The following is a 56,313-nucleotide window of genomic DNA, read 5'->3' as shown; positions in this document are numbered from 1 at the left end:
GTACTCCGACGTAGGTAGCATCATCGAAGCCTTCGCCTCTGACCACGCGATGGTCAAGGTCGGCACCGTGATCGACCCAGACATGCGCGACGAGCTGCACGTCACCGTGGTCGCCACTGGCCTGGGCGCACGCATCGAGAAGCCGGTCAAAGTGGTGGACAACACCCTGCAGACCGCTCAACAGGCGTACGAGGCTTCCAACCCGGCACCGGTTCGCCAGGAGCAGCCTGCGGTCAACTACCGTGACCTGGAGCGCCCGACTGTAATGCGCAACCAGGCCCATGCAGGTGCCGCCGCGGCAGCTAAACTCAACCCTCAGGATGACCTGGACTACCTTGATATCCCGGCTTTCCTGCGTCGTCAGGCTGATTAATGGAATTTATCAGGGGTATAAAGGTGATTGGTATTCAGCAAAGGTCGGGTCTGTTATCATCCCCAGCCTTTGTTGATACCTGTTCGCAATTTGCGCTGAAGCGGCCAATGCCATGATTAAACAACGCACCCTGAAGAATACCATCCGTGCCACAGGTGTCGGTCTGCACTCCGGGGAGAAGGTATACCTGACCCTCAAGCCTGCACCTGTTGACACCGGCATCGTCTTCCGCCGCGCTGATCTCGACCCTGTGGTCGAAATCGCAGCGCGTGCGGCCAACGTTGGCGAGACAACCATGTCGACGACGTTGGTCAACGGTGACGTCAAGGTCGATACGGTCGAGCACCTGCTCTCCGCCATGGCGGGCCTGGGCATCGATAACGCCTACGTCGAGCTCTCCGCCTCGGAAGTGCCGATCATGGATGGCAGCGCCGGACCCTTTGTATTCCTGATTCAGTCTGCCGGCCTGGAAGAACAGGACGCAGCCAAGAAGTTCATCCGCATCCTGCGCGAAGTGACAGTGGAGGAGGGCGACAAGCGCGCTACCTTCCTGCCTTTCGACGGGTTCAAGGTGAGCTTCGAGATCGACTTCGATCACCCGGTCGTCAGCGGCCGGACCCAGAGCGCCAGTGTCGATTTTTCCAGCACGTCGTTCGTGAAAGAAGTCAGCCGTGCCCGCACCTTCGGTTTCATGCGGGACATCGAGTACCTGCGCAAGCATAACCTTGCGTTGGGCGGCAGTGTGGAAAACGCCATCGTGGTAGACGAGACAGGCGTGTTGAACGAAGACGGCCTTCGCTATGAAGACGAATTCGTGAAGCACAAGATTCTCGACGCCATTGGTGACCTCTACCTGCTGGGCAACAGCCTGATCGGCGAGTTCAAGGGCTACAAGTCCGGGCACGCGCTGAACAACCAATTGTTGCGCAAGCTCATTGCTGAAACCGATGCCTGGGAAGTGGTCACTTTCGAAGATGCCAGCACGGCACCGATCTCGTACATGCGCCCTGTTGCGGCCGTGTAAGTTCGAACACTCTCTAGTTCATTAAGGCCACCTTCGGGTGGCCTTTTTTATTTCAGCCTTTATCCCGGGCGTGGCTGGCAAGGCGTTCCAAGGCAGCGCGCAATTTCGGGTCGGCAATCCCCTCGGCGGTATCGCGAAGGCTTTCGGCGGCATTGCTCGACAGCGCCGCAGCATGCCCGCCACGCTTGGCAGGCACCAATGGCGGTTGCACCTTGTACAAGATGCGCCGCAGGTTGCCGAACGCTTCCATGGCCTGCAATTCGCGCATGAGGCGCTTTTGCTGATAGCGCAAGCGAGTAGCCCAATGGCCGTCGGTAACCACCAGCAACAATACGCCATCACGCCACGATGCCACGTGGCAGTGCTCGCGGGCAGCCGGTTGCAGTTGGCTTTCCAGCAAGCGCTGCAGGTGTTCCAGGCGTTCGGCCTGGTTCAGCAGCAGGCGCAGCGGGCGCACCTGGCGCAGCAGGGCGGACGGTAGCTGGGCAGGGGAGGGTTTGTAGGCCATGGTGGTCGCAGGAGGTTACAAGAGCGGCAGTTTAACACCTCTGTTGCCTGTGCCGGCCTCTTCGCCGGTACAGACCACACAAGGTAAGACTCATTCTCGATACGTTTCATCTTGCTGAGCCTTGAACTCAGGGAAAATGACCCTATCTAAGAAACGCCCCTGCCAAAACGCTGTATCAGCATCGTGGAAATCCACCACTTTCCTCACCATCGTTTCCGGGTAGAATGCTCGTTCGCATGCGGCCTCAGGGCTGCACGGGCGACTCATGGGGCCGCCCTCCATCCCTACGTGTGGAAGATCCTGCCGATATGTTTGCGCCTTTGTTAAAGAAACTTTTTGGAAGCAAGAATGAGCGTGAAGTCAAACGCATGCTCAAGACGGTGACTATCGTCAATGCCTTCGAAGAGAAGATGGTGGCCCTCTCCGATGAGCAACTGCGGGGCAAGACCGCAGAGTTCAAGGAGCGCTTGGCCAAAGGCGAGACACTGGACCAATTGCTGCCCGAAGCCTTCGCCGTCGCCCGTGAGGCCGGCAAGCGCGTCATGGGCATGCGCCACTTCGACGTGCAGCTGATCGGCGGCATGACCCTGCACGAGGGCATGATCGCAGAAATGCGCACCGGTGAAGGCAAGACCTTGGTCGGTACCCTGGCCGTCTACCTCAACGCATTGTCCGGCAAAGGCGTGCACGTGGTCACCGTCAACGACTACCTGGCCCGCCGTGACGCCAACTGGATGCGCCCGCTGTACGAGTTCCTCGGCCTGTCCGTGGGCATCGTCTCGGCCTTCCAGCCGCCGGAAGAAAAGCGCGCTGCCTACGCCTCCGACATTACGTACGGCACCAACAACGAATTCGGTTTCGACTACCTGCGCGACAACATGGCGTTCAGCCAGGAAGAGAAGTTCCAGCGTGAACTCAACTTCTCGGTGATCGACGAAGTCGACTCGATCCTCATCGACGAAGCCCGTACCCCGCTGATCATCTCTGGCCAGGCCGAGGACAGCTCCAAGCTGTACATCGAGATCAACCGCCTGATCCCGCGCCTGACCCAGCACATCGAAGAAGTCGAAGGCCAGGTCACCCAGGAAGGCCACTTCACCATCGATGAGAAGAGCCGCCAGGTCGAACTCAACGAAGCCGGTCACCAGTTCATCGAAGAGATGCTCACCCAGGCTGGCCTGCTGGCCGAAGGCGAGAGCCTCTACTCGGCGCACAACCTGGGCCTGCTGACCCACGTCTATGCCGGCCTGCGCGCGCACAAACTGTTCCACCGCAACGTCGAGTACATCGTTCAGGACGGCCAAGTCCTGCTGATCGACGAGCACACCGGCCGTACCATGCCTGGCCGTCGCCTGTCCGAAGGCCTGCACCAGGCCATCGAGGCCAAAGAGAACCTGAACATTCAGGCCGAGAGCCAGACCCTGGCGTCGACCACCTTCCAGAACTACTTCCGTCTTTACACCAAGCTGTCCGGCATGACCGGTACCGCCGACACCGAAGCGTTCGAGTTCCAGTCGATCTACGGCCTGAACGTGATGGTGATCCCGCCGAACAAGCCGTTGGCGCGTAAGGACTTCAACGACCTGGTGTACCTGACCGCCGACGAGAAATACGCCGCGATCATTGCCGACATCAAAGAGAGCATGACCCAGGGCCGTCCGGTGCTGGTGGGTACCGCCACCATCGAGACCTCCGAGCACATGTCCAACCTTCTGCTGAAGGAAGGCATCGAGCACAAGGTCCTCAACGCCAAGTACCACGAGAAGGAAGCCGAGATCATCGCCCAGGCCGGTGCGCCAGGCGCGTTGACCATCGCCACCAACATGGCCGGCCGTGGTACCGACATTTTGCTGGGCGGTAACTGGGAGGCCGAAGTGGCCGTTCTGGACAACCCGACCCCTGAGCAGATTGCCCAGATCAAGGCCGACTGGCAGAAGCGTCACCAGCAGGTGATCGAGTCGGGTGGCCTGCACGTGATCGCTTCCGAGCGTCACGAATCGCGCCGTATCGACAACCAGCTGCGTGGTCGTTCCGGCCGTCAGGGTGACCCGGGCTCCAGCCGCTTCTACCTGTCGCTCGAAGACAGCCTGATGCGCATCTTCGCCTCTGACCGGGTGAAGAACTTCATGAAGGCGCTGGGCATGCAGTCTGGCGAGGCGATCGAGCATCGCATGGTCACCAACGCCATCGAAAAAGCCCAGCGCAAGGTCGAAGGCCGCAACTTCGACATCCGCAAGCAGCTGCTTGAATACGATGACGTGGCCAACGAGCAGCGCAAGGTGATCTACCACATGCGCAACAGCCTGCTGGCGGCCGAGAACATTGGCGATACCATCGCCGAATTCCGCAAGGAAGTGCTGGACGCTACCATCAGCCAGCACATCCCGCCGCAATCGCTGCCCGAGCAGTGGGACGTGGCCGGCCTGGAAGCCTCGCTGTCGAGCGATTTCGCCATGAAGCTGCCGATCCAGCAATGGCTCGACGAGGACGACCACCTCTACGAAGAGACCCTGCGCGAGAAGCTGCTGAGCGAGATCACCAGCGCCTACACCGAGAAGGAAGACCAGGCCGGCATCGACGCCCTGCGCACCTTCGAGAAGCAGATTCTGCTGCGCGTGCTGGACGACCTGTGGAAAGACCACCTGTCGACCATGGACCACCTGCGCCACGGCATTCACCTGCGCGGTTATGCGCAGAAGAACCCGAAGCAGGAGTACAAGCGCGAGTCGTTCACCTTGTTCCAGGAGCTGCTCGAGTCGATCAAGCGCGACACCATCCGCGTGCTGTCGCACGTTCAGGTGCGCCGCGAAGACCCGATCGAAGAAGAAGCCCGCCTGCGCCGCGAAGCCGAAGAGCTGGCCAGCCGCATGCAGTTCCAGCATGCTGCCGCGCCAGGCCTTGAAAGCGAAGCGCTGAACGAGGAGGGCGCCGAAGTGGCCGTGGCCGCAGCGCCGGTGCGCAACGACCAGAAGCTGGGCCGTAACGAGCCATGCTGGTGCGGTTCGGGCAAGAAGTTCAAGCATTGCCACGGGCAGATCGAGTGATCTGACCCAGTCGCAGTAACGTGACAAACGGGGCCGCTGTGCGGCCCATTCGCGGCATAAGGCCGCTCCCACAGGGACCGCACCGGCTCAGAAGGCTGCGCAGGCCCTGTGGGAGCGGCCTTGTGCCGCGAATGGGTCGCGAAGCGGCCCCGCTCTTCCATCATCATTTCACCGTTTTTCTAGGAGCGCTCTAATGGCTGTTGGTCTTGGTCCTTTGCCCACCCTGCACCCGGTTCCGGGTTTTGAACTCGGCATCGCTTCTGCCGGCATCAAGCGCCCTGGGCGCAAGGATGTGGTGGTCATGCGCTGTGCCGAAGGCTCCAGCGTCGCTGGCGTGTTCACCCTCAACGCCTTCTGCGCAGCACCGGTGATCCTCTCCAAGCAGCGTGTTCAGGGCACTGTGCGTTACCTGCTGACCAACACCGGCAACGCCAACGCCGGTACCGGTGCACCGGGCCTGGCCGCTGCCGAGCGCACCTGCGCCAAGCTCGCCGAGCTGACCGGCGTGCCGGCCGAGTCGGTATTGCCGTTCTCCACTGGCGTAATCGGCGAGCCGCTGCCGGTCGAGAAGATCGAAGGCGCCCTGCAGGCCGCCCTGGACAACCTGTCGGAAAACAACTGGGCTGAAGCCGCCACCGGCATCATGACCACCGACACCCTGCCCAAGGGTGCCAGCCGCCAGTTCCAGCACGATGGCGTGACCGTGACCGTGACCGGCATCAGCAAAGGCGCCGGCATGATCCGCCCGAACATGGCCACCATGCTCGGCTACATCGCCACTGACGCCAAGGTCGCACCCAAGGTGCTCAAGGACCTGATGCTCGACGGCGCCAACAAGTCGTTCAACCGCATCACCATCGATGGCGACACCTCGACCAACGACTGCTGCATGCTGATCGCCACCGGCAAGGCCAACCTGCCAGAAGTCACCGAAGCCAGCGGTGCGCTGTTCGAAGCCCTGAAAAAGGCGGTGTTCGACGTGTGCATGGAGGTGGCCCAGGCCATCGTCCGTGATGGCGAAGGCGCCACCAAGTTCGTCACGGTGCAGGTCAACGGGGGTGGTAACCACCAGGAATGCCTGGACGTCGGTTACGCCGTCGCTCACTCGCCGCTGATCAAGACCGCACTGTTCGCCTCTGACCCCAACTGGGGCCGCATCCTGGCCGCCGTCGGCCGTGCGGGCGTGCCGGAGCTGGATGTCAGCCTGATCGATGTGTACCTGGACAACGTCTGCATTGCCAGCCAAGGCGGGCGCAGCCCGAGCTACACCGAAGCGCAAGGCTCTGCGGTCATGGCCCAGGAAGAGATCACCATCCGCATCGAACTGGGCCGTGGTGCCTGCAGCGAAACCATCTGGACCACCGACCTGTCCCACGAGTACGTGAAGATCAACGCCGAATACCGCACCTGATGTACTGATCCAAAGGCCTCTTCGCGGGCAAGCCGGCTCCCACAGGGCATTCGCTGTGGGAGCCGGCTTGCCGGCGATGGCTGCAACGCAGCCCCATGGCCACCGACATTGCCAAATCATCGGAGCCGAACCATGAGCTATCACCTGATCATCGGCGACAAGCTGTATTCTTCCTGGTCGCTACGCGGCGCCCTGGCCCTCGAACTGGCCGGCGTTCCCTACGAAGAAACCCTGATCAAACTCAACCAGCCCGACACCCGTCAGCGCCTGCTCGCCTACTCTGCCACCGGCAAAGTGCCGCTGCTCAAGACCGAGCATGGCGTGATCGCCGACTCCCTGGCCATCGCCGAATACCTCAACGAACGCCACCCCGAAGCGCAGCTGTGGCCTGCCGACGTGGCCGCCCGCGCCCAAGCCCGTTCGGCCTGCGCGCAGATGCACAGCGGCTTCTTCGCCTTGCGCGGGGCGATGCCGTTCGACCTGTCCCGTGACCAGGCCCTCGAGTCTGTGCCGCTGGAGGTGCAGATCGACATCGACCGTATCGTCGCGCTGTGGTCCGAATGCCGCCTGGTCGCCAAGGACACGGGCCCGTTCCTGTTCGGCAAGCCGACCCTGGTGGATGCCTACTTCGCCCCGGTGGCCGTGCGCTTGCGCAGCTACCGCGTCGAAGTCCCGGCAGAGGCGGCGGCTTACATCGAGACTATTTACCAGTGGCCGGCATTCAAAGCCTGGCAGCAGGCTGGCCTGGCGGAGCGCGAAGGGTGAAACGGATTCATGTAGCGGCAGCGGTAATCCGCGGTGCCGATGGCCGCATTCTGATTGCGCGGCGGGCAGATACCCAGCACCAGGGCGGCCTTTGGGAGTTCCCAGGTGGCAAAGTGGAAGAGGGCGAAAGCGTCGAAGCGGCGCTGGCCCGTGAGCTGCGCGAGGAACTGGGTATCGACGTGACCCGTTCGCGGGCGCTGATCAAGGTCAGCCATGACTACCCGGACAAACAGGTGCTGCTGGACGTCCGCGTTGTCGAAGCGTTCACCGGTGAACCCCATGGCGCCGAGGGCCAGCCTTTGGAGTGGGTGGCGCCGCGCGACCTCGCGCAGTACGACTTCCCTGCCGCGAACAGGCCGATTGTTGCCGCTGCACGGCTGCCGGATCAGTACCTGATCACGCCGGAGGGCCTGGAAGTGCCGCAGATGCTCAAGGGCATCCAGAAGGCCGTGGCCAACGGCACCCGGCTGATCCAGCTGCGAGCGCCGGACATGTACGACCCCAAGTATCGCGATGTGGCGGTGGATGCGGTCGGCCTGTGCGGTGGCAAGGCCCAATTGATGCTCAAAGGGCCGCTGGAGTGGCTGGGCGACTTTCCGTCGGCCGGCTGGCACCTCACGGCTGCGCAGTTGCGCAAGTATGCCGCCAAGGGGCGGCCGTTCCCTGAGCACCGCTGGTTGGCGGCGTCCTGCCACAGTGCCGAAGAGCTGGCATTGGCCGAGCAGATGGGGGTCGATTTTGTCACCTTGTCGCCGGTGCAGGCGACCCAGACTCATCCTGAAGCGGTGCCTTTGGGGTGGGAAGCGGCGCAGCGGGCGATTGCGGGTTTCAGCCGGCCAGTGTTCTTGCTGGGTGGGGTAGGGCCGGGTGATCGTGAGCGGGCCTGGGAGGCGGGCGCGCAGGGTGTGGCCGGGATCCGGGCGTTCTGGCCTGAGCTCTGAGTCGCTTGTGATTGGGGCTGCGTAGCAGCCCCAGCACCCTCAGCCTTCAGGCTTCGGCGCAGGCTGCCACAGCACCTCGGCAACCCCCTGCCGCCGCCCAATTATCCGCGCTGCCACAAACAACAGATCCGACAGCCGGTTGATATACGCCAACCCAGCACCCTCCAACGGCTCCAGCGCATTCAGCTGCTGACACCGCCGCTCCGCACTGCGCGCCAGGCACCGGCACACATGCGCCTGCGCCACCAACGCCGAACCACTGGGCAAGATGAAATTCTTCAACGGCCCCAGCTCTTCGTTCCACACGTCGATTGCCGCTTCCAGCCGCTCCACCTCGGCCAGGTTCAACGCCTGGTAACTGGGCATTGCCAGCTCGCCGCCGAGGTCGAACAAGCGGTGCTGACAGGGCGCAAGTACTTCGCTCACTTCGTCCAGCCCCTGCTCAGCCAGGCCGGCGAGCAGCACCCCTAACTGGCTGTTGAGGCTATCCACCTCGCCGATGGCCTCGATACGCGGGTGGTCCTTGGGCACCCGGCGGCCGTCGCCCAGGCCGGTTTCGCCTTTGTCGCCAGTGCGGGTGTAGATCTTCGACAGGCGGTAGCCCATGTCATGCCTCCGTGGTGTTTGGTGCCGTCGCTGCCGGCTGGCCGAGGGGCAGGCGCAAGGTGAAGCAGGTGCCCTGGCCGGGCGTGGACTGCACCTCCATCTGCCCCTTGTGGTTGTTGGTGATGATGAAGTACGAAACCGAAAGGCCAAGGCCTGTGCCCTGGCCGATCTCTTTGGTGGTGAAGAACGGCTCGAACGTGCGCTTGCGCACCGCTTCAGGCATGCCCACGCCGTTGTCTTCGACCTGGATTTCGGCCCAGGGTGGGTTGAGCCGGGTGCGCAGGGTGATGCGCCCGGGCTCGCTGGGTTGCGGGCGCAGGTGGATGGCCTGGGCGGCATTTTTCAGCAAGTTGAGCAGCACTTGTTCCAGCTCGTTGGCGGTGCAGGGCACTGGCCCAAGGTTTGGGTCGAACTGGCGGACAATGGCTTGGCCCTTGAAGTCAAAGCCAATGGTGAGGTCGAAGTCGTTGCTGGCGATTTCCACAGCCTGGTCGATCAGCGCTGGCAGGTCGCAAGGCGCCAATTGGCGGTTGCTGCGGCGGCTGAAACTGAGCATGTGGGTGACGATTTTGGCCGCCCGGGCGCCGGCCTGTTGAATGCCGTCGAGCAGTTGTGGCACTTCGCGGCTTTCGAGGTAACGGTTGACGGTGGGCAGGTCGATGCCCAGCTCTTCGGCCTGCTCCTGGTTGCGCGGTAACTCCGGGGACAGGCGCCGACGGATATTCTGCACGTTATGCAGGATCGCCCCCAGCGGGTTGTTGATCTCGTGCGCCATGCCCGCAGCCAGGCCGCCCACTGAGAGCATCTTTTCCGATTGCACCATCATTTCTTCCAGTGACAGGCGCTGGGTAATGTCGTCGATGCGGATCACCACGCCGCGGCCGCCGCCGCCCATCAGCGGATAGAACGTCAGGGCGTAATGGCGCAGGTCCTCGCCCTTGGGCCAGGTCACCCGCTCGATTTTCGCAACCCGGTGTTTCTCCACGGTTTCCTTGAGCTGCGGCAAAAACGGTTTGAGCGGCTCGAAAGCGATGAAGATCGGCTGGTTCAGCGCCTCGTCCAGGGGCGTTCCGGAGAGCACTGTGGCCTCGTGGTTCCACTGGGTGACGTAGAGCTGCTCGTCGAGGGCGATCAGTGCCGAGGGCATGGAGTCGATGATGCTGTTGAGGTAGTTCTGGAAGCCTGTGAGCTTTTTCTCGATCTTGCTGCGCACCTGGACTTCCAGCTCCAGCTTGCGGTTGGTGTGGCGGGTTTCTTCGGCCAGGCCCTGGGCCTGGTCATAGGCGGTCTGGAATTCGTCGCGGGTGCGCTTGAGCTGCTGCTCGCGGGCCTCGATGCGCGAGAGCATGGTGTTGAAGGCCTCGGCCAGGCTGCCGATTTCGTCATCGTTGCCGCGGCGGGCACGTAGGGCGTAGCTTTCTTCGCGGGTGACCTGGCGGCTGAGCTCTTCGAGCTGGTTGATCGGCTGGGTGATCAGGCGCTTGATCTGCCGCGCAACGACGATCCACAGCAGGATGCTGAACACCAGGATACCGAGGCTGGCACTGAGCGTGCCGGTGTAGAAGGCGGTCGGCAGTTCGCTGCTGGCCACCAGCAGCAGGTGGGCAGGTGGGTCGGCTTCGCGGGGGATGCGAATCAACTGCGTGCTGCGAAATTCCATCAGGCGCCAGCCGTCGATGTTGCGAAATCGCTTGGGCAACGCCAGCGGTTCGCCGTGCTGCAGTTGCGCCAGCATGCGGCCGTCACCGCCGTAGACGGCGGCGGCGCGCAGTGGCATGTAGCTGTCCAGCTCCCTGAGCAGTGCATTGGCGCTGTCTGCGCTGTCGCCGGCACGCGCTGACAGCTGCGGGTTGGCGATCAGCCGGCCGATGGTCTGCAGCGCCTGGGGCGCCATGCTCTCCTGGGTGATCCAGTAGGCGGCGCTGATGAAGGTCAGGTTGGCCACCAGTAGAATGGTCACCAGCAGTACCAGCAGGGCCGCCAGCAGCTTTTGCCCGACCGGGAGGTTTTCCAGGCGTTGGCGCAGGGTCATGGGCAAGGCAGTGTCCGTATCCGTTTGAAAGGGCCAGCGTCAGGCGCTGGGCAAGCCGCGTGCCTGCAGGTTATCGACCAGTCGCTGGTGCAGGCGTTCCAGTTCCGGCAACGCCACGCCATGCCGCTCGGCGGCGCGGCACACATGGCCGAGCAGGTAATGGACCTCGGTACGTCGGCCTGCGCGCACGTCCTGGTACATGGAAGAGTAGTTGGCGGCGGTGGCGAGGATCACCCGTTGCACTTCTTCGTCCAGGTCCTCGGCAGCCTGGGGTTGGCCACAGCGGTGCAGCAGCTCTGCCAGCTCGTCGCACAGGGCGGTCACTTCGGCCAGGTGCTCCAGCAGGCCGCCATTGCGACACTCATGCAGCACGGTTAGCGGGTTGATCGCGCAATTGAGCGCCAGCTTGCGCCACAGCCGGGTGAGGATATCCACGGTCCATTCGGCCGGGATACCGGCGTCGTGCAGGTCATCGAACCACGCCGGGATCCCGGGTTTGAGTGGGTCACCCAGCCAATTGAAGCCGTGGCCGGCGAAGCGCACCTGCCAATCGCCCTCGCGGAACGCCCCTTCGGTGCTGGAGGCGAAGATGCAACGGGCATGGGGCACCTGGTCGGCGACCTCGTCCTGGCTGCCCAGGCCGTTCTGCAGCAGCACAAGCTCTGCGCCTTCGGCCAGCCGCGGTGCCAGGCGCTTGATGGCCGGCGCCGCGTCGTACGCCTTGCAGGCCACCAGCAGGCGGTGAATAGGGCCATGGGCGTCGGCCGTTTCGGCGGGGATCGCGTAATGCCTGGAGGTGTCCTGCTCGAACAAGGTCAGGCCGCCCACACGTTGATAGGCCTGCAGCCGCTGCTCGTCGCGCAGGATCAAACGTACCGCCTTGCCGGCGCGCGCCAGGCGGCAAGCCCACAGGCTGCCCAGGCTACCCGCGCCGAGAATATGCCAGGTGCTGCTCATATGCGTTTCGCAACCCGTTATAATGAGCCCGCATTTTAACCATCTAACTCAGCGTGCTCCATCTTCAGGCCGAGCGCGCTTTTATTTTTGGAGAATACCCATGCCTTCGTTCGACGTGGTATCGGAACTGGACAAGCACGAAGTGCAGAACGCTGTAGACAACGCCGTCAAGGAACTCGATCGCCGATTTGACCTCAAGGGCAAGGGCAGCTTCGAGTTCAAGGACAAGGAACAGACCGTGCTGCTGACCGCCGAGGCCGAATTCCAGCTCGAGGCAATGATCGAGATCCTGCGCGGTGCGCTGGTCAAGCGCAAGATCGATGTCAAATGCTTGGAAACCAAGGATGCCTATGCGTCCGGCAAAGAAATGAAACAGGAAGCCAAGTTCCGCGAAGGCATCGACAAAGAGCTGGCGAAGAAGATCGTCGCCCACATCAAGGATGCCAAGCTCAAGGTCCAGGCTTCCATCCAGGGTGAGCAGGTGCGTGTCACCGGCAAGAAGCGCGACGACCTGCAAGAAGCGATCGCTGCCCTGCGCGCCAAGGAATTCGACATGCCGCTGCAGTTCAACAACTTCCGCGATTGATCGAAGCGTCACCAGGAACCTCGATGGCGTAATGATGTCCATGGGGGCCGTGGCCGCGGAAATGCCCGCGGCCAGTTTTACCGTGCACATGCCGTTCGGCATCAGGAGATGAACATGGATTTGAACGCTGAAGTCGATCAGCTGGTCCGCCAATCCCAAGCCTGGGTCCCGTTGATCATGGAGTACGGCAGCCGCGTGTGCCTGGCGTTGCTGACCCTGGCCATCGGCTGGTGGGTCATCAACAAGGTCAGCGCGCGCTTGGGCAAGCTGGTCGGCCTGCGCAATGCCGACCTGGCATTGCAGGGGTTCATCAGCACCCTGGCCAATATCATCCTGAAGATCCTGCTGTTCGTCAGCGTGGCGTCGATGATCGGCATCGAGACCACCTCCTTTGTTGCGGCTATCGGTGCTGCCGGCCTGGCCATTGGCCTGGCGTTGCAGGGTAGCCTGGCGAACTTTGCCGGCGGTGTGCTGATCTTGATGTTCCGCCCGTTCCGCATCGGCGATTGGATCGAAGCGCAGGGTGTCAGCGGCACCGTGGACAGCATCCAGATTTTCCACACCGTGCTGCGCACCGGTGACAACAAGACTGTGATCATGCCTAACGGCAGCCTGTCCAACGGCATCATCACCAACACCAACCGCCAGCCGACCCGCAAAGTGGTGTTCGACGTGGGCGTGGATTACGAGGCCGACCTGCAAAAGGCGCGCAACGTGCTGCTGGAACTGGCGCAGGACCCGCGTGTGCTGGCCGACCCGGCACCGCAGGCGGTGATTTCGACGCTGGGCGACAGTTCGATCACCGTGTCGCTGCGTATCTGGACCAAGACGTCCGACTATTGGGATGTGATGTTCATGCTCAACGAGCATGCCCGTGACCGGTTGAAGGCCGAGGGCATCGACATTCCGTTTCCGCAGCGAGTGATTCGCGTGGTGCAGGAGACGGCTACCCAATAACACCGCGGTTCAAACAAACCGGGGCCGCTGCGCGCCCCATCGCCGGCAAGCCGGCTCCCACAGGTTCAGGTTGTCATCTAACTGTGTGGGAGCCGGCTTGCCGGCGATGGGGCGTGCAGCGGCCCCGGTTTTTTCCACCTCATTACACTTGTTCACAGCTAAACCCCGCCACTTCTGGCATATAGCCTGACCCCACCTGCCTCTACCCGAAGCTCACCATGAAACCACTGCTGTACATCACCCCCCTCCGAGCCTTGCTGTTTGGCCTCACCCTGGCCCTGTTCGAGTTGCTCACTTACCTGGCCAGCGACGCGGTCATGCCGGCCATGCCCGTGGTGGTCGGCGACCTGAACGCCAGCCCCGAATACATCCCCCATGCCCTGAACCTGTACCTGCTCGGTGGCGTGGTCCTGCAGTGGCTGATCGGCCCCCTGGCCGACCGCTATGGCCGTCGCCCGCTGCTGTTGGGGGGCTGTGTGTTCTTTGGCGTGGCATGCCTGGCGACCTTCTGGGTCCATGACATCGGCTTGTTCAACTTGCTGCGCCTGTTGCAGGGCATCGGCCTGGGCTTTGTGGTTACGGTCAGTTACCCGGCCCTGAACGAGGCGTTCAGCGAAGCGGACGCGGTGCGCATGATGGCCCTGCTGGCCAACATCGCCCTGCTGTCGCCGCTGCTCGGCCCGCTGGTGGGGACCTTGCTGCTGCAATGGCTGGACTGGCGTTGGCTGTTCGTGGCCTTTGCCATCGGCGCGGTGCTGGCGTGGGTGCTGCTGTACCGTTTGATGCCGGAAACGCTCGGTGTGGAGCGGCGCGATGGTTCGCGGCTGCCGTTCACCCCAATTCACCTGCTGCCACTGTTGTCCGGCTACGGCCAATTGCTGGCCAACCGCCGCTTTGTCGCCGGCAGCGCAGCCCTTGGCCTGGTCGGCTTGCCCTTGATTGGCTGGATTGGCCTGTCGCCGGTGCTGCTCATCCATGATGAGGGGCTGAGTACGATGGAATATGCCTTGTGGCAATTGCCGGTGTTCGGCGGGCTGATCATGGGCAACCTGATCATCAACCGCATTGCTGACCGTTACCCGCTGCCAGCCCTGGTGCGTGGCGCACTGTGGCCCTACCTGGCTGGCCTTTCGTTGATGGTGCTGGCGACTTGGTACTGGCCGACGGTGACCAGTGTGGTCGCTGGCATGTCGCTGTACGCGCTGGGCTTGGGTGTGGCCAACGCCGTGCTGTACCGCATGACGCTGTTCTCCAGCGAGCAGAGCAAGGGGCTGGTCTCGGCCATGCTGGGGATGATCACCATCGCCTTGCTGGGCCTGGGTGGGGCACTGCTGGCGATGATCGGGGCAGGTGCCAGCCTGCTGCACTTTGCCTTGGCAGCCAGCGTGGCGGGTGCGCTGGCGCTCTGGCCGTTGTGGTTTGTGGTGGGTGGCCGGCCTGGGGAAGGGGCGGTGGCTCAGTAGCTTGCCGGCGCCGGCCATGCGCATTTCCTGTAGGAGCAGCCTTGTGCTGCTAAGAGGCCGGTGACAGACCAGTGAATCTTCGCTGCTGTTACCGGCCTCTTCGCAGCACAAGGCTGCTCCTACAGTGAAACATGTAAATAGAGGGGTTCAGGGCCGCTCGGCCGCTGGGTTCTCCTCGGGCACGGGCTTGCCGCGCCCGGCCTCCTGACGCCACTGCAGGGCGATCAGAATCAACGTCGGCACGCCCAGCAGGGCGGTGATCAGGAAGAAGTCGTGGTAACCGAACTTCTCCACCATAACCCCCGAATAGCCGCCAATCAGCCGTGGCAGCAACAGCATGATCGAGCTCAGCAGCGCGTACTGGGTGGCCGAGAACTTCAGGTTGGTCAGGCTCGACAGGTAGGCGACGAACGCCGAGGTGGCCATGCCGGAGCTGAAGTTGTCCAGCGAGATGGTGACCACCAGCATGTCCAGGTTCGGGCCCATGTCGGCCAGCATCAGGAACAGAATGTTGGTCGCCGCCGATGCCGCGCCACCGATGAACAGGATCGGCATGATGCCGAAGCGCACGATCAACAGGCCGCCGACGCCGGCGCCGACCAAGGTCATGATCAGGCCGAAGATCTTGCTGACGCTGGCGATCTGGTCCTTGGTGAAGCCCATGTCGATGTAGAACACGTTGGCCATCACGCCCATCACCGTGTCCGACATGCGATAGGTGGCAATCAGCCCAAGTAGCAGCAGCGCTTGCCAGCGGTAGCGGGCAATGAAGTCGTTGACCGGGGTAAGCACCGGGGCAAGGCCACGCCGGCCCATGGTCGACAGGCACGCCCAAGTCAGCATCGCGTACAGGATCAGGCGAAGGAAGGCGCGGTCTTCGAGCAGCAGGTCGAGGGGCGTCGCATCACCGAAGAACACGCTGGCCCAGTCGGTATTGAACAGCTGGGTGAAGCTGGCAGGCACCGACACCAGCAGCACGATCAGCACGAACACCGACGCCAGCTGGTGCACCAGGCCGTAACGCGCCGCCGACAGCTGAGTACGCAGCGGCACCGGGGGTTCACGCATGACCAAGGTGGTGAACAGCGCCGGCAGCATCAACAGGGCGAACATGATGTAGGTGCCGGCCCAGGCCTTGTGCAGGTAGCTGAAACCGGTGGAGCCAAACCATTCGGCGAAAAACAGCGCACCGGCCGTGGCCAGCAGGGCCGCCACCCGGTAACCCGCCATGTAGCTGGCAGCCAGGGCGGCCTGGCGCTGGTCATCGGCAATCTCCAGGCGATAGGCATCGACGGCGATGTCCTGGGTCGCCGAGGCGAAGGCAACCAGAACCGCCAGGGCGATCAGCCACGACAGGTGCTGCTGTGGGTCGCACAGGCTCATGCCGACCAGCCCGATCACCACCAGTGCCTGCGACAGCAACAGCCACGAACGGCGGCGCCCCAGGCCGCCGAGCAGGGGCAGGCGCCATTGGTCGAGCAGCGGCGACCAGACCCATTTGAACGCATAGGCCAGGCCGATCAGGCTCGCGTAACCAATGGTCTCGCGGGCCACGCCAGCTTCGCGCAACCACACCGAAAGGGTCGAGAACACCAGCATGTAGGGCAGGCCGGCGGCAAAGCCGAGCAGCAGAAGTACCAGGGTTGACGGGCTGGCATAGGCAGCGAGCGCAGCGCGCCAGGTTTTACGGGGCATGGGCCAACATCTGCCTCAAGTTTGCGAATACAAAGCGCGCACTCTAACCGCTGTGCTCCATCGGGCGCCAGCCATGGCGCGTCATATCCACACGATTATTGGTCACATTTACGCCTTCTGCGCGCAGCCGCGCCCGTTGTTCGTCGCCAGAGGGCGTGCCTAAAGCCAGGCTCAGCCGCCCGCCAGCGCCCAGTACCCGATGCCAGGGCAGGCGAGTGTCGGGTGGTAGCTGCCCGAGGGTACGCCCAACCCAACGTGCCGCGCGGCCAAGGCCCGCCAGCTCGGCAAGCTGGCCGTAGCTGACCACCTTGCCTTCGGGCACTTGCCCGAGTACCGAATACAGGGCCGTTCGTCGGGCCTCTGGCGTTTCCAATGCGTGCGCGTATGCCTCGGACATCAGTGCCCCCGTGGCCTGTGGATGAAACCGGACCAATGGTGACGGTAAATGAGTGTTGAACTCAATCGCAGGCTCCCGGTCTGTCCTTGCTCTGGTTGTCGGTATCTGGATAATGCCCGGCTTTTTTCGTCTAATCGAACCCGTAGTCCGCTTATGTATTCTAGATCCTTGTTGTGCCTGCTAGCTGCTTCCCTGTGCGCCGCGCCTGCGGTTGCCGACACCGTGTGGATGAAAAACGGTGACCGTCTCAGTGGCAAGATCAAAGTCTTCGACGGTGGCAAGCTGCTGCTGGAGACCCCTTATGGTGGGTCTATCGCGCTGGACTGGAAAGCCGTCAAGACCCTGGAAAGCGACCAGGAACTGCTGGTCAAGCAGGACGCCTACAGCGGTGAGCGGGCCAAATCGCTGAAGGCCGCCGAAGACGGCAAGGTCACCCTGGCCAATGGCGAGGCGCCCAAGACCGTCGACCTGGCCAGCATCGAACAGATCATGAAGCCCAAGCCGGTGGTCGAAGACCTGGTCTGGAAAGGCAACGTCGATGTTGCCCTGGACTACAAGCGTGCCGAGAACGACACCGACGACTATGACGTAGGCTTCAAGACCACAGCACGTCATGGCCGCTGGCGGCACAACGCCGAGGGCGAATACAACCGCGAGAGCAAGGACGACGTCACCACCACCGATAACTGGAGTGCCGAGTACGCCCTCGACCGCTTCATTACCGAGAAGTGGTTCTGGCAGGGGCGCATGGAATACAAGCGCGACCACATTGAGGACCTGGCTCGCCAGCGCACCGTGGGTACAGGCCCGGGCTACCAGTTCTGGGACGACGAGCTGGGTGCGTTCTCGCTGGGCTCGCTGATCAACCGTACCGATTTCGAGTACCAGGACGGCGCCAAGGACAACTTCTATGCAGCGGCAGTCAAGTGGGACTACACCCGCTACCTGATCGGCAAGAACGTGCAGCTGTTCACCAATGGCGAAGTCGCCAAGCCGCTGGGCAACGTGGCCGACTACTCGCTGGATGCCGAGGTTGGCCTGCGCTACAAAGTCACCGAATGGGCCTCGCTCAACCTCAAGGCCGAGAAGGACATCATCAGTGGCACGCGTGACAGCGACCTGGACAAGACCCGCTACACGGCAGGCTTTGGCGTGACCTGGTAACGCGCCTACAGTGGCAGCGGCGGGTGATAATGCTTATCTTGTCACCCATCCAGTCCGCCGCCAGGAGCGCCCTTCGTGAGTAACAAAGCCATCCGCCCCGCCCGGGAACTGCTGCTCAAGGAATACCGCGGCGTGCTCTCGACCCATTCCAAGTCCATGCCCGGCTTCCCGTTTGGTTCCGTCGTGCCGTATTGCCTGGATGCACAGGGCAACCCGCTGATCCTCATCAGCCGCATCGCCCAGCACACCCACAACCTGCAAAAAGACCCTAAATGCTCGCTGCTGGTCGGTGAGCGTGAAGCCGAGGATGTGCAGGCGGTCGGCCGCCTGACGGTGATGGCTGAAGCACACAAGCTGGTGGATGAACCCGCCATCGAGGCCGCTGCCGAGCGCTACTACCGGTACTTCCCCGACGCGGCCAATTACCACAAGGCTCACGATTTCGACTTCTGGGTGCTGCAGCCCGTGCGCCACCGCTACATCGGCGGCTTTGGCGCCATTCACTGGCTTGACCACGTAACCCTGGCCAACCCGTTCGCGGGCAAGGCCGAGGCGAGCATGATCGAACACATGAACAGCGATCACGCCAATGCCATCGCCCATTACGTCGAACTGACCGACCTGCCACGCACTGCCCCTGCGCTGATGGTAGGTGTCGACAGCGAAGGCATGCACCTGCGCATTGGTCAGGGCATCTACTGGCTGCCGTTCCCAAGCCTTTGCAATACGCCGACACAAGTTCGCGAAGCGTTGGTTTTACTGGCACGCGCCGACCAGTGGCCGGTTGCTGCTGAAGTCGAGGGTTGAAATTGGGAGCGGTCGCATCCATCTGAGGTCTTATTGGAAGGTCTCTTCCGTCGAGGAATCTTTGATGCGTGCTTTTCTACTGTTGCTTCTGCTGTTTCCTGTGCTGGAGCTGTTCGTCTTCGTCAAGGTCAGTGCGGCCATCGGGTTTTTCCCGGCGCTGCTGCTGATCATCGCCGGTTCGGCACTGGGTGTGCTGGTGATGCGCGTGGCCGGGCTGGCCACCGCACTGCGTGCCCGTGAAAGCCTGCAGCGCGGCGAACTGCCCGCTGAGGACATGTTCCAGGGGATGATGCTGGCGGTGGGGGGCGGCTTGCTGCTGCTGCCAGGTTTTATCAGCGACGTGCTGGGCCTGATCTGCCTGCTGCCGTTCACCCGTCACCTGGCTGCGCGCAAGATGCGCCAGCGTGCCGAAGAGCAGGCCATGCGCCAGCGTGCGTTTCAGGATGATCCGTTCCAGGCGCAGCCGCCGCGTGATGCCGGCCACCGCCCCAACGTGATCGAGGGCGAGTACGAGCGCCGCGACAAATGACATTCAGGGGCCGCATCGCGGCCCCTGTTCTTTTTCCGTTCAGCGCTGATTAAAAATTTTCCGTATCAAGCCTTGTAATTGCCTATGGCGGCCTCATGTATGGGTCACCGCAAGGTTTCTGGTGGCGACACCAGACATAACTCAGGTGGTTCGCCTCGCGCGGGCCACCCCCGGCAACGCCGGACCGCATCAACCCGCCGGTGTCGATACCGGCCGATGAAAACCACAATTTGGGAGAGATCGACAATGAAGCTTCGTCCTCTGCATGACCGCGTAGTCATCCGTCGCAGCGAAGAAGAATCGAAAACCGCTGGCGGTATCGTCCTGCCGGGTTCGGCCGCTGAAAAACCAAACCGCGGCGAAGTTGTCGCCGTTGGCACCGGCCGCATCCTGGAAAATGGCGAAGTACGCGCGCTGGCCGTGAAAGTGGGTGACAAAGTGGTTTTCGGCCCTTACTCGGGCAGCAACACCGTGAAAGTCGACGGCGAAGACCTGCTGGTAATGGCCGAGAACGAAATTCTCGCCGTTATCGAAGGCTGATTTCCCCGATTTCCCGTTATTCCAAAGAATTCCAAGGATTAAACGATCATGGCTGCTAAAGACGTAAAATTCGGCGATTCCGCCCGTAAAAAAATGCTGGTTGGTGTCAACGTTCTGGCTGACGCAGTAAAAGCGACCCTGGGCCCGAAAGGCCGCAACGTGGTCCTGGCCAAGAGCTTCGGCGCACCGACCATCACCAAGGACGGCGTTTCCGTTGCCAAAGAAATCGAGCTGAAAGACGCCTTCGAAAACATGGGCGCCCAGCTGGTCAAGGAAGTCGCTTCCAAGGCCAACGATGCAGCCGGTGACGGCACCACCACCGCTACCGTTCTGGCTCAAGCCATCGTCAACGAAGGCCTGAAAGCCGTCGCTGCCGGCATGAACCCGATGGACTTGAAGCGCGGTATCGATAAGGCCACCGCCGCTGTCGTCGCCGAGCTGAAAAACCTGTCCAAGCCATGCGCCGACTCCAAGGCCATCGCTCAGGTAGGCACCATCTCCGCCAACTCCGACAACTCCATCGGTGAAATCATCGCCGAAGCCATGGAAAAAGTCGGTAAAGAAGGCGTGATCACCGTTGAAGAAGGCTCGGGCCTGGAAAACGAACTGTCTGTCGTAGAAGGCATGCAGTTCGACCGTGGCTACCTGTCGCCGTACTTCGTCAACAAGCCGGACACCATGGTTGCCGAGCTGGAAGGCGCGCTGCTGCTGCTGGTCGACAAGAAGATCTCCAACATCCGTGAGCTGCTGCCAGTGCTGGAAGCCGTTGCCAAGGCCGGCCGCCCACTGCTGATCGTTGCTGAAGACGTTGAAGGCGAAGCGCTGGCTACCCTGGTCGTCAACAACATGCGCGGCATCGTCAAGGTTGCTGCGGTCAAGGCACCTGGCTTCGGCGACCGCCGCAAGGCCATGCTGCAGGACATCGCGGTCCTGACCGGCGGTACCGTTATCTCCGAAGAGATCGGCCTGTCCCTGGAAACCGCTACCCTGGAGCACCTGGGTAACGCCAAGCGCGTCATCCTGTCCAAGGAAAACACCACCATCATCGACGGCGCTGGCGTCGACGGTGACATCGAAGCACGCGTCAAGCAGATCCGTGCCCAGATCGAAGAGACTTCCTCGGACTACGACCGTGAGAAGCTGCAAGAGCGTCTGGCCAAACTGGCTGGCGGTGTTGCCGTGATCAAGGTCGGTGCTGGCACCGAAGTCGAAATGAAAGAGAAGAAAGCCCGCGTTGAAGACGCCCTGCACGCTACCCGTGCAGCCGTTGAAGAAGGCGTGGTGCCTGGCGGTGGTGTTGCCCTGGTTCGCGCCCTGAGCGCAATCGTTGACCTGAAAGGCGACAACGAAGACCAGAACGTCGGTATCGCACTGCTGCGTCGCGCTGTTGAAGCCCCGCTGCGTCAGATCACTGCCAACGCCGGCGACGAGCCAAGCGTTGTGGCCGACAAGGTCAAGCAGGGTTCGGGTAACTTCGGTTACAACGCTGCTACCGGCGAATACGGCGACATGATCGAGATGGGCATCCTGGACCCAGCTAAAGTGACCCGTTCGGCACTGCAAGCTGCTGCTTCGATTGGCGGTCTGATGATCACCACCGAAGCCATGATCGCTGATGCTCCGAGCGAAGCTCCAGCTGGCGGCGGCATGCCAGACATGGGCGGCATGGGTGGCATGGGCGGCATGATGTAAGCCAGCCTTACCCCTAGCGTCATAAAAAAGCCCCGGCTCGCGAGAGCCGGGGCTTTTTTTGTGCTTCGGTGGTGAGCATTGGGGCTGCTTTGCAGCCCATTCGCAGCACAAGGCTGCTCCTACAGGTGCCACGCAGCCTTGCGTGAACATTGGGGCTGCACAGCGGCCCCTCACTCAGGCAACACTGGCCTCCACAGCAGGCGCCTCAACCCGCCCGCGCCGGTACAGAACCAGGTAATACGACCCCAACCCGATCAACCAGCAGAACACCGCCGTCCACACGTTGTGCGACAAGAAGTGCGCCCCTTGCATCATCCGTCCGACCGACAGCACCGAACCGGCGACCAGCGCCACCCCCAACGCCACCCGTGCCAGGCGCGGACGTCGGTCACGCAGTGCAAAGAACAACGCGAACAGGCAGAAGCCGGTCGCAGCATGTCCGCCCGGCCAGCACAGCCCCGGCTTGTCCGTGGCGGGGCGTGCCTCCAACAGCTTGCTGTAGGTTTCCTTGCCGCCGAACTGGCTCAGGCTCCAGGGGCACTGCACCTGGGTGACCTTCTTCAGCGGTGTCACAAACGCTGTGGACAAGCCCAGCGCCAACACCAGGCAACCCAGCTCCCGGCGCCAACCGAACAAACGCTTCCAGAAGAAACTCACGGCAAAGGTCAGCAAGGCCAGCAGCCCCAGCAGGATCACCACCTGCTTGACCCCATCATGCAGTACGTTCTCCAGCAAATAGCTGTGCCGGCCGATGAATTGCCCGGCAGCAGGGTCGAAGAACAGGTTGGCCACGTCCATGTCGACCGAGGTCAGCTCAAGCAGGATCAAGGCCACTGCCGTCACCAGAGGAATGCCCAGGTACAGCCAGAGATTGATCGGGCGAGGGCGGGTACGTTCGTGCATGACGACTCCAGGGCGCAAAAAAGATCGGGCATTATCGAGTGGGCGCTATCCTGTGTCCGTGAAGGATCGGTGAAAAAACTGTCAACTCCGGTGAATTTTCCCCAGGGGTGGCACAGTGCAGGCATTGGCCTTAAGCTGCGCCTGCCGCGCACCACAGCGAAGCGCCGCACAGGAGAACCCGATGCGCATTCTATTGGTTGAAGACAACCGCGATATTCTTGCCAACCTGGCCGATTACCTCGGCATGAAAGGCTACACCGTCGATTGCGCCCAGGACGGCTTGTCGGGCTTGCACCTGGCGGCCACCGAGCACTACGACCTGATCGTCCTCGACATCATGCTGCCCGGCATCGATGGCTACACCCTGTGCAAACGCCTGCGCGAAGACGCCCGGCGTGACACCCCGGTGATCATGCTCACCGCCCGCGATCAGTTGGACGACCGCCTGCAAGGCTTCCGCTCGGGTGCCGACGATTACCTGCTCAAGCCGTTTGCGCTGTCGGAGCTGGCCGCGCGCATCGAAGCGGTGCTGCGCCGTGCCCAGGGAGGTGGGCGTCGCACTTTGCAGGTCGCCGACCTGAGCTACGACCTCGACACCTTGGAAGTCACGCGCCAAGGCCGCCTGCTCAAACTCAACCCGGTCGGCCTCAAGCTGCTTGCCGTGTTGATGCAGAAAAGCCCACACGTGCTGCGACGCGAAGTGCTGGAAGAAGCCCTGTGGGGCGACGACTGCCCTGACAGCGACAGCCTGCGCAGCCATGTGCACCAGTTGCGCCAGGTGATCGACAAACCGTTCGAAAAACCGCTGCTGCATACCGTCCATGGCGTCGGCTATCGCCTCGCCGAGGGCCGCGATGGAGTTTAAGCAAAGCCTTGCCCAGCGCATCATCATCGCCTTTGCGTTGATGAGCGCGCTGGTGGCCGGCGCCTTCGCCTTCGGCATCGTCGCCACGGTGCACCTGGTTGAGGAGCGGCTGATTTCCAGCGTGCTGGGGGGCGACCTGCAACGCCTGCTGCGCATGGACAGCGTCAGTGATTGGAGCCATCGGCCGCGTCCGGACCAGCTGTTCTACTTCAGTGGCGGGCGTGACGATTTCGAGTTGCCCAAAGACTTGCGCCACCTCAACAGCGGCTTCCACGAAGTGTTTCGCGACCAGCTGTCGTACCACGCGATGGTCGAGATCGTCGATGGCCGTCGCTACGTGCTGCTGCAAGACCAGAGCGACTTCGAAGAGCGCGAGCGTGTGCTGTTCGCTGTTGTGGTCGTCGGCTTCGTGCTCAGCCTGGTGCTGGCCGTGATCCTGGGTTGGCTGGTGGCGCGCCGGGTGATGGCGCCGGTGATCCGCCTGGCGCGTCAAGTGCGCCACCGCGACCAGCTACTCGGCCTGGCACCGCCACTGGCACCCGATTACGCGGCCGACGAAGTGGGCCAGTTGGCCGTAGCGTTCGACGACACGCTGGGCCGCTTGCGCGACGCCTTGACCCGCGAGCGGCTGTTCACCAGCGACGTCAGCCACGAGCTGCGAACCCCGCTGATGGTGCTGGCCACGTCGTGTGAGCTGCTGCTGGAAAACCAGGCACTGGACCCGCGTGCACGCAGCCAGGTCGAGCGGGTGGCGCGGGCGACCGAAGAAATGCGCGAACTGGTCAAGACCTTCCTGATGCTTGCCCGTGCCCAACGCGATGAGGGTGCCGTGGCCTCCCAAGCGACCTTGCGCGAGGTTGCGGATGAACTCACTGGGGTTTGGCGCGAAACGATCGAGCAGAAGGGGCTCACGCTGTACTTCGACGGCCGCGTCAGCGCAAGCCCGGTGCTGTACAACGCCACCTTCCTGCAGTCGGTGATGGGCAACCTGCTGCGCAACGCCGCGCACTACACCGACAGCGGTTACATTCGCCTGAGCCTGGAAGCGAATGGGTTCAGCGTCGAGGACAGTGGCGTGGGCATCCCCGAGGAGCAGCGCGAGGCGATGTTCAAACCCTTCGTGCGCGGCGCTGAGCGGCGTGGCGAAGGGCTGGGCTTGGGCCTGTCGCTGGTGCAGCGCATCTGTGACGACCAGGGGTGGCGCGTCACCCTGACCTCGACCTTGCCGCACGGCTGCCGTTTTCAGGTGGACCTGAGCCAAAGTGTGGAGAAGGGCAGCCCTTCGGGGTTGGTCGGGTAATTTTTGGTAATACCTCTCCAAAGAACTAACACTTTTTTCACATTGGCATAACCTGATTCCAACGCTTGCTTACCTAAGGTGAGCGCACTGGAGTCAGGAGATGCCCAATGCGTAGCCCCATCAAGCTTGAATTTTCCGAGAAATACGACAAAGACCACGCGCGCGAGTATTTCCTCAAGCATCAGGATGGTCTGGCCCGTCGCCTTTCCCACAAGCGTGACGAGCAGTTGGCACGTCGCGCCTTGGCGTTGGCCGGTGAGCCGGGCCTGGTACTTGACCTGCCCTGCGGTGCTGGGCGCTTCTGGCCGTTGCTGGCGGAAAAACCCAACCGAGTCATCATCGGCGCCGACAACTCCGAGGCGATGATCGAGACAGCCTGTGCCGCGCAACCGCCAGAGGTGGTTGCCCGGGTACGCCCCTTGCAGACTTCTGCGTTCGCCATTGACCTTCCGGACAATTCGGTCGACAGCATTTTCTGCATGCGGCTGTTCCATCACATCGGCGAAGCGGCCCACAGAAAGACAATTCTTTCGGAATTTCAACGAGTTAGCCGTGATAGTGTGATTCTGTCGCTGTGGGTGGACGGCAACTTCAAAGCCTGGCGCCGGAAAAAGCTCGAGCAGCGTCGCAGCGCCAAGGCCGAGCAGGACAATTACCAGAATCGTTTCGTGTTACCAGCGGACACGGTCGAAGAAGAATTTGAGGCCGCCGGTTTCAGAATCCAGGAACGCTTGGACTTCCTGCCGTTCTATGCCATGTGGCGAGTCTATGTATTGCGTAAGGGGTAGTGTTTGATGGCTGTAGCCCAGAGTGGGGAGTCGCGGTTCGATTTTTACTGGCGCCAGCAGGGCGAATGGGTCGAGGAACCCAACCAGCGGCGTGGCGGTGAAAGTGGCGTGCAACGCCTCAACGATGCCAACGGCAAACTGCTGTATGCCAAGCGCCAGGTCGGGCACATCTACCGCAGCCTGCTGCACCCCTTTGGCCGGCCGACCGTTTTGCGTGAACTCGATGCCATCAACAGCTTCGAGCAATTGGGTGTACGTGTGCCGCACATCGTCTTTTGTGGTGCCGAGCGCGATGCCGATCATCAATGGCGCGCGCTGCTGGTCAGCGAAGCGCTGGATGGCTTTGTCGAGCTCGACACCTGGCATGCCGAAGGTGCCCGCGAGCGTTACCCCCAGGCGGTGCAAGAGCGCATGCTCAAGGACCTGGCGGATAACCTGGCGCGTATGCACCTGGGGCACTGGCAGCACGGCTGCCTGTACGGCAAGCATGTGTTCGTCAAGGTGATCGGCGAGGGCGAACAGGCTCGGGTCGAAGTCGCTTTGCTGGACCTTGAGAAGTGCCGGCGGCGTATCAGCTGCCAACGTGCGGCGGCGAATGACCTGCGTCAGCTGCGCCGCCACTCGTCGTTCACTGATGCGGAATGGCAGACATTGCTCTATTTTTACCAAATGGCGTTTGGCAGCGTTGTCAAAGGGTTAGGGCAATGAAACTAGAAATCGCTCGAGCTTTGTTCCTGGTGGCTGGATTGGCCGTGACCACTGTGGCGGTGGCTGCCTGGGAAGAGCCGAAGCCGACGGTGTTCAGCAAGGCCGAGATGGCTGACCAGTGCGCTTTGCCACGTGTGGTAAAGCAGCATGAAGAGGTCAAACCCGATCAGGACCTGTTGCTGTTCCTGTTCGGTATGCGTCAGGGATTGCGGCCGTTCGGCTGAACCTGGGTGGTGCTTGAAAACCAGAGGCCCTGCATAGCGGGGCCTCTGGTTTTTTTGTTTGTGAGTACCGTCGGCCAACCACAACCGCGGTAGGAGCAGCCTTGTGCTGCGAAGAGGCCGGTAAAAGCACCCTCAATCTTCGCTGCTGCCACCGGCCTCTTCGCAGCACAAGGCTGCTCCTACAGGGAAATGTCAGCTGGCACAGGTGCCTTGGCCACCGTCTTGTGCGCCAGCAAGGTGTAGATGCAAGGCAGCACAAACAAGGTAAACAACGTCCCGATCGACATCCCGGTCGCAATCACCGTGCCGATATCGAACCGGCTCACTGCCCCTGCGCCGGTCGCCAGAATCAACGGCACCATGCCAAACACCATCGCCGCCGTGGTCATCAGTACCGGCCGCAGGCGGATGGCGGCCGCTTCCTCGATTGCCTCACGCACGCTCAGGCCTTTTTCTTCGCGCAACTGGTTGGCAAATTCGACGATCAGAATACCGTGCTTGGTGATCAGCCCGATCAGTGTCACCAGCCCGACCTGGGTATAGATGTTCATGCTGGAAATACCCAGGAACAGCGGCAACAGCGCCCCGCAGATCGACAACGGCACGGTCACCAGAATCACCAGCGGATCGCGGAAGCTTTCGAACTGCGCCGCCAGCACCAGGAAGATGATCGCCAGCGCCAGGCCGAAGGTTACCCACAGCGCGCTGCCTTCCTGAACATACTGGCGCGCCACCCCGGCATAGTCGAAGGCGAAGCCTTCCGGGGCTTCTTCGCGGGCGATGGCCTGCACGGTCTGCAATGCTTCGCCCAGGCTGACCATGGGCACGCCTTGGATGATGGCCGAGTTCAACTGCTGGAACTGGTTGAGCTGGCGCGGGCGGGCGCGGTCGCTGAGGGTGATGAGGGTCGACAGTGGCAGCAACTGGCCCTGGTCGTTCTTCACGTAGTAGTTGTTGAGCCAGCCGGGGTTGTTACGGTACGGCCGCTCGACCTGGGCAATCACCTTGTAGCTGCGGCCCTCCAGGGTGAAACGGTTGATTTCCCCCTCGCCCAGCAGGGTGGCCAAGGTGCCGCCCAGGGCGTCCATCGAGACGCCCATCTGCGCCGCTTTGGCCCGGTCGATGTCGACCACCACTTCCGGTTTGTCGAAGGCCAGGTCGATGTCGAGGAAGGCGAACTTGCCCGATGCCTGGGCGCGTGCCTTGATGCGTTGGGCCACGTCCAGCAGGGCCGGGTAGTCCCCCGCGGTGTTGATCACGAACTGGAACGGCAGCCCCTCACCAGTGCCGGGCAGCGACGGCAGGTTGAAGCCGAAGATTTGCAGGCCGCCGATTTCTTCAAGTTTGGCCTGCACCAGCGGTAGCAGCTCCATCTGCGTGCGCTCGCGCTCGTTCCAGGGCTTTAACAGGAAGCCGCCAATGCCGCTCTGCACACCGTTGAAACCGTTGATCTGAAACGACGAGTAATACTCGGGGAAGGCTTTGAACAGCGGCGTGAACTGGTCGGTGTAGGCGTTGAGGTAGTCGAGGTTGGCCGGCTGCGGCGAACTGCTGATCATGAAGATCACCCCTTGGTCCTCGTTGGGCGCCAGCTCGTTCTGGGTGAATTTGAGCAGTACCGGGATCAGGCACAGGACAATCACCGCGAACACCAGCACTACCGGCCGGCTGTCCAGGGTGGTGTGCAGCAGGCGCTGGTAGCGCACCTTGAGGCGCTCGAACAGCAGGTCGAGGCGATGGGCAAGGCCCGAGGGGTTCTGTTCCTGGCGCAGCAACAGCGCGCACATCATCGGTGACAGGGTCAGGGCGACGACGCCGGAGATGATCACTGCACCGGCCAAAGTCAGGGCGAATTCTTTGAATAACGCGCCTGTGAGCCCGGTCAGGAAGCCGATGGGGGCATACACCGCGGCCAGGGTGATGGTCATCGACACCACCGGCATGGCGATTTCCCGTGCACCTTCCAGCGCCGCGTCGAACGGCGTCTTGCCTTCTTCCATGTGCCGGTGGATGTTCTCCACCACGACAATGGCATCGTCCACCACCAGGCCGATGGCCAGCACCATCGCCAACAGGGTCAGCAGGTTGAGGGAGTAGCCCATCATCTGCATGAAGAACAGCACGCCGATCATCGACAGCGGGATGGTCACCACCGGGATCAGCACCGAGCGCAACGCGCCGAGGAACAGGAACACCACGACGATGACGATCAGCACCGCTTCGCCGAGTGTCTTGATCACCTCGTCGATGGAGGCCTGGATGAACAACGTGGCGTCGTAGGCAATCGACACCTTCAGCGCCGAGGGCAACTGGCTTTCGAGTTCCGGCATGATGCGCCGGACTTCCTTGATCACCTCCAGCGGGTTGGCGGCCGGTGTGGCCTTGATGCCGATGTAGACCGAAGGGATGCCGTCGAACGAACTGACTGTGTCGTAGTTTTCTGCACCCATCTCGACCCGTGCCACATCGCCCAGCAGCACCCGGCTGTCGCCGCTGGTCTTGACCGGCAGGGCAGCGAACGCTTCGGCAGACTTGAGCTCGGTGCTGGCATTGATGCTGGTAACCACGTACTCGCCTTTTACCTCACCGGCGGCCGAGAGGAAGTTGTAACGGCGCACGGCGTTGGTCACGTCGGTGGCCGAGAGGCCGTAGCCGGCCAGTTTCACCGGGTCGATCCAGATGCGCATGGCGAACACCTGGTTGCCGAGGATCTCCGCCTCGGCCATGCCCGGCAGGGTGGCCAGTTTGGGTTGGATCACTCGGGACAGGTAGTCGGTGATCTGCGGGTTGCTCATTTCCTTGCTGTAGAAGCTGATGTACATCAGCGCCGAGGCGTCGGCGGCCTCTTTGCTCAGCACCGGGTCTTCGGAGTCTTGCGGCAGCTTGTTGCGCACCTCGTTGGCCTTGGCCAGCAGTTCGGTGAACAAACGGTCACTGTCGGCGCCGACGCGCGCATAGATGGAGATGATCGAGAAGTTCTGCCGACTCACCGAGGTCATGTAGTCGATGCCTTCGGCGCTGGCCAGGCTCTGTTGCAGCGGCTGGGTGATGTAGCCCTGGATGGTCTCGGCGTTGGCGCCGGGGTACGCGGTGGTCACCGTGATCAGGGCGTTTTCCATCTGCGGGTACTGGCGAATCTGCAGTTTGCTCCAGGCCTGAAAGCCCAGCAGCAGAATCAGCAGGCTGACGACGCTGGCCAGGACCGGGCGACGGATGAACGGATCGGTGAACGCCATGCCTGCCTCCTGTCAGTCGTTGTGTGGGGTGCCTGGATCAGCATTGCCTTGATCAGGAGCGCCTTGCTCAGGTGTGAGCGCCTTGTCCTGGCCGATGCGGATCGCCGCGCCGGGGGTGAGCTTGAGTTGCCCAGCGGTGACCACCTGTTCGCCGGCCTGCAGGCCCTTGCTGACCACCACCACGCCGTCGCGGCGCTCGCCGGTCTGCACGGTGCGCTGCTCGGCGATGAGCGGGGGTTGGCCGTCGTCGGTTTTTTCCGGGTTGCCTTCCTTGTCTTTTTTCGGGGTGGCGACATACACCGAGTTGCCATACAGGGTGTAAGTGATGGCACTTTCCGGCACCACCACCCGCGGCTGTGGCGCGGGCAGCAGGATCAGCAGGTTGGCGAACATGCCAGGCAGCAGCTTGCCGTCAGGGTTGGCCAAGGTTGCGCGGGCCAGCAGGTTGCGGGTGCTTTCCTCGACCTTGGGGTTGATGGCGCTGAGGCTGGCGGTGAAGGTCTGGCCCGGGTAGGCGGCGACCTGCACCAGCACCTGCTGGCCCAGGCTCAGGTGCGGCAGTGCCTGCTCGGGCACGTTGAAGTCGACGTAGAGGCTGGACAGGTCTTGCAGGGTGGCGATCACCGTGCCGGCAGCCAGGTAGTCGCCGACATCCACCTGGCGAATGCCGATGGTGCCGCTGAAGGGCGCACTGATGCTTTTTTTGGTCTTCGAGGCCTTGAGCTGATCGACCACGGCCTGGTTGCGCCGGTACTGGGCGGTGAGGCGATCGTACTCGCCACGGGAGATGGCCGAGTCGCCGACCAGCTGGCTGCCGCGGCCGAAATCGACCTTGGCCAGCCCCAGGTCGGCCTGTGCGGTGCCGAGCAGGGCGGTTTCCTGTTCGTCATTGAGCTGCAGCAGCAGTTGCCCGGCCTTGACCTTCTGCCCGGAGTCGAAGTGCAGGCTTTTGACGATGCCTTCCACCTCAAGGCTCAGCTCGACGCCTTGCAGGGCCTTGAGGCTGCCGACGGCGGGCAGGCGTTCTTGCCACTGGCGTTCTTCGGCCAGCGCTGCCGCCACGGTGATCGGCGGCTTGGGGGCTGTGAACACCTGGATCTGCTGGTAGATCGAGAAGGCCTTGTAGCCCCCCAGGGCCAACACGATCAGCAGAACGACGGCCAACATGATGAGCATGCGGCGGCGAAGCATAGGTCCGGTTCCTTGGAAGCGTGGTTGTTATTCGTTATGACACGACAACGGGCGATCCTGCCCACGTGTGGATGGGGGAAGTATTGACTGTTTTGGGCAGGTGGGGAAGGGCGGGTGCAACGGGATTATTCAAACAGTGGCGCGTGCACTGCCGTGTAGGAGCAGCCTTGTGCTGCGAAGAGGCCCGAGCAAACACTGGAGATTTACAGTGCTGTCTCGGGCCTCTTCGCAGCGCAAGGCTGCCCCTGCATGGACCGCGATGTGCCTGGGCGATCAGGCCAGGTGCAGGTGGTTGTCCCAGAACCCGGAAGGCAGGTCCATCGGTTGCCCGATCAGCTCAGCCTTGCGGCAATCGTAGAACCGGCAACGCCCCTGCCCGGAGGTGACGACAAAGCCATCCTTCACCGCGCCAACCCCGGCGCAATCTGGCATCGGCGCATCCAGCTTCACCGCGCCGCTGTCCAGGTCCCAGACAAACAACCGGTTGGCCCGCGGCGCCGTCAGCGCCACCAGCCGCAGGTCGCTGTGAATCGCCACGCTGGCGGTGTACTGGGCCATGGCCTGCAACTGCCGCTCCGGCACGGGGAAGGCCTTGAACGGCTCGCCCGGGCGCTTGATTGCCAGCAGCTCGGCGGTTTCGTCGGCGTCGCCCATGAATTGCTGGCAGGCGGCAATGGTGCCGTCGTCGCCAATTGCCAGGTGACGCACGCTGTTCATCTGCTGGGCGAGGGTTTCTTTACTCAGCAGGGTGCCGTCGCGCTGCATCAGGACCAGGCTTGGTTGCATGGCGTCGAGGTTCATCTCCACGCGGCTTTCGGCCTCGGTGCGGATGCCACCGTTGGCCACCACCAGGGTTTCCCCGTCCGGCAGCCAGGCCACTTCATGCGGGCCGATGCCGTGGGTCGACAGCTCGCCGCTGTGCACCAGGCGTTCGCCTTCGAAACGGTAGACACCGAGCACGCCGCGACCCGGGTCGGTAGTGTCGTTCTCGGTGGTGTACAGCCATTCCCCGCCCTTGTGGATGACCGCATGGCCGTAAAAGTGGCGGTTGGGCTGCGAGACCACGGTTTGCAGCAGCCGCCCATCGCGCAGGTCGACCAGGTAGCTTTCGGTACCTGGGCGGCGGGCGACGAACAGGGCGATCGGCAGCGTGGGGTGGTTGATGATGGCATGGCAACGCTGGGCAACCTGGGTGCTGAACACCTGGGTGCCGTCCAGGCGGAACCCGACGGCGTAATGCTTGCCATCGCCGTCGTCGCGCGCCGAGAGCAGCAGGGGTTCGCTGCCTTTGTTGCGGAACAGGCTCCAGCCGCCCAGGGTGAGGGCGCTGAGCAGTACGCTACCGAGTTTGAGGGCCTGGCGTCGCAGCATGATCAGTCACCGTCGTTGGCATTGAAGCCCAGCTGGATGTTCAACGCCTTGGCCAGCTCGCCTTCGTGCAGGCGGTGGACAACGTTGAGGCTGTCGTAGATCTGGTTGAGGGTCTGCTTGCCGGCGTCGTCGGCCAGCAACTCGCCGAGGGTTTTCTGATTGTCGGCCAGCTGTTTGAGCGCGGTGGCGTAGGCGTCGTCGATCTTGTCTGCCAAGGCTTTCTGGTCGCTGCCCAACAGGCCACGCAGGCCTTTGTTGTCGACCCCGACCCAGACCGCCTGGGCGGCCTTGAGGCTGGCCTCCAGGCTTTTGAGCGAAGCGTGGCTGCGCCAGGCTTCGGCCTGCAGCGGCTGGGCAATGCCCTTGCTCTGGCGGCCCATGGGGGCGCCAAGCTTCTTCTTCAGGGTGTCCAGGGCGGTGACCTGGGCGCGCAGCAGGTCGGCGATGGCCTCGTGGGAATCGGCGTAGCGCTGGTTGGGGAACTTGGTCATCTGCGAGAGCATGCCGTCGGTGCTGTTCCAGCCCTTGAGGATCTCCTCGGCCAAGGCCTTCTGGTGCTCGGCGATGGCCACCAGCAGTGGGCAGTAGCGGGCTTTCTGCTCCGCCGTGGCAACGTCTGGCTTGCTGTCGAAGAGGATGTACTCGTAAGCCGACAGGCCGCGCACCACGACGCTGGCCTTGCCCAGGGCAGCGGCGTCGACGGGTTTGTCACCGTTGACCAACTGCTCGACCTGGCGGCCGACCAGGTTCTTCTTGTCGGGCCAGAACTGCACCTGCCAGGCGCGGTTGCCTTCGGCCAGCGGGCCGACCAGCAACGGTTGCAGCTCGGCCCAGGCTTTTTGCGCAGTGAGGAAGTCGGCGCGGGCGGTGTCCAGGTTCGCCTTGCCTTCGCAATAGGCCAGGGCGCTGACGGCCAGCTGGCGGTCGGCTTCGACCCAGCGGCTGTAGGTCGGCAGGATCACCTGCTTGGCGATGGCGGCGGAGGTCACGGCTTGCGGGTCCTGCGGCGAGCAGGCACCGAGGGCGAGTGCGGCGAGGCTGGTGAACAACAGTTTGGGTCGGAACATGCCCGGCTCCTTGCGCGTTTTAAAGTGAGTTCAGGAAAGCCAGCAGCGCGGCACGCTGCTCGGCATTGAAGGTGAGGACGAAATTACGTGCCGCTTCGGCTTCGCCACCGTGCCAGAGCACGGCTTCGAGCAGGTTGCGGGCGCGGCCGTCGTGCAGGAACTGGCTGTGGCCACTGACCGTTTCACTCAGGCCGATACCCCACAGCGGCGGGGTGCGCCAGTCCTGGCCATTGGCCGCGAATTCGGTGCGTTCATCGGCCAGGCCCGGCCCCATGTCATGCAACAGCAGGTCGCTGTAGGGGCGGATCACCTGACCGGCCAGCTCAGGTTCGGCCGCGTTTGCGGCGGTGGTGAACTGCGGGGTGTGACAGCCCTGGCAACCGGCCTGGAAGAACAGGTTCTTGCCTGCCAGCACCTGCGGCGCACCCACGTCACGACGGGCAGGCACGCCCAGGTTGCGGGTATAGAAGGTGACCAGGCGCAGGATGTTGTCGCTGACTTCCTTTTCGCCCCCCATGCCATCGCCATTGGGCGCGGCCAGGCAGTCGACTTGCGCTGCGGTGCAGTCGTCCTTGGGCAGCAGGGTGGAGGTCAGGCCCATGTCGCCGGCAAACGCATGGACGTTCTGCTGGTTGACGTTGGGTTGCCCGGCTTTCCAGCCGAAGCGGCCCACCACGGTCTTGCCCTGGGCGTCATCCCAGACCCGGTTGGCTCGGCCGCGGATGCCGTCGCGGTTGCGGTCGTCCGGGTCTTCGTTGGCCAGGATGTCGGCTTCGGGGATGGCTTCGAGTAGGCCGAGGCCGATCATCGGCGGCGCAACACGGGCCGAGAAGCGGGTGTCAGGGTGCATTGCCCCGTAGCCCAGCTGGGTGATCTGCAAGCTGGGCCGACGCAGCTCGACCTGGTGGCCGTCCTTGAACGTGACGGCCTGGTTGGCGTAGGTCACGCGGACCTTGCCCTCCGGCGCCACGCCGGGGATAGCCATGTCCTGCAACTGGGTGCCGTACACGGGCTCGGGGACCACGCCCAGGCGCTCGACCACCTTGGCCAGGTAAGGCTGGTCGGGGATCGACAGGCGCACCAGCATTGAAACCGCGTTGCTGTCATCGAGCTCGGGTGGGTGGCCGCGGCCATCGCGCACGTGGCAGTTCTGGCAGGCATTGGTGTTGAACAGCGGGCCGAGGCCATCACGCGCGGTGGTGGTGGACGGGGCGATCACCCAGGGGTTGCGGAAAAAACTGTTGCCGACGGCGAAGTCCAGGCGCCGCTCGGGCGAAAGGTTGGCCGAGGGCAGGGAATAGGCATTGCGATCGCTGCGCTGCACCGTCGCCTTGCCACCCGACAGCGCTTCGCCGGGCTCTGCCTGGGTGAAACGCGGGGCGTCGTCACAGGCGGCGAGGGCGAAGGCCAGCAGCAGGGGAGAGAGTTTGAACAGCGACGAGGACATCAAGGATCCTGGGCGTGAGCGAAAAACCGGCGTGCAAGCTTAGCAAAGTGGGGATGTTTGAATAAGAGCAATTTGCAATTGCTGGATGAAATCAGTGTCAGCTACATCTGTTGCCTGTGCCGGCCTCTTCGCGGGTAAACCCGCTCCCACACAGATCTCAGGAATTATGCCGTCCTGGTGGGAGCGGGTTTACCCGCGAAAGGGCCAGAAGCAAAAAAGGCGACCCCAAGGTCGCCTTTTCCAGAACCGCTACAGCCGAATCAGAACTCGTGATCCGCAGTGTCCGGGTTCAGGTTGGCAATGCCCAGCTTGCCTGCAGCCTGTTCGATCGCGCCGGTCTGCTTGACCAGCGAGGCGATGGCGTCACGCACGACTTGGTTGCCAGCGGCGTTGTCGGCAGCGATCAGTTGGTCGTAGTGCTCGCCTTTCAGGGCGTGGTCGACGATCACCTGGATCTTCGCTTCGGTGGCTTCCAGGTCGGCCTTCAGGGTGGCGTCGGTAGCCGGGTCGACCTTGGCAACCAGCGACGACAGGCTCGGGCCGGTCAGCTTGGTGCCATCCGGACGGGTGTACTCGCCCAGGTAGACGTTGCGGATACCCTTGGCGTCGTAGAAGTGCGAGTAGTGGGTGTTGTCGCTGAAGCAGTCTTGCTCGTCTTCAGGCGAGTTGGCTTCCAGCGAGACCTTCATGCGCTCGCCCGCCAGTTCGCCCAGCGACAGGCTGCCCATGCCGAACAGCATCTTGCGCAGGCCGTCGTTGACCGGTTCGGCTTCCAGGGTGGCGCGGTAGTTGTCGGCAACGTTCGGTGCCCAGTTGCCGACCATCTCTTCGAGGTCCTTGACCAGCAGGTCGGTGGCCGCCTTCAGGTAGGCACGACGGCGGTCGTTGTGGCCGCCAGTAGCACCGTTGCCTTCCAGGTAGTCGGAAGCAGGGCGGTTGCCAGCGCCTGGGCCGGTGCCGTTCAGGTCCTGGCCCCAGAGCAGGAATTCGATGGCGTGGTAGCCGGTGGCGACGTTGGCTTCGGAGCCGCCCAGCTCGTTCAGGCTGGCCAGCTTCTCTGGGGTGATGTCCTTGACGTCGACCTTCTCTTCGCCGACCTGGATCTCGGTGTTGGCGATGATGTTGGCGCTGGCCGCCGGGTTGCCCAGGGCGTGCTCGTAGCTCTTGTCGACGTAGTCGATCAGGCCTTCGTCCAGGGGCCAGGCGTTAACTTGACCTTCCCAGTCGTCGATGATGGTGTTGCCAAAGCGGAAGGCTTCGCTCTGCAGGTAAGGTACGCGCGAGGCGGCCCAGGCGTCCTTGGCGGCTTTCAGGGTTTCGTCGTTGGGCTTGGCCAGGAACGCGTCGACTGCCGTCTGCAGGGCCTTGGCGGTGCTCAGCGAGTCGCTGTACACGGCGTAGACCATGTCGGCGTAATGCTGGATCACGGCCTTGCCGGCCGCTTCATCGACAGCCCCAGGCGCGGCGGCGGTGGTGCTGGCGGCAGCAGGCGCTTGCGCTTGCGGAGCAGCGGCCTTGTCATCCTTTTCGCCACATCCGGCGAGCGCGATGGCGATGGCCAGCAGACTGGCGGAGGCCAGAGGCATTCGAATCATTGTTGGTTTCCCTGCGTCGTGTGGTTGGACCGTGCGCCATGGCACGCGAAACCGCAACATCATGCGAAAGATTTGCATTTGCTGTAAAGAGGCGAGCGCGCAATTCATGTAAATGCCCGTCACGGCCTGTAACCGGGGGCGTCAGGGCTACAGCATGGACACCTGATTGCGCTGTGCCTGCTTGAGGTAACTGGTCAGCTCGCGGGCCGACAGTGGCTTGCTGTAGTGGTAGCCCTGACCCTCGTGGCAACCCTGGGCGATGATGTAGGTCTCCTGCTCGGCGGTTTCCACGCCTTCAGCGATAACCTGCATGCCCAGGCTTTTGCCCAGCTGGATGATGGCGCGCACGATGGTGGCGTCGTCATCGTCGTCGAGCAGGTCCTGGACGAAGCTCTTGTCGATCTTGATCTTGTCCAGCGGCAACGACTTCAGGTAGCTGAGCGACGAGTAGCCGGTACCGAAGTCGTCAATGGCGATCAGTGCCCCGGAGCGGCGCAGGCTGAGCAGGTGCTGGGCGGCGGTGCTGATGTCTTCCATCAGGCCGGTCTCGGTCACTTCCAGCTCCAGGCTGCGCGGCGGCAGGCGGTAGGCCTGCAGCAGGTTGTTGACCACGCGTGGCAGTTCGCTGTGGTGCAACTGCACGGTCGACAGGTTGACCGCCATGCGCAGGTCGCTGAAGCCCAGGTCGTGCCATTCGCGCAGCTGCCGGCAGGCCTGGTCGAGTACCCATTCGCCGATGGTGATGATGTTGCCGTTCTGCTCGGCCAGCGGGATGAACTGATCGGGCGGGACCATGCCCAGCTCCGGGTGTTGCCAGCGCAGCAGGGCCTCGACGCCAACCACGCGGTGGTCGCGGTAGCTGATCTGCGGCTGATACACCAGGTAGAGCTGATTGCGCGGCAGGGCTTCGCGCAGGTCTTTTTCCAGCTCGCGGCGGCGGCGCATCTCACTGTCGACGCTGGCGATGTAGAACTGGTAACGGTTGCGTGAGCGGGCCTTGGCCAGGGTCATGGTCTGTTCGGCTTTTTGCAGCAGCTTCTCGGTGCTGTCGCCGTCTTCGGGGAACAGGGTGATGCCGATGGTGGCACGCAGGCGGATCTGCTGATGGTCGAGGTCGAAGGGCACCTCCAGGTCATCGAGGATGCTCTGGGCCAGCTCGGCAGCCTCATAGGGCTGCTCGATGTTGGCCTGAACCAGGGCGAACTGGTCGCCACCCAACCGCGCCAGCGCCCCCAGGCGGCCACTGTGGGCGCGCAGGCGGTCGGCCAGGGCCAGCAGCAACTGGTCACCGACCTGGTAGCTGAACTGCTCGTTGATGCCCTTGAAATCGTCCAGGCCTACGCACAGCACTGCGACGCGATGCTGCAGGCGGCCGCCATCGACAAGGATCTTGTCCAGCTGTTGCTGCAGTTGCTGGCGGTTGGGCAGGCCGGTGAGGAAGTCGTATTGGGCCATGCGTTGCAGGCTGTTCTCGGCCTCGTGGCGCAGGTGGGTATTGCGCTCGATGGAGGCGAGCAGCTGGTTGGCCGTGTTCACCCACAGGCCCAGTTCGTTTTTCTCGTGGCCCTTGAGCAGCGGGATCTGGTGCTGGCTGGGGCGATCGGGGTTGATCTGGGTAAGGTGCTCGATGATTTTCGACAGTGGCTTGGTCAGCAGCCAGTGGTAGACCAAGTACAACACCAGGCCCATGGCCAGGGCGCGTAGCACGCCGGAGATGAAGATGATCACCGCGTTGATCAAAAAATCTTCGCCGTACGACGAGGTGTCGAGGGTGATGCTCAGGTCGCCGTAGTATTCGCTGTAGGGGCCGCGGCCGACCAATTGGGTGGTGTAGGTGCGTTCCTGGCCGAGGATCAGGTCGGTCAGCCAGCGCATGGACATGTCCTGCAGCGGGCGGGACTTTTCGGCCAGCATGGTTTCGTTGGGGTGGCCGATGGACGCCATGCGCACTGATTCGTCCTGGAACAGGCCTTCCATCACCTGCATGCCCATCTCCCGGTCAAGGCTGTACACCGCCTGGGTAGAGGGGTCACGGAACATGTCGAGGATGCGCTGGGCATCGTTGTCGACAGCCTGGCGGGTCTTGTAGGTGTCGTAGACGATTTGCGCACAACTGAGCACGACGCCCACTGCGAGCGCCGACAGCAGCACGACCCTGAGCAACTTGACCGACAAGCTGTTCCGCAATTCCAGCTTCAATGGGGTTTCCTTAATCCATGCGCATGGCATCATTTTGCCATCAATGAAACCAATACACTATCGGCCGGTGTGCCACGGACACAGCGCGAGAAGCGGGGTTGTCCTGGGCAGTATATCGGTCGCCTGGCCCTGCAACTTGAGTGCGCTGTATCAAGTTTCCAGAGGTTTGATGTTAGCGTGCAATCCGTGCTGAGCAAGAGGCTGTTACAGGCCCATAAAAAAACCCGGCACCAAGGCCGGGTTCTTCGTTCAAGGCTGGATATGCATCAGGCCTTGAAGGTCTTGCCTTCGAACTGTTCGGCAACGAAGGCCCAGTTGACCAGGTTCCAGAACGCCTCGACATACTTCGGACGCACGTTGCGGTAGTCGATGTAGTAGGCGTGTTCCCAGACGTCGCAGGTCAGCAGCGGGGTGTCGCCATTGGTCAGCGGGTTGCCGGCGCCGATGGTGCTGGCCAGGGCCAGGGAACCGTCAGCTTTCTTCACCAGCCAGCCCCAGCCGGAGCCGAAGGTGCCGACGGAAGTCTTGGTGAACTCTTCCTTGAACTTGTCGAAGGAACCGAAAGCGGCGTTGATGGCTTCGGCCAGGGCACCGGTCGGTTGACCACCGGCGTTAGGCGCCAGGCAGTTCCAGTAGAAGGTGTGGTTCCAGACTTGAGCGGCGTTGTTGAAGATACCGCCCGAAGAGGTCTTGACGATCTCTTCCAGGGTCTTGCCTTCGAATTCGGTGCCTGGGACCAGGTTGTTCAGGTTCACGACATAGGTGTTGTGGTGCTTGTCGTGGTGATACTCCAGGGTTTCCTTGGAGATGTGCGGCTGCAGGGCATCGTGGGCGTACGGCAGCGGCGGCAATTCAAAAGCCATGGTGGATCTCCTGATTCAGGTCTATTTGCGGTTTGCGCAAGGCCGATCACGGGCGGCCCGATCAACGTCGGCGAGTTTGTACTCTTTGCGACGCGAGGGCTGGATCATAGCACCGGGCCCGGCGCATAACCACGCAACAAAGATAGGGAATAGAGGTTCCAGAGCGGTTGGCCGGTGCCGACCAGTGGTGTTCGTCGGGGTGTTTGATTGCCTGGGAGATCGAGCGCTGCCCGCGCGGCGCTCGATCTCCCAGGCGCTGAAACTGCTGTGCCAAACACGTCCCCATTCAGCTAAAAATCAGTTGCGCCGCCACCGCGAACATCATCACCGCCACCATCAGGTCGAGCATCCGCCAGGTCGCTGGCCGCGCCAACCACGGGGCCAGCCAGGCCGCACCGATCGCCAAGGTCGAGAACCACAGCAGCGAAGCACTGGCCGCCCCCGCCACATAGGCCCCGGGCACTGTCTGCTGGGCACCGAGCGAGCCGATCAGCAGCACGGTGTCGAGGTACACATGGGGGTTGAGCAGGGTCACCGCCAGCGCACTGAGCAACACCGCGCGGCGCGAGCGCATGCCCTGGCCTTGCTGGTGCTGCAGGCTCTGCTTGGAGCAAGCGCTGCGCAGCGCCTTGGCGCCGTACCAGAGCAGGAACACCGCGCCGCCCCAACGGGCGATGGCCAGCAGCGTCGGGTTGTGCGCCAGTACCGTGGCCAGGCCGAACACCCCGGCAGCGACCAGCAGGGCGTCGCAGACGATGCACAGGGCCGCCACCGGCAGGTGGTGCTCGCGGCGCAGGCTTTGCGCGAGGACGAAGGCGTTCTGCGCGCCGATGGCCATGATCAGGCCGAAGGCCACCAGCATGCCGTTCAGATAGCTTTGCCACATGGCGGTGTACTCCAGAAAATGAGCCATAAACGATGCTGGCTATTGTGGTGATTGGCGCTGTATAAGAAAAACAAATAAAGCTGATCAGGCATTAGGAATATCGATGTTCGACTACAAGCTGCTGGCCGCCCTTGCGGCGGTGATCGAGCAAGGCGGCTTCGAGCGTGCGGCGCAGGTGCTGGGGCTGTCGCAATCGGCCATTTCCCAGCGCATCAAGCTGCTCGAAGCACGGGTTGGCCAGCCGGTGCTGGTGCGGGCCACGCCACCGAGCCCGACCGAGGTCGGGCGCCAGTTGCTCAACCATGTGCAGCAGGTGCGTCTGCTCGAGCGCGACCTGCAACGCCAGGTGCCTGCGCTGGACGAGGAGGGCATGCCGGAGCGTTTGCGGATTGCCCTTAACGCCGACAGCCTGGCCACTTGGTGGGCGGGCGCGGTCGGCCGGTTCTGTGCCGAACAGAACGTGCTCACCGACCTGGTGGTGGAGGACCAGGAAGTTGGCCTTAAACGCATGCGTGCCGGTGAAGTGGCGGCCTGCCTGTGTGGCAGCGAGCGGCCAGTGGCTGGCGCGCGCAGCCTGCCGCTGGGCGCGATGCGCTACCGTGCACTGGCCAGCCCGGTGTTCATGGCGCGGCATTTCCCCCGTGGGTTCGAGGTCAAGCGCTTGGCTCGCACGCCCGCGATCGTGTACGGCCCGGACGACTTCCTGCAACACCGCTACCTGGCATCGCTGGGCATCGAGGACGGCTTCCTGCACCACTTGTGCCCCTCGTCCGAAGGGTTCCTGCGCATGACCGAGGCGGGGTTGGGCTGGGGGCTGGTGCCTGAATTGCAGGCGCGCGAACAACTGTCCAGCGGGCAATTGGTGGAAATATGCGCCGATACTCCCATCGATGTGCCGCTGTACTGGCATCATTGGCGCAATGGCGGGCAACTGCTCGCGCAACTGACCGATCACCTGCGGCACACGGCACGGCAATGGCTGGTGCCCTTGTAGCCACGGCCGGCGTCAGTTGCATCTGAAATCTGGCAAGGCGGAGTCTTACATGCGAATTCTGGTCACCGGCGCGAGCGGCTTCATCGGCGGGCGCTTTGCGCGCGTTGCCCTGGAGCAGGGCCTGGACGTGCGGGTCAGCGGCCGACGTGCCGAAGGTGTCGAGCACCTGGTCAAGCGCGGCGCGCAGTTCATCCCCGGCGACCTGGGCGATGCCGAGCTTGCCCGGCGCCTGTGCCAGGGCGTCGAAGCGGTGGTGCACTGCGCAGGCGCGGTGGGCAACTGGGGGCGCTACCAGGATTTTCACCAAGGCAACGTGGTGGTCACCGAAAACGTGGTCGAGGGTTGCCTGAAGGAACATGTGCGACGCCTGGTGCATCTGTCGTCGCCGTCGATCTACTTCAATGGCCGTTCGCGCCTGGACATCCGTGAGGACCAGGTGCCGCGCCGCTTTCACGATCACTATGCGCTGACCAAGCACCTGGCCGAGCAGAAGGTGTTCGGTGCCCAGGAGTTCGGCCTGGAAGTGCTGGCGCTGCGCCCGCGCTTCGTCACTGGGGCTGGGGATGCCAGTATTTTCCCGCGGCTGATGCAGATGCAACGCAAGGGCCGCGTGGCGATCATCGGCAACGGCCTGAACAAGGTCGACTTCACCAGCGTGCACAACCTCAACGAGGCGTTGCTCAGTGCCCTGTTCGCCGACGACCGCGCCCTGGGCCAAGCCTACAACATCAGCAATGGCCACCCGTTGCCACTGTGGGATGTGGTCAACTACGTGATGCGCCAGATGCAATTGCCGCAAGTGACCCGGTACCGCACCTACGGCCTGGCCTACAGCCTGGCGGCGCTCAACGAAGCGGCGTGCATGCTCTGGCCGGGGCGGCCGCAGCCCACCTTGTCGCGCATGGGCATGCAGGTGATGAGCCGCGATTTCACCCTGGACATCAGCCGCGCGCGGCAGTACCTGGACTACCAGCCCAAGGTCAGCCTGTGGACGGCCCTCGACGAATTCTGCGCCTGGTGGAAGCACCAGCCTGAAGGCCTGAAAGTCGGCTGATGCAACGATGGTCATCAACACGCCGCGCGAGCGGTTTATACTCGTGCCTCTTTGCGACTACTGCGGTTGAATGTACTCATGCGTAAGCCTGCTCACGACGATTACGATGATGTGCCTACCCTGAGGGCCGGCACGCCCGACGATGATGAACTGATACCCGCGCACGTGATGCGCAGCCGGCAGAAAGCCGAACGGGGGGCCAGTACGGCACCTTTGTGGGCGCTGTTGGTGGCGTCACTGATTGCCTTGGCGGGGTTGGGCTGGTGGAGCTTTCAGCAGATCTCGCTGATGGAACAGCAACTGGTGGCCACCCAGGAAAGCTTTGCGCGCATCAGCGAAGAAGCGGCGGGGCGCCTGCAGGCCATCAGCGGCAAAGTCGATGCCAGCGAGTCGACGACCAGCACCGGCAGTGAGGCGCTGAAGCTGCAGATCCGCCAACTGCAGGCCAGCCTGGCCGAGCAGGGCAAGCAGCAACAGGGTGTAGCGGGGCAGGCCGGTGACCTGGGCAAGCGCCTGGAGCAGGTGCTGGCCGATACCCGCGAACAGCAGAAAGCCGTGACCGAACTGCAGACCCAGTTGCAGGCGCAATTGAAGGCCGTGAATGGCGAGCTGGCGGCGCTGAAGTCAGGCCAGGTCGATGGCGGCAAGCTCGACGGGCAGCTCAAGAACCTGAGCGACGAAGTGGCAGCGCTGAAAAAGCAGGGTAACCCGAGTGCGGCGATCCAGAGCCTGGAGCAAGACATGCTGGTGTTGAAGAGCCAGGTCGACAATCGCCCGGCGGCGGCGTCGGGCGGTGCCTCGGTGCAGGAGTTCGATGCGTTCCGCGGGCAGACCACCCGCAGCATCAACACGCTACAGAGCCAGATCCAGAACCTGCAGCAGCAGATCAAAGCGCGCCCCTGAAGACCCCGCGTGCCCTGTAGGAGCAGCCTTGTGCTGCGAAGAGGCCAGTGTAGGCATGACCGTTACGTGCAAGCTTACACTGGCCTCTTCGCAGCACAAGGCTGCGCCTACCCGATCACATCCGTGGGTAGTCGATATACCCCACCGGCCCCTTGCTATAGAAGGTTTCCGGGTGTGCCTGGTTCAAGGGCGCATCCGCTGCCAGGCGCGCTGGCAGGTCCGGGTTGGCAATGAACGGCACACCGAACGCCACGGCATCCGCCTTGCCAGTAGCCAGCGCGGCATTGGCAGTGGCCTTGGTGAAGCGCTCGTTGACGATGTACGGGCCACCAAAGGCCTCTTTGATCAGCGTGCCGATGCTGTCGTCGGCTTCCTTCTCCCGCGAGCAGATGAAGGCGATGCCGCGCTTGCCCAGTTCGCGTGCCACGTAGGTGAAGGTTTCGGCACGGTCGGCGTCGCCCATGTCGTGTGAATCGGCACGCGGCGCCAGGTGCACGCCTACGCGGTTGGCCCCCCACACTTCAATGGCGGCGTCAGTGACTTCCAGCAGCAAGCGTGCGCGGTTTTCCAGCGAGCCACCGTAGCGGTCGGTGCGCTGGTTGGTGCTGCTTTGCAGGAACTGATCGAGCAGGTAGCCATTGGCACCGTGGATTTCCACACCATCGAAACCTGCGGCCTTGGCGTTTTCGGCGCCGCTGCGGTAGGCCTCGACGATGTCGACGATCTCTTCGGTTTCCAGCGCCCGCGGGGTCGGGTAGTCGCTGAGCGGGCGCACCAGGCTGACATGGCCCTTGGGCTGGATCGCGCTGGGGGCCACCGGCAGTTCGCCGTTCAGGTAGCTGGGGTGGGAAATGCGGCCCACATGCCACAGTTGCAGGAAAATGCGCCCGCCGGCGCCATGCACGGCCTTGGTGACATTGTTCCAGCCACGCACCTGTTCGTCGTTCCAGATGCCTGGGGTGTCTGGGTAGCCGACCCCCATCGCCGTGACCGACGTCGCCTCGCTGAGGATCAGCCCGGCGCTGGCGCGTTGCACGTAGTACTCGGCCATCAGTGCGTTGGGCACCCGGCCTTCATCGGCGCGGCAGCGGGTCAGCGGGGCCATGATGATGCGGTTGGGCAGTTGCAGGTCGCCCAGCGTGATCGGGTCGAAGAGCGTAGTCATGCGGTTTCCTTTTCAGAGCGCTTGGCTCAACTGTTCGAGGAAGGCCTGAATGGTCTCCTCATTGCGTTTGAAGAAGTGCCATTGGCCGATCTTCTGGCTGCTGATCAGGCCGGCGCGCTGCAAGATGGCCAGGTGAGCAGAAACGGTCGACTGCGACAGGCCGCAGCGTTGGTCGATCTGCCCGGCACAGACACCGTGTTCGGTGCTGTGGTGCTGGTCAGGAAACTGCGTTGCCGGGTCCTTCAGCCAGTCGAGGATTTCTCGCCGGACCGGGTGGGCCAGGGCTTTTATTATGTCGTCTAGATCGAGGGGCATGGGGTGTGGCTCATGGTGAAGCGGTCGATTGCGATAGGGGGAATGTAAATCGGTATTTCGCGATATACAAATATGAAGAGGTTCTGAGCTGAGCACCAATCGCTATATCGCGTTATGACGATATAGGCGTTGGCGGTGCTAGACTGACGCCATGAACTACCTCGCACACTTGCACCTCGGCGGCCCCGCGCCGCAGCAATTGCTCGGCAGCCTGTATGGCGATTTCGTCAAGGGCTCGCTGGAAGGGCGCTTTCCTCCGGCGCTGGAAGCCGCTATCCGGCTGCATCGGCATATCGACAGCTACACCGACCGTCACCCACTGGTGCTGGCCGCGCTGGCGCGGTTCCCGGTGCAGCGGCGGCGGTTTGCCGGCATTGTCCTGGATGTGTTTTTCGATCATTGCCTGGCGCGGCATTGGGCCGACTATGCCCAGCAGCCGTTGGCGCAGTTCACCGGTGATTTCTATCGGGTGCTGCTGGCGGAGCCTGAGTTGCCCGGGCGCCTGGCGCGCATTGCACCGTTCATGGCGGCCGATGACTGGCTGGGGGCGTATGGCGATTTTGCGACGCTGGAGCAGGTGTTCAACGGCATTGCGCGGCGGTTGTCGCGGCCGGAGGGGATGGCTGGCGTGATGCCTGAGTTGGAGCGGTTGTATGAGCCGCTGATGGCGGACTTTCGCGAGTTTTATCCGCAGTTGCAGGCGTTTGCGGCGGCGGGGCGTGTGTCTGGTTAATCTTCTGCTGCCTGCTCTGGCCTCTTCGCGGGCAAGTCGGACCGCGAAGAGGCCAGAGCAGGCAGAATCAAAGCTCAGGCAGCCCGAGCCTGCCGCCGTGGCACCACTGTTGCCTCTTCAACCCCAAACAGCGCCCCATGAATGGCCTGTTGCGCCTGCAATGCCAGCACCGCACGCTCCTTGCCAACACTGGCAATCGGCTGCAGCAGATGAATGCACACCTCGCCACGCGGCTGGGCAAACAGCCGCATCAGGTGCGACACCAAATCATCATCGCCAATGAACGGCGCAATCGGGTCAGCCTCGCCATTGCGCAGATACTGGATGGCCACCGGCTGCACCGGCACCGCCTGGTCGATGGCACCTGCCAGCAAACGACCGTGGAACGTGCGCACGTGGCGTCCATCGGTGGTGGTGCCTTCGGGGAAGATCAACAGCGGCCTGGCATCGCTCAGTTGCGCGCTGATCTGTTCGCGCAGCCGTTGGCTGTCGCCACCGCCGCGCCGGATGAACAGCGTGCCGGCCTTCTCTGCCAGCCACCCGGCGACAGGCCAGTGGCGCACCTCGGCTTTGGACAGGAACGACAACGGAAGCAGCATGCCGAGCAGCGGGATGTCGGCCCAGGAGACGTGGTTGCTGACCCACAGCATCGGCTGTTTGGGCAGCTTGCCTAACACCCTGACCTCGAAGGGCAAGGCCGCGACCAGGCGTTTCATGAACCAGCAGCTCCAGCGTTGCCGGCGCTCGATTGAAGCCGTCAGGCCTACGCGTTCGCCAAGGGCGATCACGCTGGCCATCAGCAGGCCGAGCAGCAGCACCAGCATCAGCCGTGTCAGGCGGGCGAGTACCCGCAGCTTCAGCATCAGACCGCCGCCTTGAAGTGGCGGGCGTAGCGTGGGCAGAGGTCGTCGCGCTTGAGCAGGATGAACACGTCGGCGACCTGGAAGTCCTCATCCCAGCACGGTTCGCCGCAAATCTTCGCGCCTAGGCGCATGTAGGCCTTGAGCAGCGGTGGCATTTCGGCGATGACATTGTTTGGCAGGGCCAGGTTCGGCAGCGGGTTTTTAGGCTCGGCGCGCAGGTGCTCGTTGCACAGGTAGCGTTCGCGCAGGCGCTGCATGACCGCATGGGCCTGCACGCCACCGTCCTGCATGGGGATGCTGGCGCACCCCATCAGGTAGCTGTAGCGCCCTTCGTTGAGCACTTCGGCCAGCTCGCCCCAGAGCACGGCGATGGTGCCGCCGTTGCGGTATTCGGCGGCCACGCAGGTGCGGCCCAGTTCAAGAATCGGCCCTTGCAACTGCAACAGGCCGTGCAGGCTGAACTCTTCTTCGCTGTAGAAGCGGCCAAGGCTGCTGGCAGCTTGGTGGTCGAGCAGCCGGGTGGTGGCGACCAGTTCGCCGGTGCTCAGGTCGCGCACGCCGATGTGGCGGCAGTGTGGGTCATAGTCATCCATGTCCAGACCGTGTTCGGCACCCTTGAGCTTGGCCTTGAATTCTGCGCTGAACACTTTATAGCGCAAGGCCTGGGCTTCCTGCAGGGCCGTGGCGCCGACCAGGCGTTCGGCTTGCAGACGGCGTTCAGTGCTGTTGTCGCCGGTGTGAGCGATCCGAGTCATTACGAGTCTCCATAAGCCAGCCATGAAGGGTTGCGGCCGGTCGGCTTTGTTGTGCAAAGTCAGCCTAGGTAGACGGGGTGTCACCCCTGTGAATCTTTGGTGATGCTTGCGTGACACCCGCCCTCAACCCCCGCAAGGAGCTGCGTCCGATGGCCTGGCTACAACGACTCAACGACCCGCTGCGCCAACCTGTGGCCGGCACCCTGGGCGAAACCTACGCCGCGCTGCTTGAGCGCCTTGGCCAGGTTGCCCCGTTCGAACTGGCGGTGCTCGGCGGGCGCGCGATGGCCACGCCGGGCCTGGCCTTTCTCGTCGGCTACCAGGCCGCCTTGCGCGTGCTCTGGCCCAGCGCGCCGTCCAGCCTCGGCGCCCTGTGCGCCACCGAGCGGCGCAGCGTGCGACCGGCGGACATGCGCACGCGTATCGACGGGTTGCGCCTGACCGGCAGCAAGGATTTCGTCACCGCCGGGCTTGAGGCGGAGTGGTTGCTGGTGGCGGCGCGCAGTGAAGCGGCAGGCGAGGCACCACGCTTGAACCTGGCGGTGGTGTACCCGGGCGAACCGGGGGTGACGTTGGAGGCGTTGCCGACCTTGCCGCTGATGCCCGAAGTCGGCCATGGCCGGTTGCACCTGGAGCAGGCGGCGTGCGAATTGCTGGCCGGAGATGGCTGGGACGCCTATGTCAAACCGTTCCGTTCGCTCGAAGACCTGTACGTACTTGCCGGTTTGACGGCTTGGCTATATGGCGTCGGCCAGGAGTGTGCGTGGCCACAGGCGTTGCGCTTGCGCCTGCTGAGTGTGTTGGCCGGGTGTGCAGAAGGCAGCCGTCAGTGTGCGGACAGTGTGGGTTGCCATTTGTTGCTGGCGGGGTTGTTTGCGCAGTTTCAGGCGCTGCACGCTGATATTGATGAGGCGTTGCTGGCTGGGCCCAAGCAGTGGGCGCAATTGTGGCAGCGTGATCAAGGGGTGATGGCGCTGGCTGCAGCAGCGCGGGAGAAGCGCCTGGCCAAGGCCTGGGCGGCTGCAGGATTGTCATGAAAGGCCGGCAGACTCGGGTGAACATTTGAATGTTGGGGCTGCAACGCAGCCCCATATTATGTGAGCTCAAGATGGAAAAGGTTCTGCTGGCCCTGCTGTGGCTTGTCATGTCCTCGGCCCGCGCCGAACACTGGCCAGCCCCCGACTGGCAAACCGACCCTGCCGCCCTCGACTGGCAAGCCGTCGACGCCTACGCCTTCCCCGCTGACCGCAGCATCCACACCAACGCCCTGCTGATCATCCGCGACGGCCGCATTCTCTATGAACGCTACACCCACCCCACAACCGCCCATACCACGCACCTCACCTGGTCCGTGAGCAAGAGCGTGCTGGCCACGGTGCTGGGTGTTGCCCAAGGCGAAGGCCGCTTCCAACTGCAGGACCCGGTCGCCCGCTTCTATCCACCCATGCAAACCCACCCGGACGTGCGCCTGGCCGACCTGCTGCACTGGGCCAGCGGCCTGGGCTGGCAGGAAGACTACGAGTACGCCCCGTTAAACTCCTCCGTGGTGGCCATGCTCTACACCCGCGGCCGTGGGGACATGGCGGCCTACACAGCGGCGCGGCCAGCGGCCCGCACACCAGGGCAGCATTTTCTGTATTCCAGCGGTGACAGCAACCTGCTGGCTGCAGCCTTACGCGGCATGCTCGATGCCGGGCAGTACCCCGACTACCCCTGGCAGGCGCTGTTCACGCCGCTGGGCATCCACAGCGCGGTGTGGGAGCGCGATGCTGCCGGTACCTATGTCGGTTCTTCGTACCTCTACCTCACTGCCCGGGACCTGGCGCGCATTGGCCTGCTGATGCAGCGCGAGGGGCGCTGGGGTGATCGGCAGCTGCTGCCTGCAACCTGGGTAGCCTTCAATCGCACACCCTTTGCACCGGCCGAGCCAGTGCCGGGCGAAGCCAACCCGGGTGGGCACTGGTGGCTCAACGATGCGCGGGCGTGGCCGGATGCCCCCGCGGACACCTACGCCGCGCTGGGCCATTGGGGCCAGGCGCTGTACGTGTTGCCTGGGCAAAAACTGGTGATTGTCCGCTATGCCGATGACCGCGACGGCACCTACCAGCATGACCAACTGCTCAAGCGTGTGTTGGCGGCGCTGGCCGGGGAGGGCGCATGAGGCGGGCGCTGCGGGTGCTTGTGGCGCTGCTTGCCGTGTCGCTGGGCTGGAGCGCGTGGCAGGCGCGCCAGGCGCTGGCGGATTTCCCGAGCATTCTCTCGGCCTATTCGGCCAAGGAGTATTGCTCGTGCCGCTTCGTCATGGGGTTCGACCCGGCCTACTGCAACGCCTACGTGAAACAGTGGCTGCCGCTGAGCCTGCTTGAAGAAAGCAGCGAGCAACGGCGCGTTACCGCCGAAGGCCTGGGCCGGCGTAACCAGGCTGCCTGGCTGGGCGTGCGCGAGGGCTGCCGCTTGCTGCCATGATGGCGGGCGGGTAAGGTTGCGGTCTTGTTTCACGAGATCTGTCATGTTCAAGTTGCCCCGTCTCCTGCCCGCATTATTGCTGGCCCTATGCCTTCCTGCCCACGCCAACTGGCACCTCGATGGCGAGTCATCACGCCTGTCGTTCATTACCGGCAAAAACGGTGATACGGCCGAAGTTCATCGCTTTCTGGTGCTGCATGGCACGGTGGACCGCAAGGGTGCGGCTGGCCTGCGTATCGAAATGGATTCGGTCAGCAGTGGCATCCCGCTGCGCGACGAGCGCATGCGTGACGGCCTGTTCGAGGTCGAGCAGTTCGCCGAGGCCACGGTGAAGGCACAGCTGGACCTGCGGCCGATCAACGACCTGGCCAACGGTGCGCAGATCGAACTGCGCCTGCCACTGACGGTGACGCTGCATGGCCAGTCCCACAGCTACAATGCCTTGCTGCTGGCCACACGGCTGGACGAGCGGCGCTTCCAGGTGGTGACCCTGGAGCCCTTGGTACTGCGCGCCGAGGATTTTGGCCTGGTGCCGGGGCTGGAGAGCTTGCGCAAGTTCGCTGGGCTCAAGTCCATCAACCCATCGGTACCGGTTAATGCGGTGCTGATCTTTACCGCCCGCTGACATGCCGGGGCCGGTCTTCCCCTGGCGGGATGGCAACCAGTTCGAACTGCTGATCGACGGCCCCGAGTTCTTCCCACGCATGCTCCAGGCGATCACGCGTGCCGAGTTCCAGGTCGACCTCGAACTGTATCTGGTCGAAGCGGGCGCGTGCGCCGATGCGGTGGTCGACGCGCTGGCACACGCTGCCCGGCGCGGTGTGCGGGTGCGCTGCCTGTTCGATGACTATGGTTCGCTGGCCTTCAACAGCGCCTTGCGCCAGCGGCTGCTTGAGGCCGGCGTGTACCTGCGCTGGTACAACCGCCTGCGCTGGAAGCGTGGCCTGCGTAACCTCTACCGCGATCACCGCAAGCTGCTGCTGGTGGACGAGCGCTGGGCGGCGGTGGGCGGCACGGGCGTCACCGATGAATTCTGGACGCCGGGCACCGCTACCAGCGAATGGCATGAGGTGATGGTGCAAATAGAAGGCCCTGTGGTCACCGACTGGCAACTGCTGTTCGACCGCCAATGGCACGCCAACAACCGCCGCACCGCCTGGCGGCCGGCTGAAGGCTTTGGCCTGCCACGCCTGCCCAAGGTGCCGGCACAAGGGCAGGGCATGGGCCGGGTAGCCTATGCCGACGCCCGTCAGCATCAGGACATCCTGCATGCGTTGGTGCGTGCGCTGAACAGCGGCAAGCAGCGGGTATGGCTGGCCACGCCGTATTTTCTGCCGACCTGGAGCGTGCGCCGCTCGTTGCGCCGCGCAGCCAGCAAGGGCCTGGACGTGCGCTTGTTGCTGACCGGGCCGCGTACCGACCACCCGTCGGTGCGCTATGCCGGGCATCGCTATTACCCACGTCTGTTGCGCGCCGGGGTGAAGATATTCGAGTACCAGCCGTGTTTCCTGCACCTGAAAATGGCCGTGGTGGACGACTGGGTCAGCGTCGGCTCGTGCAACTTTGACCACTGGAACCTGCGCTTCAACCTCGAGGCCAACATCGAGGCACTGGACCCGCCGCTGACCGCTGCCGTGGTGGCCAGTTTCGAGCGTGATTTCGCCTTGAGCGAAGAAGTCGACCTCGCTCACTGGCATGCCCGGCCACTGTGGCGACGGGTGAAACAGCGGGTGTGGGGGTGGCTCGACCGGCTGGTGGTCAACGTACTCGACCGCCGTGACTAAGAGCGACTATCGTGCAGTGACTGTTCACAGGCAATGGAAGGAGTGAATGTGATGACGGCGAAGAAGATTCTCATGCTGGTGGGTGATTACGTCGAAGATTACGAGGCGATGGTGCCGTTCCAGGCCCTGAGCATGGTGGGCCATACGGTGCATGCCGTGTGCCCCGAGAAGCTGGCAGGCCAGACCGTGCGCACTGCCATCCATGACTTTGAGGGTGAACAGACTTACAGCGAGAAGCCGGGGCATAACTTTGCCCTGAACTACGACTTTGTGCGCGTGCGTGCCGAAAGCTATGACGCCCTGCTGATCCCCGGTGGCCGTGCCCCTGAATACCTGCGCTTGGATGACAAAGTGCTGGACCTGGTCAGGGCGTTCAACGAGGCGGGCAAGCCGATTGCCGCAGTGTGCCATGGGGCTCAGTTGCTGGCAGCGGCTGGCGTATTGGAAGGGCGCGAGTGCAGTGCCTACCCGGCGTGTGCACCCGAGGTGCGCTTGGCGGGCGGCACGTTCATTGATATCGCGGTGGACCAGGCGCACGTGGATGGCAACCTGGTGACTGCGCCGGCGTGGCCTGCGCACCCGGCCTGGCTGGCGGCATTTTTGAAGGTGCTGGGGACTCGCATTTCCTGAACCGGCCCATTCGCGGGCAAGCCCGCTCCCACAGGGTAGCTGCTGTTCTTCAGTTCAGTAGAGCACCTGTGGGAGCGGGCTTGCCCGCGAAAGGGCCCGTACAGGAAGCACAGCTCGAACAGTTTTAGCCGACCTGCTCAACCCAGTCATTGAGGTTGTAGTAGTTGGTCACCCGGGCAATCTTGCCGCAGTGAATATAGAAAAACGCCCCCGCTGACAGCACATACGTCTGCCCATTGGCCGCAGGTAGCCCTTCGTCATCGGCGAGGTATTCGCCATGCACCGTGAACTCCGCCGCCGCCCGGCTGCCGTCGGCATTCTGCATCACCACGATATCGGCCAGGCGCTCGCGGTAGCAGCGGTTCATCTTGTCCATGAATGCGGCAAACCTGGCCTTGCCCATCTGCCGCTCGCCCTGGTTGATGTCGTGGATCACGTCCTCGCTGAGCAGGGCGAGAAAGCCTGGCATGTCACCGGCATTGAAGGCTGCGTAGTATGCATTTACCAGTTCGGTAGCGGTCATGGAACAATACCTGTCGTGTAGGGAAAAGGCGGAGCGTGGGTTCGGATGATAGGGTTTCCCCTCAAGCCCGGCTTAGCCGAGCGCGTCATCCACATCGACAAAACGACCGCCAAGCATGGAAATACGCCTGTTGCACGGCGCCGCTATCGCGCCTTACATCGATGACCTCGCTCGCCTGCGCCTGACCGTGTTCCGCGAGTTTCCCTACCTTTACGACGGCACGCCGGAGTATGAGGCCGACTACCTGTCTACTTACGCCCGCTCCGGGCGCAGCCTGGTGGTGCTGGCGCTGGACGCCGGCCGGGTGGTGGGTGCCGCCACCGGCCTGCCGCTGGTGGACGTTGCCGCCGAGTTCCAGCAACCGTTCCTGGCCCAAGGGCGTGACCCTGCCAGCGTGTACTACTTCGGTGAATCGGTCGTGTTGCCGGAGTACCGGGGCCAAGGCCTGGGCGTGCGCTTCTTTATCGAACGCGAGTCCTATGCCCACAAGCTCGCCGAATTCGACTATTGCGCCTTCTGTGCCGTCGAGCGCCCAGGCGTGCACCCCCGGCGGCCGGCCGATTACAAACCCTTGCAAGGGTTTTGGCGCAATCGAGGCTTTTTGCACGACCCCTCTTTGCGCACCACCTATGGCTGGCGCGACCTGGATGAGCAGGAAACGTCCGAAAAGATCATGTCGTTCTGGCTCAAGGAACTGCCGATATGATCCGTCTGGCGGCCTGCCAGTACGCCATCGAGCTGCACAAGACCTGGGATGCTTACGTCGACCACCTGCAGCGCTTGTGCGCCGAAGCCGTGCAAGATGGCGCCCAGTTGCTGCTGTTGCCGGAGTACGCGGGCCTGGTGCTCAGCGGGCTGCTACGCGAGGAGCAACGGGGTGACCTGAAGGGTTCCATCGCCGGTATCCAGCCGTTGATCGAACCCTGGAAGGCCTTGTGCGAGCGCATCGCCCGGCGCTGGGGTATCTATCTGCAACCCGGCAGCCTGCCGGTGCAGGACGGCGATGGCCGCTATCGCAACCGCGCCTGGCTGTTTGGCCCCGATGGTCTGCTGGGTTATCAGGACAAACTGATCATGACCCGCTTCGAGCGCGAGCAATGGGATATCGCGCCGGGCGAGGGACTGAAAGTATTCGAGACCAAGCTTGGCAAGCTGGGCATTCTGATCTGCTACGACAACGAGTTTCCGATGCTGGCCCGGCACTTGGCCGAAGCGGGCGCCGACCTGATTCTGGCCCCCAGTTGCACCGACACCGAAGCCGGTTACAACCGGGTGCGTATCGGCGCCCAGGCAAGGGCGCTGGAAAACCAGATTGCCGTGCTGCAGAGCCCGACGGTAGGGCTGGCGCCGTGGTCGCCAGCGCTGGATGAGAACATTGGGCGTGCGGGGTTGTTCGTACCGCCGGACCATGGGATGCCCGCGGATGGCGTGGTGGCGCTGAGTGATCAGCTCAACCCGGTCGGCAGCCAGTGGCTGATGTGTGAGGTGGACCTTGAGGCCGTAAGGCGGGTGAGGCAGGAGGGGCAGGTGTTTACCCGGCGCGACTGGCCAGAGCAGTTCGGGCGGATGCTGTAAATGAAAACGCCCGGCGGATGCCGGGCGTTTTCGATCAGGCCAGAGGTGAATTACTTCACTTCAACAGCCAGGCTTTCGGCAATCTTGCTCTGCCACAGCGCAGGGCCGGTGATGTGCACCGACTCACCGTTGCTGTCCACCGCGACGGTGACTGGCATGTCTTTCACGTCGAACTCGTAGATCGCTTCCATGCCCAGCTCGGCGAAGGCCAGGACCTTCGACTTGCGGATCGCCTGGGCTACCAGGTAAGCGGCGCCGCCAACGGCCATCAGGTACACGGCCTTGTTGTCTTTGATCGCTTCGATGGCAGTCGGGCCACGCTCGGACTTGCCGATCATGCCCAGCAGGCCAGTTTGCTCGAGGATCTGGCGGGTGAACTTGTCCATGCGGGTAGCGGTGGTCGGGCCGGCTGGGCCAACCACTTCGTCACCGACCGGGTCGACTGGGCCGACGTAGTAGATGAAGCGGCCTTTGAGGTCCACTGGCAGTTCTTCGCCACGGTTGAGCATCTCGACCATGCGCTTGTGAGCAGCGTCGCGGCCGGTGAGCATCTTGCCGTTGAGCAGGATGGTCTCGCCTGGCTTCCAGCTGGCGACTTCTTCCGGAGTGATGTCGTCGAGGTTGACGCGGCGGGCGCTTGGGCCGGCTTCCCAGACGATTTCTGGGTAGGCGTCCAGCGACGGCGCTTCCAGCTCGGCTGGGCCGGAGCCATCGAGCACGAAGTGCGCGTGACGGGTGGCAGCGCAGTTCGGGATCATGCACACCGGCAGCGAGGCTGCGTGGGTCGGGTAGTCCATGATCTTGACGTCCAGCACAGTGGTCAGGCCGCCCAGGCCTTGGGCACCGATGCCCAGCTGGTTGACCTTCTCGAACAGCTCCAGGCGGATCTCTTCGATGCGGTTTTGCGGGCCGCGGGCTTTCAGCTCATGGATGTCGATGGACTCCATCAACACTTCCTTGGCCATGACCGCAGCTTTCTCGGCGGTACCGCCGATGCCGATGCCGAGCATGCCAGGTGGGCACCAGCCAGCGCCCATGGTCGGAACGGTCTTCAGCACCCAGTCGACGATCGAGTCGGACGGGTTGAGCATGGCCATCTTCGACTTGTTTTCCGAGCCGCCGCCTTTGGCTGCGACATCGACTTCGACCTTGTCGCCAGGGACGATCGAGTAGTGGATGACGGCCGGGGTGTTGTCCTTGGTGTTTTTGCGGGCACCGGCCGGGTCGGCCAGGATCGAGGCGCGCAGGACGTTCTCAGGCAGGTTGTAGGCGCGACGCACACCTTCGTTGATCATGTCGTCGACGCTCAGGGTGGCGCCGTCCCAGCGCACGTCCATACCGACACGCACGAACACGGTGACGATACCGGTGTCCTGGCAGATCGGGCGGTGGCCAGTGGCGCACATGCGCGAGTTGATCAGGATCTGGGCGATGGAGTCGCGCGCGGCAGGCGACTCTTCACGCAGGTAGGCCTCGTGCATCGCCTGGATGAAATCGACGGGGTGGTAGTACGAGATGAATTGCAGGGCGTCGGCAACGCTCTGAATCAGGTCGTCTTGCTTGATCACGGTCATGCAGCGCGCTCCTCTTAAAGACGGGAACATTCGTAAAGGCCCTTCGACACTGCACACCTGTGTGTCGAAACGCCTGGCAAGGCGTCGGCAGGTCAGGCCGACGTAAAAAGGCGCGGCAGTATAGCGCGCCTCACCGTGCGAAACACCTGCGTGTGGTCTGGACCATGGTCGGCAGGGTGACGGGCATCCTTTTTGCTGCCAATCGCGGCTTGCCTTAGAGTGACGATGTGTACCCGGAGAATGATGACCATGCCTGAACTCTGTGTGGGCGAGCGCCGCTGGACGGTGCCCACCGGCAGCAACCTGCTCGATGCCTTGAACGCAGCGGGCTTGAATGTGCCCTACAGCTGCCGCGCAGGCAGTTGCCACGCCTGCCTGGTGCATTGCCTGGACGGGCAACCGGCGGATGCCTTGCCCGAGGCCTTGGCGCTGGACAAGCACGCACAGGGCTGGCGCCTGGCGTGCCAGTGCCGGGTGGTGGATGACCTGCGCGTGGCGGTGTTCGACCCGCTGCTCGAAGGCCTGCCCGCGACGGTGTGTGCACTGGACTGGTTTGGCGATGTGTTGCGCTTGCGCCTGCGGCCCGAGCGGGCGCTGCGCTACCAGGCCGGCCAGCATCTGGTGTTGTGGAACGGTGCGATCGCGCGGCCATATTCCTTGGCAAGCCTGCCGGGTGAGGATGATTTCCTCGAGTTTCATATCGACTGCCGGCGGCCAGGGGCGTTTTGTGACAGCGCTCGGGGCTTGCGGGTTGGTGATGAGCTGCGCCTGGGCGAGCTCAGGGGCGGGGCGTTGCACTACGACCCGGATTGGCAGGAGCGTCCGCTCTGGATGTTGGCGGCGGG

The 56,313-nt window shown here is 63.1% G+C and carries 54 protein-coding genes (2 of these 54 running past the window's edge); 32 read left to right on the top strand and 22 right to left on the bottom strand.

Translation table 11 applies throughout. The annotated features are described in order from the left end of the window. A protein-coding gene (gene ftsZ / locus MFF34_RS00520; protein WP_003251871.1) for a cell division protein FtsZ crosses the window boundary here: on the top strand, positions 1–373 show its 3' portion. The gene continues 824 nt to the left of window position 1, outside the view; the window shows 373 of its 1,197 coding nt (coding positions 825–1,197); its start codon lies beyond the left edge, outside the window; it ends in the stop codon at positions 371–373. A 112-nt stretch (positions 374–485) separates the two neighbouring features. Next, entirely contained in the window at positions 486–1,397 is a 912-nt protein-coding gene (gene lpxC / locus MFF34_RS00515; RefSeq protein ID WP_027594021.1) for a UDP-3-O-acyl-N-acetylglucosamine deacetylase, read from the top strand. Between the two features lie 52 nt (positions 1,398–1,449). On the opposite strand, the gene MFF34_RS00510 is transcribed toward lpxC, so the two are convergent. Then, positions 1,450–1,905 carry a DUF721 domain-containing protein gene (locus tag MFF34_RS00510; RefSeq protein ID WP_027594022.1) on the bottom strand — a complete coding sequence of 152 codons (456 nt, stop codon included), beginning with the start codon at positions 1,903–1,905 and terminating at the stop codon, positions 1,450–1,452. A 308-nt stretch (positions 1,906–2,213) separates the two neighbouring features. On the opposite strand from MFF34_RS00510, the gene secA reads away from it, so the two are divergent. From secA to MFF34_RS00490, 4 genes are all read left to right on the top strand, one after another. Further along, positions 2,214–4,949 (top strand): preprotein translocase subunit SecA, encoded by a 2,736-nt coding sequence (gene secA, locus MFF34_RS00505; protein WP_099430363.1) that lies wholly within the window; start codon positions 2,214–2,216, stop codon positions 4,947–4,949. Positions 4,950–5,142: 193 nt separating this feature from the next. Then, positions 5,143–6,360 carry a bifunctional glutamate N-acetyltransferase/amino-acid acetyltransferase ArgJ gene (argJ, locus tag MFF34_RS00500; protein ID WP_027594024.1) on the top strand — a complete coding sequence of 406 codons (1,218 nt, stop codon included), beginning with the start codon at positions 5,143–5,145 and terminating at the stop codon, positions 6,358–6,360. Between the two features lie 132 nt (positions 6,361–6,492). Then, positions 6,493–7,125 (top strand): glutathione S-transferase family protein, encoded by a 633-nt coding sequence (locus MFF34_RS00495; RefSeq protein ID WP_085273641.1) that lies wholly within the window; start codon positions 6,493–6,495, stop codon positions 7,123–7,125. Continuing rightward, the gene (locus tag MFF34_RS00490; RefSeq protein ID WP_238209515.1) at positions 7,122–8,066 is read left to right on the top strand and encodes a Nudix family hydrolase; all 945 of its coding nucleotides are present in this window, start codon (positions 7,122–7,124) and stop codon (positions 8,064–8,066) included. The genes MFF34_RS00495 and MFF34_RS00490 overlap by 4 nt, the downstream gene beginning before the upstream one ends. Before the next feature lie 39 nt (positions 8,067–8,105). Here the strand turns inward: MFF34_RS00490 and MFF34_RS00485 are convergent, their stop codons facing one another. From MFF34_RS00485 to MFF34_RS00475, 3 genes are read right to left on the bottom strand one after another with little or no spacing between them, the layout of a single operon-like run. Beyond that, complete coding sequence (locus MFF34_RS00485; RefSeq protein WP_238209513.1) at positions 8,106–8,672, bottom strand: cob(I)yrinic acid a,c-diamide adenosyltransferase; 567 nt, start codon at positions 8,670–8,672, stop codon at positions 8,106–8,108. 1 nt (position 8,673) lies between these two features. Beyond that, positions 8,674–10,704 carry an ATP-binding protein gene (locus MFF34_RS00480; RefSeq protein WP_238209756.1) on the bottom strand — a complete coding sequence of 677 codons (2,031 nt, stop codon included), beginning with the start codon at positions 10,702–10,704 and terminating at the stop codon, positions 8,674–8,676. Between the two features lie 39 nt (positions 10,705–10,743). Then, on the bottom strand, positions 10,744–11,661 hold the full coding sequence (locus MFF34_RS00475) for a putative 2-dehydropantoate 2-reductase (RefSeq protein WP_238209511.1): 918 nt from the start codon (positions 11,659–11,661) through the stop codon (positions 10,744–10,746). Positions 11,662–11,761: 100 nt separating this feature from the next. On the opposite strand from MFF34_RS00475, the gene MFF34_RS00470 reads away from it, so the two are divergent. From MFF34_RS00470 to MFF34_RS00460, 3 genes are all read left to right on the top strand, one after another. Then, positions 11,762–12,247, top strand: a complete 486-nt coding sequence (locus MFF34_RS00470) for a YajQ family cyclic di-GMP-binding protein (protein ID WP_027594030.1) — start codon at positions 11,762–11,764, stop codon at positions 12,245–12,247. A 114-nt stretch (positions 12,248–12,361) separates the two neighbouring features. After that, a complete protein-coding gene (locus MFF34_RS00465; protein WP_027594031.1) occupies positions 12,362–13,204 on the top strand; it encodes a mechanosensitive ion channel family protein in 843 nt (280 codons plus the stop codon). 218 nt (positions 13,205–13,422) lie between these two features. Further along, positions 13,423–14,667, top strand: coding sequence for an MFS transporter (locus tag MFF34_RS00460; protein WP_027594032.1), 1,245 nt, complete (start codon positions 13,423–13,425; stop codon positions 14,665–14,667). A gap of 147 nt (positions 14,668–14,814) precedes the next feature. Here the strand turns inward: MFF34_RS00460 and MFF34_RS00455 are convergent, their stop codons facing one another. Next, positions 14,815–16,362 (bottom strand): AmpG family muropeptide MFS transporter, encoded by a 1,548-nt coding sequence (locus MFF34_RS00455; RefSeq protein WP_099455229.1) that lies wholly within the window; start codon positions 16,360–16,362, stop codon positions 14,815–14,817. Between the two features lie 43 nt (positions 16,363–16,405). Continuing rightward, positions 16,406–16,759: an MGMT family protein gene (locus MFF34_RS00450; protein WP_099430360.1), complete on the bottom strand. Its 354-nt coding sequence runs from the start codon at positions 16,757–16,759 to the stop codon at positions 16,406–16,408. 153 nt (positions 16,760–16,912) lie between these two features. Between MFF34_RS00450 and MFF34_RS00445 the strand changes: the two genes are divergently transcribed. The 5 genes from MFF34_RS00445 (at position 16,913) to groL (ending at position 21,491) form a co-directional block, all read left to right on the top strand. Continuing rightward, positions 16,913–17,923, top strand: coding sequence for a DUF481 domain-containing protein (locus MFF34_RS00445; protein WP_027594035.1), 1,011 nt, complete (start codon positions 16,913–16,915; stop codon positions 17,921–17,923). A gap of 75 nt (positions 17,924–17,998) precedes the next feature. Beyond that, positions 17,999–18,730, top strand: a complete 732-nt coding sequence (locus MFF34_RS00440) for a HugZ family protein (RefSeq protein ID WP_238209502.1) — start codon at positions 17,999–18,001, stop codon at positions 18,728–18,730. 64 nt (positions 18,731–18,794) lie between these two features. Further along, entirely contained in the window at positions 18,795–19,259 is a 465-nt protein-coding gene (locus MFF34_RS00435; RefSeq protein ID WP_027594037.1) for an FxsA family protein, read from the top strand. 246 nt (positions 19,260–19,505) lie between these two features. Then, on the top strand, positions 19,506–19,799 hold the full coding sequence (locus MFF34_RS00430; protein WP_012274036.1) for a co-chaperone GroES: 294 nt from the start codon (positions 19,506–19,508) through the stop codon (positions 19,797–19,799). 48 nt (positions 19,800–19,847) lie between these two features. Continuing rightward, the gene (gene groL, locus MFF34_RS00425; RefSeq protein WP_085273632.1) at positions 19,848–21,491 is read left to right on the top strand and encodes a chaperonin GroEL; all 1,644 of its coding nucleotides are present in this window, start codon (positions 19,848–19,850) and stop codon (positions 21,489–21,491) included. 174 nt (positions 21,492–21,665) lie between these two features. Here the strand turns inward: groL and MFF34_RS00420 are convergent, their stop codons facing one another. Continuing rightward, a complete protein-coding gene (locus MFF34_RS00420; RefSeq protein WP_238209500.1) occupies positions 21,666–22,394 on the bottom strand; it encodes a phosphatase PAP2 family protein in 729 nt (242 codons plus the stop codon). A gap of 181 nt (positions 22,395–22,575) precedes the next feature. Between MFF34_RS00420 and colR the strand changes: the two genes are divergently transcribed. The 5 genes from colR (at position 22,576) to MFF34_RS00395 (ending at position 26,279) form a co-directional block, all read left to right on the top strand. Further along, positions 22,576–23,259 carry a two-component system response regulator ColR gene (gene colR, locus MFF34_RS00415; RefSeq protein ID WP_003255215.1) on the top strand — a complete coding sequence of 228 codons (684 nt, stop codon included), beginning with the start codon at positions 22,576–22,578 and terminating at the stop codon, positions 23,257–23,259. Next, positions 23,249–24,559, top strand: a complete 1,311-nt coding sequence (locus tag MFF34_RS00410) for a HAMP domain-containing sensor histidine kinase (protein ID WP_238209498.1) — start codon at positions 23,249–23,251, stop codon at positions 24,557–24,559. Before colR ends, MFF34_RS00410 begins: the two co-directional genes overlap by 11 nt. 107 nt (positions 24,560–24,666) lie before the next feature. Then, the gene (locus MFF34_RS00405; protein ID WP_027594041.1) at positions 24,667–25,347 is read left to right on the top strand and encodes a class I SAM-dependent methyltransferase; all 681 of its coding nucleotides are present in this window, start codon (positions 24,667–24,669) and stop codon (positions 25,345–25,347) included. A gap of 6 nt (positions 25,348–25,353) precedes the next feature. After that, on the top strand, positions 25,354–26,055 hold the full coding sequence (locus MFF34_RS00400; RefSeq protein ID WP_027594042.1) for a lipopolysaccharide kinase InaA family protein: 702 nt from the start codon (positions 25,354–25,356) through the stop codon (positions 26,053–26,055). Continuing rightward, entirely contained in the window at positions 26,052–26,279 is a 228-nt protein-coding gene (locus MFF34_RS00395; RefSeq protein ID WP_238209496.1) for a hypothetical protein, read from the top strand. The genes MFF34_RS00400 and MFF34_RS00395 overlap by 4 nt, the downstream gene beginning before the upstream one ends. Positions 26,280–26,458: 179 nt before the next feature. Here the strand turns inward: MFF34_RS00395 and MFF34_RS00390 are convergent, their stop codons facing one another. The 9 genes from MFF34_RS00390 to MFF34_RS00350 form a co-directional block, all read right to left on the bottom strand. Next, positions 26,459–29,515 (bottom strand): multidrug efflux RND transporter permease subunit, encoded by a 3,057-nt coding sequence (locus tag MFF34_RS00390; RefSeq protein WP_238209494.1) that lies wholly within the window; start codon positions 29,513–29,515, stop codon positions 26,459–26,461. A 12-nt stretch (positions 29,516–29,527) separates the two neighbouring features. Next, positions 29,528–30,706, bottom strand: a complete 1,179-nt coding sequence (locus MFF34_RS00385) for an efflux RND transporter periplasmic adaptor subunit (RefSeq protein ID WP_238209492.1) — start codon at positions 30,704–30,706, stop codon at positions 29,528–29,530. Positions 30,707–30,979: 273 nt separating this feature from the next. Next, positions 30,980–32,077 (bottom strand): DUF1513 domain-containing protein, encoded by a 1,098-nt coding sequence (locus MFF34_RS00380; RefSeq protein WP_238209490.1) that lies wholly within the window; start codon positions 32,075–32,077, stop codon positions 30,980–30,982. A gap of 2 nt (positions 32,078–32,079) precedes the next feature. After that, the gene (locus MFF34_RS00375) at positions 32,080–33,144 is read right to left on the bottom strand and encodes an imelysin family protein (RefSeq protein ID WP_099430352.1); all 1,065 of its coding nucleotides are present in this window, start codon (positions 33,142–33,144) and stop codon (positions 32,080–32,082) included. A 19-nt stretch (positions 33,145–33,163) separates the two neighbouring features. Further along, positions 33,164–34,591 (bottom strand): di-heme oxidoredictase family protein, encoded by a 1,428-nt coding sequence (locus tag MFF34_RS00370; RefSeq protein ID WP_238209487.1) that lies wholly within the window; start codon positions 34,589–34,591, stop codon positions 33,164–33,166. A 260-nt stretch (positions 34,592–34,851) separates the two neighbouring features. Then, positions 34,852–36,186 carry an imelysin family protein gene (locus MFF34_RS00365; protein ID WP_238209486.1) on the bottom strand — a complete coding sequence of 445 codons (1,335 nt, stop codon included), beginning with the start codon at positions 36,184–36,186 and terminating at the stop codon, positions 34,852–34,854. Between the two features lie 147 nt (positions 36,187–36,333). After that, entirely contained in the window at positions 36,334–38,385 is a 2,052-nt protein-coding gene (locus tag MFF34_RS00360; RefSeq protein WP_027594050.1) for a bifunctional diguanylate cyclase/phosphodiesterase, read from the bottom strand. Positions 38,386–38,651: 266 nt separating this feature from the next. Beyond that, positions 38,652–39,248, bottom strand: a complete 597-nt coding sequence (locus MFF34_RS00355; RefSeq protein WP_027594051.1) for a superoxide dismutase — start codon at positions 39,246–39,248, stop codon at positions 38,652–38,654. A 286-nt stretch (positions 39,249–39,534) separates the two neighbouring features. Next, entirely contained in the window at positions 39,535–40,134 is a 600-nt protein-coding gene (locus tag MFF34_RS00350) for a LysE/ArgO family amino acid transporter (protein ID WP_027594052.1), read from the bottom strand. Between the two features lie 97 nt (positions 40,135–40,231). Here MFF34_RS00350 and MFF34_RS00345 point away from each other — a divergent pair, with 97 nt between their 5' ends. From MFF34_RS00345 to MFF34_RS00335, 3 genes are all read left to right on the top strand, one after another. After that, positions 40,232–41,128 (top strand): LysR family transcriptional regulator ArgP, encoded by an 897-nt coding sequence (locus MFF34_RS00345; RefSeq protein WP_172960427.1) that lies wholly within the window; start codon positions 40,232–40,234, stop codon positions 41,126–41,128. 49 nt (positions 41,129–41,177) lie between these two features. Continuing rightward, entirely contained in the window at positions 41,178–42,182 is a 1,005-nt protein-coding gene (locus MFF34_RS00340; protein ID WP_238209484.1) for an NAD(P)-dependent oxidoreductase, read from the top strand. Positions 42,183–42,260: 78 nt separating this feature from the next. Beyond that, the gene (locus MFF34_RS00335) at positions 42,261–43,085 is read left to right on the top strand and encodes an ATPase (RefSeq protein ID WP_238209482.1); all 825 of its coding nucleotides are present in this window, start codon (positions 42,261–42,263) and stop codon (positions 43,083–43,085) included. Between the two features lie 115 nt (positions 43,086–43,200). On the opposite strand, the gene MFF34_RS00330 is transcribed toward MFF34_RS00335, so the two are convergent. After that, the gene (locus MFF34_RS00330) at positions 43,201–44,250 is read right to left on the bottom strand and encodes an alkene reductase (RefSeq protein ID WP_099430349.1); all 1,050 of its coding nucleotides are present in this window, start codon (positions 44,248–44,250) and stop codon (positions 43,201–43,203) included. A 12-nt stretch (positions 44,251–44,262) separates the two neighbouring features. Beyond that, complete coding sequence (locus MFF34_RS00325; RefSeq protein ID WP_099430348.1) at positions 44,263–44,565, bottom strand: helix-turn-helix transcriptional regulator; 303 nt, start codon at positions 44,563–44,565, stop codon at positions 44,263–44,265. Between the two features lie 151 nt (positions 44,566–44,716). Between MFF34_RS00325 and MFF34_RS00320 the strand changes: the two genes are divergently transcribed. After that, complete coding sequence (locus MFF34_RS00320; protein WP_186677676.1) at positions 44,717–45,298, top strand: ACP phosphodiesterase; 582 nt, start codon at positions 44,717–44,719, stop codon at positions 45,296–45,298. A gap of 74 nt (positions 45,299–45,372) precedes the next feature. Here MFF34_RS00320 and MFF34_RS00315 read toward each other — a convergent pair whose 3' ends face one another. Together MFF34_RS00315 and olsB are read right to left on the bottom strand one after the other, a co-directional pair. After that, positions 45,373–46,161, bottom strand: a complete 789-nt coding sequence (locus MFF34_RS00315; protein WP_238209480.1) for a 1-acyl-sn-glycerol-3-phosphate acyltransferase — start codon at positions 46,159–46,161, stop codon at positions 45,373–45,375. Beyond that, positions 46,161–46,916, bottom strand: a complete 756-nt coding sequence (gene olsB / locus MFF34_RS00310) for an L-ornithine N(alpha)-acyltransferase (protein WP_186677671.1) — start codon at positions 46,914–46,916, stop codon at positions 46,161–46,163. The genes MFF34_RS00315 and olsB overlap by 1 nt, the downstream gene beginning before the upstream one ends. A 149-nt stretch (positions 46,917–47,065) precedes the next feature. On the opposite strand from olsB, the gene MFF34_RS00305 reads away from it, so the two are divergent. The 6 genes from MFF34_RS00305 to MFF34_RS00280 all read left to right on the top strand — a co-directional run bounded on the left by MFF34_RS00305 (position 47,066) and on the right by MFF34_RS00280 (position 51,796). Further along, the gene (locus MFF34_RS00305; protein WP_238209473.1) at positions 47,066–47,953 is read left to right on the top strand and encodes an acyl-CoA dehydrogenase family protein; all 888 of its coding nucleotides are present in this window, start codon (positions 47,066–47,068) and stop codon (positions 47,951–47,953) included. 71 nt (positions 47,954–48,024) lie between these two features. Further along, positions 48,025–49,077 carry a serine hydrolase gene (locus MFF34_RS00300; RefSeq protein WP_238209471.1) on the top strand — a complete coding sequence of 351 codons (1,053 nt, stop codon included), beginning with the start codon at positions 48,025–48,027 and terminating at the stop codon, positions 49,075–49,077. Continuing rightward, positions 49,074–49,382 (top strand): amidase, encoded by a 309-nt coding sequence (locus MFF34_RS00295; protein ID WP_238209469.1) that lies wholly within the window; start codon positions 49,074–49,076, stop codon positions 49,380–49,382. The genes MFF34_RS00300 and MFF34_RS00295 overlap by 4 nt, the downstream gene beginning before the upstream one ends. A gap of 43 nt (positions 49,383–49,425) precedes the next feature. Then, entirely contained in the window at positions 49,426–50,007 is a 582-nt protein-coding gene (locus MFF34_RS00290; RefSeq protein WP_099430342.1) for a YceI family protein, read from the top strand. A 1-nt stretch (position 50,008) separates the two neighbouring features. Beyond that, the gene (locus tag MFF34_RS00285) at positions 50,009–51,166 is read left to right on the top strand and encodes a phosphatidylserine/phosphatidylglycerophosphate/cardiolipin synthase family protein (RefSeq protein ID WP_027594065.1); all 1,158 of its coding nucleotides are present in this window, start codon (positions 50,009–50,011) and stop codon (positions 51,164–51,166) included. 48 nt (positions 51,167–51,214) lie between these two features. Beyond that, positions 51,215–51,796 carry a DJ-1/PfpI family protein gene (locus MFF34_RS00280; RefSeq protein ID WP_172960384.1) on the top strand — a complete coding sequence of 194 codons (582 nt, stop codon included), beginning with the start codon at positions 51,215–51,217 and terminating at the stop codon, positions 51,794–51,796. A 124-nt stretch (positions 51,797–51,920) separates the two neighbouring features. Here MFF34_RS00280 and MFF34_RS00275 read toward each other — a convergent pair whose 3' ends face one another. After that, positions 51,921–52,319: a nuclear transport factor 2 family protein gene (locus MFF34_RS00275; protein ID WP_027594067.1), complete on the bottom strand. Its 399-nt coding sequence runs from the start codon at positions 52,317–52,319 to the stop codon at positions 51,921–51,923. Positions 52,320–52,434: 115 nt separating this feature from the next. Between MFF34_RS00275 and MFF34_RS00270 the strand changes: the two genes are divergently transcribed. Then, entirely contained in the window at positions 52,435–53,025 is a 591-nt protein-coding gene (locus MFF34_RS00270) for a GNAT family N-acetyltransferase (protein ID WP_027594068.1), read from the top strand. Continuing rightward, positions 53,022–53,894 (top strand): carbon-nitrogen hydrolase family protein, encoded by an 873-nt coding sequence (locus tag MFF34_RS00265; RefSeq protein ID WP_238209467.1) that lies wholly within the window; start codon positions 53,022–53,024, stop codon positions 53,892–53,894. Before MFF34_RS00270 ends, MFF34_RS00265 begins: the two co-directional genes overlap by 4 nt. Before the next feature lie 50 nt (positions 53,895–53,944). On the opposite strand, the gene MFF34_RS00260 is transcribed toward MFF34_RS00265, so the two are convergent. After that, entirely contained in the window at positions 53,945–55,468 is a 1,524-nt protein-coding gene (locus MFF34_RS00260; protein ID WP_027594070.1) for a fumarate hydratase, read from the bottom strand. A 249-nt stretch (positions 55,469–55,717) separates the two neighbouring features. Between MFF34_RS00260 and MFF34_RS00255 the strand changes: the two genes are divergently transcribed. Then, positions 55,718–56,313 carry the 5' portion of an iron-sulfur-binding ferredoxin reductase gene (locus MFF34_RS00255; protein ID WP_238209465.1) on the top strand. 325 nt of this gene lie beyond the right edge of the window, so 596 of the gene's 921 nt are visible here — the first part of the coding sequence; it begins with the start codon at positions 55,718–55,720; the stop codon falls past the right edge of the window.

The organism is Pseudomonas sp. PAGU 2196, from assembly GCF_022179005.1.
Taxonomy (GTDB): domain Bacteria; phylum Pseudomonadota; class Gammaproteobacteria; order Pseudomonadales; family Pseudomonadaceae; genus Aquipseudomonas; species Aquipseudomonas kermanshahensis.
This window is presented reverse-complemented; position numbering and strand designations above follow the sequence as displayed.

Coding starts and splice junctions, on each gene's coding strand:
- lpxC (WP_027594021.1), top strand. CDS start 486: ATGATTAAACAACGCACCCTGAAGAATACCATCCGTGCCACAGGTGTC.
- MFF34_RS00510 (WP_027594022.1), bottom strand. CDS start 1,905: ATGGCCTACAAACCCTCCCCTGCCCAGCTACCGTCCGCCCTGCTGCGC.
- secA (WP_099430363.1), top strand. CDS start 2,214: ATGTTTGCGCCTTTGTTAAAGAAACTTTTTGGAAGCAAGAATGAGCGT.
- argJ (WP_027594024.1), top strand. CDS start 5,143: ATGGCTGTTGGTCTTGGTCCTTTGCCCACCCTGCACCCGGTTCCGGGT.
- MFF34_RS00495 (WP_085273641.1), top strand. CDS start 6,493: ATGAGCTATCACCTGATCATCGGCGACAAGCTGTATTCTTCCTGGTCG.
- MFF34_RS00485 (WP_238209513.1), bottom strand. CDS start 8,672: ATGGGCTACCGCCTGTCGAAGATCTACACCCGCACTGGCGACAAAGGC.
- MFF34_RS00480 (WP_238209756.1), bottom strand. CDS start 10,704: ATGACCCTGCGCCAACGCCTGGAAAACCTCCCGGTCGGGCAAAAGCTG.
- MFF34_RS00475 (WP_238209511.1), bottom strand. CDS start 11,661: ATGAGCAGCACCTGGCATATTCTCGGCGCGGGTAGCCTGGGCAGCCTG.
- MFF34_RS00470 (WP_027594030.1), top strand. CDS start 11,762: ATGCCTTCGTTCGACGTGGTATCGGAACTGGACAAGCACGAAGTGCAG.
- MFF34_RS00465 (WP_027594031.1), top strand. CDS start 12,362: ATGGATTTGAACGCTGAAGTCGATCAGCTGGTCCGCCAATCCCAAGCC.
- MFF34_RS00460 (WP_027594032.1), top strand. CDS start 13,423: ATGAAACCACTGCTGTACATCACCCCCCTCCGAGCCTTGCTGTTTGGC.
- MFF34_RS00455 (WP_099455229.1), bottom strand. CDS start 16,362: ATGCCCCGTAAAACCTGGCGCGCTGCGCTCGCTGCCTATGCCAGCCCG.
- MFF34_RS00450 (WP_099430360.1), bottom strand. CDS start 16,759: ATGTCCGAGGCATACGCGCACGCATTGGAAACGCCAGAGGCCCGACGA.
- MFF34_RS00445 (WP_027594035.1), top strand. CDS start 16,913: ATGTATTCTAGATCCTTGTTGTGCCTGCTAGCTGCTTCCCTGTGCGCC.
- MFF34_RS00435 (WP_027594037.1), top strand. CDS start 18,795: ATGCGTGCTTTTCTACTGTTGCTTCTGCTGTTTCCTGTGCTGGAGCTG.
- MFF34_RS00430 (WP_012274036.1), top strand. CDS start 19,506: ATGAAGCTTCGTCCTCTGCATGACCGCGTAGTCATCCGTCGCAGCGAA.
- groL (WP_085273632.1), top strand. CDS start 19,848: ATGGCTGCTAAAGACGTAAAATTCGGCGATTCCGCCCGTAAAAAAATG.
- MFF34_RS00420 (WP_238209500.1), bottom strand. CDS start 22,394: ATGCACGAACGTACCCGCCCTCGCCCGATCAATCTCTGGCTGTACCTG.
- colR (WP_003255215.1), top strand. CDS start 22,576: ATGCGCATTCTATTGGTTGAAGACAACCGCGATATTCTTGCCAACCTG.
- MFF34_RS00410 (WP_238209498.1), top strand. CDS start 23,249: ATGGAGTTTAAGCAAAGCCTTGCCCAGCGCATCATCATCGCCTTTGCG.
- MFF34_RS00405 (WP_027594041.1), top strand. CDS start 24,667: ATGCGTAGCCCCATCAAGCTTGAATTTTCCGAGAAATACGACAAAGAC.
- MFF34_RS00400 (WP_027594042.1), top strand. CDS start 25,354: ATGGCTGTAGCCCAGAGTGGGGAGTCGCGGTTCGATTTTTACTGGCGC.
- MFF34_RS00395 (WP_238209496.1), top strand. CDS start 26,052: ATGAAACTAGAAATCGCTCGAGCTTTGTTCCTGGTGGCTGGATTGGCC.
- MFF34_RS00390 (WP_238209494.1), bottom strand. CDS start 29,515: ATGGCGTTCACCGATCCGTTCATCCGTCGCCCGGTCCTGGCCAGCGTC.
- MFF34_RS00385 (WP_238209492.1), bottom strand. CDS start 30,706: ATGCTTCGCCGCCGCATGCTCATCATGTTGGCCGTCGTTCTGCTGATC.
- MFF34_RS00380 (WP_238209490.1), bottom strand. CDS start 32,077: ATGCTGCGACGCCAGGCCCTCAAACTCGGTAGCGTACTGCTCAGCGCC.
- MFF34_RS00375 (WP_099430352.1), bottom strand. CDS start 33,144: ATGTTCCGACCCAAACTGTTGTTCACCAGCCTCGCCGCACTCGCCCTC.
- MFF34_RS00370 (WP_238209487.1), bottom strand. CDS start 34,591: ATGTCCTCGTCGCTGTTCAAACTCTCTCCCCTGCTGCTGGCCTTCGCC.
- MFF34_RS00365 (WP_238209486.1), bottom strand. CDS start 36,186: ATGATTCGAATGCCTCTGGCCTCCGCCAGTCTGCTGGCCATCGCCATC.
- MFF34_RS00355 (WP_027594051.1), bottom strand. CDS start 39,248: ATGGCTTTTGAATTGCCGCCGCTGCCGTACGCCCACGATGCCCTGCAG.
- MFF34_RS00350 (WP_027594052.1), bottom strand. CDS start 40,134: ATGTGGCAAAGCTATCTGAACGGCATGCTGGTGGCCTTCGGCCTGATC.
- MFF34_RS00340 (WP_238209484.1), top strand. CDS start 41,178: ATGCGAATTCTGGTCACCGGCGCGAGCGGCTTCATCGGCGGGCGCTTT.
- MFF34_RS00335 (WP_238209482.1), top strand. CDS start 42,261: ATGCGTAAGCCTGCTCACGACGATTACGATGATGTGCCTACCCTGAGG.
- MFF34_RS00330 (WP_099430349.1), bottom strand. CDS start 44,250: ATGACTACGCTCTTCGACCCGATCACGCTGGGCGACCTGCAACTGCCC.
- MFF34_RS00325 (WP_099430348.1), bottom strand. CDS start 44,565: ATGCCCCTCGATCTAGACGACATAATAAAAGCCCTGGCCCACCCGGTC.
- MFF34_RS00320 (WP_186677676.1), top strand. CDS start 44,717: ATGAACTACCTCGCACACTTGCACCTCGGCGGCCCCGCGCCGCAGCAA.
- MFF34_RS00315 (WP_238209480.1), bottom strand. CDS start 46,161: ATGCTGAAGCTGCGGGTACTCGCCCGCCTGACACGGCTGATGCTGGTG.
- olsB (WP_186677671.1), bottom strand. CDS start 46,916: ATGACTCGGATCGCTCACACCGGCGACAACAGCACTGAACGCCGTCTG.
- MFF34_RS00305 (WP_238209473.1), top strand. CDS start 47,066: ATGGCCTGGCTACAACGACTCAACGACCCGCTGCGCCAACCTGTGGCC.
- MFF34_RS00300 (WP_238209471.1), top strand. CDS start 48,025: ATGGAAAAGGTTCTGCTGGCCCTGCTGTGGCTTGTCATGTCCTCGGCC.
- MFF34_RS00295 (WP_238209469.1), top strand. CDS start 49,074: ATGAGGCGGGCGCTGCGGGTGCTTGTGGCGCTGCTTGCCGTGTCGCTG.
- MFF34_RS00290 (WP_099430342.1), top strand. CDS start 49,426: ATGTTCAAGTTGCCCCGTCTCCTGCCCGCATTATTGCTGGCCCTATGC.
- MFF34_RS00285 (WP_027594065.1), top strand. CDS start 50,009: ATGCCGGGGCCGGTCTTCCCCTGGCGGGATGGCAACCAGTTCGAACTG.
- MFF34_RS00275 (WP_027594067.1), bottom strand. CDS start 52,319: ATGACCGCTACCGAACTGGTAAATGCATACTACGCAGCCTTCAATGCC.
- MFF34_RS00270 (WP_027594068.1), top strand. CDS start 52,435: ATGGAAATACGCCTGTTGCACGGCGCCGCTATCGCGCCTTACATCGAT.
- MFF34_RS00265 (WP_238209467.1), top strand. CDS start 53,022: ATGATCCGTCTGGCGGCCTGCCAGTACGCCATCGAGCTGCACAAGACC.
- MFF34_RS00260 (WP_027594070.1), bottom strand. CDS start 55,468: ATGACCGTGATCAAGCAAGACGACCTGATTCAGAGCGTTGCCGACGCC.